This is a genomic window from Rhizobium sp. Leaf453, from assembly GCF_001425605.1.
Taxonomy (GTDB): Bacteria; Pseudomonadota; Alphaproteobacteria; order Rhizobiales; family Rhizobiaceae; genus Pararhizobium.
In genome coordinates, this window is sequence record NZ_LMRG01000023.1 from 514,618 (window position 1) to 570,708 (window position 56,091).

Sequence of the window (56,091 nt, forward strand, 5' to 3'; positions counted from 1 at the left end):
ACGCCATCGCGACGCGCGGGCGGCAGGCGCGACCAGTGCCAGACCATGGCCGTGCGGCTGAGCGCCGCCGTTGCCAGCACGAGAAGCCCGGCGCCGCTCGGTGTCAACAGCGGCAGGACGGCCGCAAGAGCGGAGACACGCAGGCCGAAGGAGAGGATGAGGGCGACGGCACCATAGGAGCCGATCCGGCTGTCCTTCATGATCAGCAGCGCGCTTTCCTTGGTCTTGCCGCCGCCAAGGCCATCGGCCGTGTCGGAGAGACCGTCCTCGTGCAGGGCGCCGGTGATCAGCGCCTGGATTGCCACGGCGACAAAGGCGGTGAACAGCGGCGAGGCGTTGATCGCGGTGAAGATCGACACGATCGCTGCCGCCGGCAGCACGATCAGCAGGCCGGCGATCGGGAAGGCGCGCACCGCCCGGCTGAGCCGTCCGTCGAAATTGACGAAATGGCGCTGCGGCATGTGGATGCGGCTAAGGAACGCTACCGAGCGTGCCACGTCGTCTATGAAGTCGCGGATATCGAACATTGAACGTCCCCCATGGCCGTTTCGCCCCCGCGAATCGGTGATTTCAAGACGATCATGCGACGGCGACACGAACCGGCGCAAATGCCGTTGCCGGAATTGACCGGGCGCTCTATGAGGAAGCACCTTTGCGGTGCCTTCGGCCCGCGTGTGACGAGACGAGACAAGGATCACCATCATGAGTGCCAGCGGCCTGCCGTTCGACGACTTCCGGGAACTGTTGCGCAACCTGCCGGGTCCCGACGGTGCGGCTCTGGCCACGGCGCGTGAGCGTGACGCGCAACTCACCAAGCCACCGGGCGCGCTTGGACGTCTCGAGGAAATTGCCTTCTGGCTGGCGGCCTGGACGGGCAGGGCGCCTGCGGTCAACCGGCCGCTGGTAGCCATTTTCGCCGGCAATCACGGCGTGACGAAGCAGGGTGTGACACCGTTTCCGCCATCGGTGACGGCGCAGATGGTCGAGAATTTTGCCGCCGGTGGCGCCGCCATCAACCAGATCTGCGTCAGCCACGATCTTGGGCTCAAGGTGTTCGATCTGGCGCTGGAATATCCGACCGGCGACATCACCGAAGAGGCGGCGCTCTCCGAGCGCGACTGTGCCGCGACCATGGCTTTTGGCATGGAAGCGGTGGCCGGCGGCACGGATCTGCTCTGCATCGGTGAGATGGGTATCGGCAATACGACCATCGCCGCTGCGATCAACCTCGCGCTTTATGGCGGCACCGCCGAGGATTGGGTCGGGCCGGGCACGGGATCGCAGGGCGAGGTGCTGGCCCGCAAGATCGCGGCCGTCGACAAGGCGGTGGCGCTGCATGCCGATCATCTGGGCGATCCGCTCGAAGTGCTGCGCCGCCTCGGTGGCCGCGAGATCGCCGCCATGGCCGGCGCGATTTTGGCCGCCCGCATGCAGAAGATTCCGGTCATCATCGATGGTTATGTCGCGACGACGGCCGCCGCCATCCTCAAGGCTGCCAATCCGGCCGCGCTCGATCATTGCCTGATCGGCCATGTATCGGCGGAGCCCGGCCACATGAACGCAATCGAGAAGCTCGGCAAGACGCCGCTGCTCGCGCTCGGCATGCGGCTTGGGGAGGGTACTGGCGCAGCGCTGGCCGCTGGTATCGTCAAGGCGGCCGCTGCCTGCCATTCCGGCATGGCAACCTTCGCGCAGGCCGGCGTCAGCAACAAGAGCTGAGGTCTCGTCAGGATTTCCCGTCCTTTCGGTAGGAAATCAGGTGTCCGCTACCGTTAATCGCCGGGTTTGTAGGCGGTTCGGGCCGGCCGGGGCTTGATAGGTCCTGTCTTCTCACCTATTCGGGTGCGGCATTGTTCATCAACTGCCGCATGCATCATCCGTGTTCACGGCGCATTCAGGCTGATGTCAGTATCGCGTGTTTCCTGCGGCACTTTGCTGGAAATACGGAGCAAGCATGTATCTGGACAGGGACTATCGTGACATGGGCAGTGAAAAGCCGGTAAAGAAGCTGACGGGAATCCGGCATTTCTTCGCAGCCGCCATCTATTCTTTTGGAGGCGCCAAGCGTCTTCTCGGCGAGGCGGCGTTTCGTCATGAACTCGGTGCCTTTGCCGTGGCGATGATTGCCTTTGTCATCAGCGGTGCGAACCTGTTCCAGTATGTCGCGATGCTCGTGCTCTTCCTGCTGATGATCGCGTTCGAGGCGCTGAATACGGCGATCGAGGAAATCGTCGATCGGGTTTCCCCGGAAATCTCCGAAATGGGCAAGAACGCCAAGGATCTCGGGTCGCTTGCCTGCCTGTGCCTGATCCTCGCCAATGGCGGCTATGCCATTTACGTCGTGTTCCTGTCTCATATGTTCGCACTCTAGGCGTGAAAGACGGACCGCGATTTTATTCCATCTGTCCGTCTCAAAATAATGTGAGGGGTTGAGAAGCCGGAATCGCGTGATCAAAGTTGACGGGCGAAATCATGATTATATACCGGCTGCATCGGACATTCAGGGTCCGGGCAAACGTTGCGAGGCTGCCATGAAAATTTCCTACCCGCGTTCCGTCGGTGCTATCTCACTGTCGGCGACATTCATCGGTGCGTCGATGCTGGCGCTGGGTGCAAGCGCCGCCTATGCGGACGACGATATCGGCATCGTGGTCTACAATGCACAGCACGAAAGCCTCGGCGTTGCCTGGGCCGAGGCCTTCACCAAGGAAACCGGCATCAAGGTGACGCTGCGCAAGGGCAGCGACATGGAATTCGCCAACCAGATCGTCCAGGAAGGGGCCGCATCCCCGGCCGACGTGTTCCTGACGGAAAATTCACCGGCCATGGCGTTGGTCGATGGTGCCGGTCTGTTCGAACCGGTCGCGGCCGAGACGCTGGCTCAGGTACCGGAAAATTTCCGTCCGTCCAACGGCCACTGGACCGGCGTTGCCGCCCGCTCGACCGTCTTTGCCTATGACAAGACCAAGCTGACCGAGGACAAGCTGCCGAAATCGATGCTTGATCTCGCCGATCCGAGCTGGAAGGGCCGTTGGGCCGCTTCGCCGTCCGGCGCCGATTTCCAGGCGATCGTCAGCGCGCTGCTGGCCCTGAAGGGCGAGGAGGCGACCGCATCCTGGCTGACGGCGATGAAGGAGAACTTTACCGCCTATAAGGGCAACTCGACAGCCATGAAGGCCGTGAATGCCGGTGAGGTCGAAGGCGCGGTGATCTACCACTATTACTATTTCGGCGATCAGGCGAAGACGGGCGAAAACTCGCAGAACGTCGCGCTGCACTACTTCAAGAACGAGGATCCGGGCGCTTTCGTCAGCATTTCCGGCGGTGGCGTGCTTGCCGCCAGCCAGCACAAGGAAAATGCCCAGAAATTCCTCGCCTGGGTAACGGGCAAGGGCGGGCAGGCGGTTTTGCGTGATGGCACCTCGTTCGAATATGCCGTCGGCAACGGCGAAGCGTCCAACGCATCCCTGACGCCGCTGGCGGATCTGCACTATCCGAAGGTCGATCCGGCCACGCTCAACAGCGCAAAAGTCACAGACCTGATGACGGCGGCTGGTCTGCTGTGATAGGCAGCCTCTAAACGATCGTAAACCTGAACCGGATTCTCCGCTTAGGTCGTGATCTCAGGCTATAAAGGACATTCGCAGCCATCTCGAAATGTGGTTGCGAATGTCGTTCCGTTTGAAAGCAGCCCCTTGAGCGCCAACGCGTTTCCCGTCGAATCGTCTTCCGCTGCCCGCCGATTTCTGATCGCCGCCCGTGGCCGGACGCGTATTCCCTACCTGTGGGTCACTGTGTTTGCGGCGCTGGTCTCTGCTGTCAGTCTCGTTCCGCTCGGCTTCATCGCCGTCATCACCGTCCAGACGGGCTGGGAAACGGCCGCGAAGCTGATCTTTCGCGGCCGGGTGGGCGAGTTGCTGATCAATACGGCGCTGCTGGAAATCTGCACGCTGCCGATTACCGTCGCTTTATCCGTGGCACTGGCCTGGCTGACCGAGCGCACCGATCTTCCCGGCGCTCGCATCTGGTCCTGGCTGGCGGTCGCGCCGCTCGCGGTGCCCGCCTTCGTGCACTCCTATGCGTGGATCAGCCTCGTGCCCGGCCTGCATGGCCTTGCCGACGGCGTGCTCGTGTCGGTGCTGGCTTACTTTCCCTTTCTCTATCTGCCGATTGCCGCGCAGCTTCGGCGGCTGGATCCGGCGATCGAGGATGCGGCGGCGTCTCTGGGGCTCAATCCCTGGCAAGTCTTTTTCCGGGCAATACTGCCGCAATTGCGGCTGGCGATCTGCGGCGGTTCGCTGCTGGTCGGGCTGCATCTGCTGGCGGAATACGGCCTCTATGTCATGATCCGCTTCGACACGTTTTCGACCGCCATCGTCGATCAGTTCCAGTCGGCTTTCAATGGACCGGCCGCGAACATGCTGGCTGGCGTGCTGGTGGCCTGCTGCCTGCTGCTGCTGATCGTCGAGGCGGTCCTGCGCGGTCGCGAACGCTATGCACGCGTCGGTTCGGGGGCTGCGCGTCCGGCCGACAAGCGTGCGCTCGGCTGGTTTCTGTTGCCGGCGCTGGCGCTGAATGTCGCCGTCGCGGTACTCGCCCTCGGCGTGCCCTTCGTGACGCTCACCCGTTGGCTCTATATCGGCGGCACGGATATCTGGCGGATCGATCTGGTCGGTAATGCCTTCATCCAGACGATTATTCTGGCAATTGCCGGCGGCGTGTTGGCCACGATCGCGGCCGCTCCCATGGCTTGGCTGTCGGTACGGGCGCCGGGCCGGTTGCAGCGGATTTTCGAGGCCTGCCATTATTACGTCGGGTCGCTGCCGGGCGTGGTCGTGGCGCTGGCACTGGTGACCATTACCGTGCGGCTGGTGCTGCCGCTCTATCAGACCTTCGCGACCCTGTTCATCGCCTATATCATGCTGTTCCTGCCGCGGGCGATGGTTGGCCTGCGCACCAGCATTGCGCAGGCACCGGTCGAATTGGAGCGGGCGGCGATGGCGCTCGGGCGCACGCCGTTCCAGGCCGTTCGCCAGACGACGATGCGGCTCGCCGCACCCGGCATTGCCGCCAGCACCGCGCTGGTTGCGCTCGGCATCACCAATGAACTGACGGCCACGCTGATGCTGTCCCCGACCGGCGTCGAGACGCTGGCAACGAAATTCTGGTCGCTGACCAGCGAGATCGACTATGTGGCGGCGGCGCCCTATGCGGTGATGATGGTGCTCTTGTCGCTGCCGCTTACCTATCTCCTTTACGTGCAATCCAGACGGGCGACCGGACAATGACTTTCCTGACGATCGACGCCATCAGCAAATCCTACGGCGCGACCGTGGCGCTGGACGCCATCCGGATGCAGATCGAGGCAGGCGGTCGTACAGCCATCGTCGGACCATCGGGTTCGGGCAAGACGACGCTCTTGCGTATCATCGCCGGCTTCGAGACACCGGACAGCGGATCGCTGATGCTGGATGGCAAGATGCTCGCCGCCGACGGTTTGCTTGTGCCGGCCCACAAGCGCGGCATCGGCATTGTTTCGCAGGATGGTGCACTGTTTCCACATCTGACCGTCGCCGAGAATATCGGCTTCGGGATGGACAAGCATGCCACTGACCGCGCCAAGCGCATCGCCGACCTGATGGACATGGTGGAACTCGACGGTATCATGGCCGCGCGCCGGCCGCATCAATTGTCCGGGGGCCAGCAGCAGCGCGTGGCGCTCGCTCGCGCTCTTGCGCTGAAACCGCGGCTGATGCTGCTCGACGAGCCGTTCTCGGCACTCGATACCGGTCTTCGCGACACCATGCGGCGCACCGTGGCGCGGGTTCTGCGCGCATCCGGCACGACTGCGATCCTCGTCACCCACGACCAGGCGGAGGCGCTGTCATTTGCCGATCAGGTGGCAGTGCTGAGACAGGGCAAGCTTATCCAGTTCGGACCGCCGCGTGTTCTCTACAAGCGGCCGGCGGATCGCGAGACGGCGACATTCCTCGGCGAGGCGATCCTGCTCGATGCGACCATCAATGCCGGCCGTGCCGATTGCGCGCTGGGATCACTTGAAGTCAATGGCACTGCCAGAACGGGTAAGGCGACGGTCATGCTTCGGCCGGAACAGATCCGGCTGACGACGCAGCCGAAGGGCACCAAACCAGAAAACCCGTTTGGCCGCGTCGATGATGTCGAGTTCGGTGGCGGCAACTGCATGGTTCTGGTGCGCATCGACCGCAAGGACCGCGCCATGCCGGATTTCCTGTCGATCCGCTGCGTTGGTTTCGAACTGCCGGAACCGGGCGATTTCGTGCGTATATCGGTGCACGGTGCTGCCCATGTTTTGGCTGACTAAGATTTCCTAGGCAAAGCTCTTCTTGCGGCGCTCGATCGTCGGGGCGTCCTCGACGGCGGGGATGCTCTGGAGCACGCGCTTCGACGGCAGGATGGCGATGGCCTCGGTGCCTTCGCGCAGCTTGGAGCGCAGGATGAACTCGCCATTGTGCTTGGCAAGGATTGCCTGAACGATCGGCAGGCCGAGGCCGGTTCCCTGTTCGGCGCTCTTGATGGCGATCGAGCCCTGGCCGAAGGCTGAGAGCACGACCGGGATTTCGTCTTCCGGAATGCCGGGGCCATTGTCCTTGATGGAGAGGTATTGGCCACCGCCGGCCGTCCAGCCGCACTTCACGGAAATCTCGCCGCCAGCCGGAGTGAACTTGACGGCGTTGGAGAGCAGATTGAGCGTTACCTGGCGCATCGACTTCTCATCCACCCAGACAGCCGGCATGCCATGTTCGAACTGCTCGGTAATGGTGATGTTCTTCGTCCGTGCGCGAAGCTGCACCATGCCGATGCAATCCTCGGTGATCTCGACCAGATGAATGGCTTCCTCGTTGAGGTCATATTTGCCGGCCTCGATGCGAGATAGGTCGAGGATTTCGTTGATGAGGTCGAGCAGATGTTGGCCGGACCGGTGGATGTCGCCGGTATATTCCTTGTAGATCGGGTTGTTCAGCGGTCCGAGCACTTCCGTCGACATGACCTCCGAGAAGCCGAGGATAGCGTTCAGCGGTGTGCGCAATTCATGCGACATGGAAGCGAGGAAGCGGGACTTCGCTAGGTTGGCTTCCTCGGCGCGGCGGCGCGCTTCGTCGGACATCGACTTGGCCACTTCCAGTTCGGCGATCAGGTCGTCCTTTTCCGACTGGACGGACAGGATGTGTACGTTGGCGCGGTGCATGCGGTTGGTCATGAACACCAGGAAGATCAGTGACGTCGTAACGACGGCTGTGAGGGCAATGTAGCCGGGGCTCGCCACCTTGATCGTCAGACCGACCAGGGCAACGACCACAGGAAGGAATGTGAAAAGCAGGGCATTGCGTAGCAGGAACGTGCCCATCGCGGTTCCCGCGAGAGCAATCAGGATGACCGCTGCCTTGTAAAACTCGAAATTGACCTCGCCGCAGGTGTCGCATCCCTGCAGGACAAAGGCTGCCCAGCAAACGCCCAGAGCAATCTGGACGATCAGCAGACGGTGGCGCCAGTAGGAAACCTTCTCGGCGGTGATATCATCACTCTTGGCCTTGCGTGCGACGACGATCCCGATGGCGTGAACGCACAACGCCATGATGCACCAGGCGATCAGGCCTGGACTTTGGGATACATAGACGCCGAGACCGGTGATGAGCAGCAGGAAGAGCGGCATGCCGATCGCGCCGTTCAGCATTGTATCGATGTGGAGCGCGAGCAATTCCTTGGCGAAGCCAGACCCATTGGACGGCCCGGCCTGCAGGCGCTCGCGGGTCGTGCGCACGGTCTTCGACACAGCCGCGTTGCGATGGCTGCGCGATTTGTCGACAATGATCTTGTCGGTCGAGGTGCTGACGCCCTTGTTCATGATCTCAAACGCTTAAACTGAATCGCTTGAACTTTAAGGGTGAATCCTTAAGAAGTTGCTGCCTTTGCTCGTTTTTGCCGTTCCCTTCCGCCCCGTGAACCGACACCTAAGTGCTGCCGGAAAGCCCATGAACCGCCTTGTTCGCATCACACGGGATCTGCTTCTCACGGTGCTGATTTTCCTGCTTTTGGGCCTCGTCATCGTGCGGATGAGTGATGCCGATCGGGAAGCCGTAAGCGGTCGGGCACGCGTCGTGGATGGCGACACCTTGGTGATGGCCGGACAGCGCATCCGGCTGGTGGGTATCGATGCGCCGGAATTGCGTCAGGTCTGCGCGCGCGACGGGCAGGCATGGGCTTGCGGTCGGGCATCGAAGGACCATCTGGAAGCACTGATTGGCGAAGCAAGCGCCTCCTGTTCGGCGGATGGAAGCGATCGGTACGGACGGCTGCTGGCTGTCTGTCTGGTCGAGGAGGTCGATCTCAATGCCGCGATGGTCGGCAACGGTTTTGCCGTTGCCTTCGGTCATTATGAGGCGGACGAAGAGGCTGCGAGACGCAAACGTCTGGGCCTCTGGGCGGGAACGTTCGATGCGCCGCGCACGTGGCGCCAGACCCATGGCGGAATGGACGAGATGCCCCATATGCCGACTGGATCGGTGGGTATGATGATGTCGGGTATCGGAAGCTGGCTGGCGGGATTATGGGATGACTGATGCGCGCGATGAGCGATTGGAGGCGATACGGACGGCCATTACCGCCTGCCGAATCTGTCGCGACATGCCGGAACGCGGGCCGGAGCATCGGCTGCCGCATGAACCCCGACCGGTTGCGGTGATTTCTTCCAAGGCGCGCATCCTGATTGCCGGACAGGCGCCGGGACTGCGGGTCCATGAAAGTGGCCTGCCGTTCGACGATGCGTCGGGAAACCGGCTGCGCGACTGGCTCGGCGTGACACGGGACCAGTTCTATGATCGGGACCTGTTTGCCATCGTGCCGATGGGGTTCTGCTTTCCGGGCTATGACGCGCATGGCAGCGACCTGCCACCGCGAAGGGAATGCGCGCCGCATTGGCGGCAACCCGTGATCGATGCCATGCCGCAGATCGAACTGGTGCTCGCCATCGGCCAGTATGCTCAGGCCTGGCATCTTCGCGAGCGCAAGCTTTCATCAATGACCGAGACGGTCCGCAATTGGCGCAGCTATCTGGGGTCGAATACCGGACCGGCTGTGCTTGCCCTGCCGCATCCCAGTTGGCGCAACACCGGGTGGTTGAAGAAGAATCCCTGGTTCGAGGCGGATGTTCTGCCGGTGCTGCAGGATCGGGTGAAAAAGTTGATGAAATGAAACAATTTTCTTTCATTCATCTGAATTCGCGCTATAGAAAGAATATTATTCGAAGGGGGCTTCTCTATGGATCGTCTTGATCGCAAAATCCTGCGTCTTCTGCAGGAAGATTCCACACTTGCAGTGGCGGATCTCGCCAAGAAGGTCGGCCTATCAACGACGCCCTGCTGGCGCCGGATCCAGAAGATGGAAGAAGACGGCGTCATCCGTGGCCGCGTCGCGCTGCTCGATCCGGTCAAGGTCAACACCAAGGTCACCGTCTTCGTGTCGATCCGCACCAACACCCATTCGATCGAATGGCTGAAGCGCTTTTCAGAGGTCGTGGGCGAGTTTCCCGAAGTGGTCGAATTCTACCGCATGAGCGGCGATGTCGACTATTTGCTGCGCGTCGTCGTTCCCGATATCGCCGCTTACGACGCCTTCTACAAGCGGATGATCGCCAAGATCGAAATCCGTGACGTTTCGTCTGCCTTCGCGATGGAGCAGATCAAGTACACGACGCAACTGCCGCTCGACTACATGCAGATCGAACAGGCGAAGTCGAGCGAGGAATAGTCGAAACCTCGGCCGCGCCGCCCATATTTCCGGCGGCGCGATCTGAATAGGGTAGATTACTTCTCCAGCCGCGACAGCAGCGAAGACGTGTCGAGCCGATTGCCGCCGGCAGCCTGCACGTCGGCATAGAACTGATCGACAAGTGCGGTAACCGGCAATCGCGCACCATTGTTGCGGGCTTCGGTCAGCACGATATCCAGATCCTTGCGCATCCAGTCGACGGCGAAGCCGAAATCGTATTTTCCGGCATTCATGGTCTTGTGGCGGTTTTCCATCTGCCAGGAGCCGGCGGCCCCCTTGGAAATGACCTCGATCACCTTTTCGATATCGAGGCCGGCCTTCTTGCCGAAATGGATGCCTTCCGCCAGTCCCTGGACGAGGCCGGCGATGCAGATCTGGTTGACCATCTTGGTCAACTGCCCGCTACCCGCCGGACCCATCAGGCCAACCATGCGGGCATAGGCGTCGATGACCGGCCGGGCGCGCTCGAAGATCTCGGGATCGCCGCCGCACATCACCGTCAGAACGCCGTTTTCGGCGCCGGCCTGACCGCCGGAAACGGGGGCGTCGATGAAGTGCGCGCCGCGCGCGGTGGCGGCGGCATCCAGTTCGCGGGCGACTTCGGCCGAGGCGGTGGTGTTGTCGATGAAGACGGCGCCTGACTTCAGCGTTTCAAACGCGCCATCCTTGCCGGTGGTGACGGAACGCAGGTCATCGTCATTGCCGACGCAGCAGAACACGAACTCGGCGTCGGCGGCGGCCTCCGCGGGCGTCGCGGCGACCCGTCCGCCGAACTGCGCTGCCCATTTCTCGGCCTTGGCGGCGGTGCGGTTGTAGACCGTCAGTTCGTGGCCGCCCTTGACCTTGAGATGGCCGGCCATCGGATAACCCATGACGCCCAGACCGATGAATGCGACTTTTGCCATTCCCGACTCCTGAAATTCCTGTGCCCGAGACTTAGCCGATGGGGGAGAGGCGTGGAAGGGGTTTGGCGATAAGAACGGGTCTGGGCGGCGGATTTCGCGGTATCAAAGGACAGTGAAAGCGGCGCCGTGACAGCGCCGCTTTCCAAGCCGCTTATTGTCCACCGGCTGGGGCGACAGCTATTGCCGGATCGACCTGCTGGACGGGCTGAACCTGTTGCACTGCGGCGTTCTCGTTTGCCTGCGCTTCCCGTGCTTCCTGCTCCCTTGCCTTCTTCTCTTCCCGGGCCTTTGCCTCCCTCAAAAGCGCCTCTGCGTCGAGACCATCCGGCAAAGCGGCGGACTCTTCTCCAAGGCTTTCGGAAATATCGAGCCAGAGCCGGCGAAGGCGGCGGACGTGCAGGTCATCGGCAATCCACCGCAAGACATGTTGTGTTGATGTGGAATCATCGTCACGGATCATACGCTTGCGAGCCCAGGCGCAAAACGCGTCTGCTTCCAAGGCCTCGGCTTTTCCATCATCGACGGCGATTGGTTTGGTCACGCTGATGCGAACTGTTTCCCGCATGCTGCTGGTCGAGGCAAGCAGGACGCCGGAGCAGATTTCATCGAAGGCCTTGACTGAATACTTGCTATTGATCGCGCGTTCGAGATCGAAAATGGTGCGGATATTCAGTTCGCGGAAGATCAGGAATTTTTCAGGCCCAAGGATATGGCAAAGCTGCGCCTGGGCGATCCAGTCGAAAACCTGGTAGATGCCGTAGGGCGATTCGATATGCAGCATGATCGGATTGTAGGTCGCAAGATTCTGGACATCGTAGATTCCGCACTCCTCAAGACGAAAGCGGGTTTCGTAATCGATGCCGTCGATGATATCGAGCGATACGATCTTGGTGACGCTGATGAACCGATCGTCGGTGGTCTTGATCCAGTTGATCAGCGACTGGAACTTGATCAGCAGGAATTTGGTGGCGCTTTGCGGAATGAGGCCGAGAAGCGGTGCAAGGCCGAACCAGATAGGCTGGATGTGCCCTGCGGCGACGGTACCAGCGGGAGGTGTCGCCGGAAGAGTGCCGGCCGTGCCAGGAATGATTTTCGCGACGAGGTCGGTGATCTGGCTCATGGGATCGCGGAACACCGCAAAGAGGACGATCGTGAAAATGACCGAGGCGACGATCTCGGCCGTGTGCCGCAGGAACGTGTAGGGCGACAGATCGAAAACCGCTACCGAGCGCACGAAATTGCGGATGGCCGCGATGAAGGCGCCGGCAAAGGCCAGGGAGCCGATCACCGCGAGTTGACCCCAATTGCCGTAGGTTTCAGCGACCTGTGCGCCAGCCACGGTGTTTGCTGGCTGGAGGCAAGTGCTGGTCTGTGCCCCCAGGCCGCAGATCAGCGTCTGATGCAGGGCGGAGAAGCCGAAATAGCAGAGAAGAACGAAGCCGAAGGCCGACAGGAAAATCTTCCAGTCGTTGCGCGAGCCGAAGCGGCCGATACTCTTGATGATCCAGTCGATCTGTTCGATGTCGTTCATCTGGTTGAAGGTCTTGCCCTGGGCGGGGTCCTTCACATGCAGATCGGAAACGTATTTCGATTTGACGAATTCGAAGGACGGATTGTTGGTCAATCTTGCGTTGACGGTGACGTTGGATGCTGCGTTCACCGCGGGTTGAGCAACCCCGTTGGCCGCGGCGGCGCCATCCCCGCTGTTTCTCGTTGTATTGATTTTTTCCGTCGTGCTGCCGAAAGCGAGCAGAAAGTCCTTGATCGAACGCAGGCGTCGAAGCCGGACTTCGTGCCTTGCGTAAAGCAGCAGCGCCGGGGTCAACAGCGTCAGCAGCAAGGCGACCGGATCCAGCCCCAGAATATCTTCAACCGCGGTAACCAAAATTCCGAAGATGCCTCCCGCACTCGCGAGCCATGTCAAAAAGGTATTCATTAAATTTCCCCCTTAAGTTGTATTCTTAACGTAAGAGAGGAACTTCGGCGGCGTCCATAAATCGGCAGCACCAAAGAGTTGTAAAATCTACTTTAGATTGTATTTGGCTAAAATTATTATCATTCGCATTTTGAGGATGCAGTCGATTGTGTTCCGCGATGCGCTTGAAGCACGGTGTTGCCGCCGTATGTCTCTCCCTACGAGCGCGGCGAAGGTGGCGTTCGAAACCTGCATTTCATGACCCGGAGGAATAATTCATGGCTGAACGACTGAACGCTTCCTGCCGCTGCGGCGGCGTGAAATTTTCCATTCCGGCGGAATCGGCGGGAGTCTTCTGCTGCCATTGCGGCGATTGCCGCAAGGCGCACGGCAACTACATGGCCGTCATCGGCGCGCCGCGCAACGATGTGCAGTTCGAGGCTGATGGCACGCTGCAATGGTGGGGTTATTCCGACAAGGCGCGGCGCGGTTTCTGCGCGACCTGCGGCAGCCGGCTGTTCAAGGACAATATCGGCACGGATCTGCTCATGGTGTCAGCCGGCGTCATCGATGGCGATACCGGCAAGAAGATCATCAAGAACATCCTGACGGAGTTCAAGGGCGACTGGTACGAAACGCCCGAGGTGCAGGACGCCTGATGGTTGTCCTCAACGCAGCTTTGCGATGACCAGATGGCCGGCGATCGGCTGGCCTTCTTCCATGCGAACCGTGATGTCGGTCAATTCGACGACATCGAAACCGATCGCGTCGAGCCGGTTGCGGACGTAGGACTGCGCATGGGCGAATCGCTGGTGCGGGCCGACCATGAAGGTGCGCCCGTCAAAGGTTTCGTCCGGCAGGGTCTCGCTGGAGAAGATAAAGAGGCCGCCCGGGTTCATGTTTTCAGCGCAGCCGAAGAACAGCGCTTCCAGCGCGCCGAGATAGGGAAGAACGTCGGTGGCAGTGATCAGGTCGAAGGGTTCGTCGTCATTGTCCTCGAGAAAATCGACGACTTCGGCGACATAGAGCGTTTCGTACAGGTCCTTCTCATGGGCGATCTCGACCATGTTTTCCGACAGGTCGATGCCGGTCATGTCTTCCGACATGTCGCGCAGCGCGCCACCGGTCAGGCCCGTGCCGCAGCCGAGATCGAGCACGCGGCCGAACGGGCCGAGGCCGAGCGCCTGCAGCCGCTGGCGAACCAGAAGCGGCACGTGATAGTCGAGTTGCTCGACAAGGACATCCTCGAACACCTCGGCATGCTGGTCGAACAGGGTCGTCACATAGGCGTCCGGCGCCTTATCCGGTGTTTCGCCGCGTCCCATAGAGGCGATGCGGACGGCTGCCCCGCCATGATCGTCGGGATCGATGGCGAGTACCTCTTCATAGGCTTTCACGGCCGCATCGATATCGCCGGATTTCTCCAGTGCAAGCGCGCGGTTATAGGCTTCGGCGAGGGCTTCTTCATCGATCTTCTGCATGGCGGCGTCTTTACGGCTCCGGTCCCCGTTTGGCAATGCGAAAACCCACCCTCAAAGGCATTTGCGGCGTGAAAATCGTTCCTAAACGGTGAAATCGGGCGCATGATGATGAAAACAACAAAATCCGGAGGAAATGACCATGGCTGCGGAATTCAGCCCGATCGGGCTTTTGAAGGACAATGCCGAACCGAAAAGCCCGCCCTTGCCCGCGACCCCAGGGGAGACCATCACCGCGCTCATTCACTATTACCGTGGCGAAATGGGACGGATGGCCGGTTGGCGTGACCGAATCGACCGGACGTCGAACTGGGCGATCACGGTGGTCGCGGCGCTCCTGTCGGTGTCGCTGTCGACGCCCTCATCGCATCATGGCGTGTTGCTCTTCGCGATGCTGCTGATCACGTTGCTGCTATTCATCGAGGCTCGGCGCTACCGCTTTTTCGATGTCTATCGCGCCCGCGTACGCCAGATCGAGCGCGGCTATTTTGCCCAGATGCTCTGTCCGCAGGCGACGTTCACCGTCACATGGGCAGCCCCGATCGCCGACAGCCTGCGGCGTCCGGCCTTTCTGATGAGCTATCGCGAGGCGGTTTGCCGGCGGCTGAGGCGCAATTATTGCTGGATGTATCTGATCCTGGCGCTGGCCTGGGCTCTGAAGATTTCCTCGCCGGTGCTGCAGGCCGATGGCGGGGCGCCGCGTGCCGTGTCGTCGCTGCGCGAGGTCGTCGGCAATGCAGCACTCGGGCCGGTTCCCGGCTGGCTGGTTATTGCCGTGGTCGCCGCCTTTTACGCCGTCATGGCCTATGCCGCCGTCCACAAGGAGCCGGGCGAGGGCGAACTGGCGCATGGCGAGGTGCATGTCTGACGGGCCGATCTTCATCGGCCTGCCATAGGCAAGCGATCAATTGATGATGAATTCGCCCTTGAGCGCCCGCCAGTCGGAAGCCGAGATCAGCTTGCGGTGGACATAGCGCACGGAATGCAGGGGGCCTTCCAGCGTTTCCTCCCAGAATTTCAGGAAGCTCTTCATTTCCGGAAAATGGGGTGCCAGATCATAATGCTGCCAGATGAAGGTTTGCAGGAAGCTCGGATGATCGGGCATGCGGTAGAGGATCTGGGCGGTGGTGAGCCCGTAGCCTTTGAGCTGCAGTTCCATTTCATTTGTCATTTCGGACCTCATTCTGCTCAATGATGGTCCCTACAATTGAAGCGCTCGATTGGTTAATGATTCAATAATGGACTGTGGCTTCGTCATAAATATTTCATGGTTACAAGGAGTTAGCAGCATTCATGAACGAGTGCTGCTAAAAGCCCGTTTATCGTTTCAGGTGGCGTGTCAGGCGGACCTCGATCCAAGCCCAGAGATTGCGCAGCATCTCCACCATGATGAGGTACAGGACCGCAGCCCAGAGATACATCTGGAAATCATAGGTACGGGAAAAGGCGCGGCGCGTTTCGCCCATCAGGTCGAAGACGGTGACGATGGCGACGATGGCTGAGCCCTTGATCATGAGGATGATCTCGTTGCCGTATGGCCGTAGGGCCACGATCATCGCCTGCGGCAGGATGATCTTGAAGAAGGCGATTCGCTTGGGAAGGCCGAGAGCGGCAGCGCCTTCGTGCTGGCCACGCGGCACGCTCTGGATGGCGCCGCGCAGGATCTCGGCCTGATAGGCGGCCGTGTTCAGCGTGAAGGTCAGGAGCGCGCAGAACCAGGCGTCACGGAAGAAGGTCCACAGACCGACGGCCTCGAGATAGGGGCGGAAGCTGCCGAAGCCGTAATAGACAAGGAAGAGCTGGGTGATCAGCGGGGTGCCACGGAAGAAGTAGACATAGACATAGGCGATCCAGGACAGGACCTTGTTCTTGCTCATCCGGCCATAAGCAATTGGCAGGGACAGGATGCCGCCGAGCACGACCGAGATGCTGACCAGCGTCAGCGTGACGCCAAGGCCGGAGATGAAGTTTGGTCCGTATTTAGTGAGTTTCTCGACGCTCCAGCTATCGACAACGAAGAGGAAGATGCCGACGGAGGCGGCGATCCAGAATCCCAGGGCGGCGAGGCCGATATAATGGGAGAGCGAGGCACGCCGCGTTACACCGGGTGGTGGCGGCAGGGCGGGCAGCATGGCTTCACGGTGGCTCATCGTCCGACCTCCGAGCGTTTGGTGTATCGTTCGAGGGTGGAAAAGACGACGGACGAGACCATCGCCAGGACCAGGAAGAGCAGGCAGGCCAGGGAGAAGAACTCGAAGGCGTGTTTGGTGACGCGCGCGGCGACGCCCGTCTGGCGCAGGATGTCCGGCAGGCCGATGATGGAGACGAGCGCCGTATCCTTCAGCAAGGCCATCCAGAGATTGCCGAGGCCGGGCAGGGCGATGCGCACCAGTTGCGGAAGGATGATCAGACGCATGGTGCGGCCACGGTGAAAGCCGAGCGCATCGCCGGCCTCATATTGACCACGCGGAATGGCCTTGAAGGCGGATAGCAGAACTTCGGAGCAATAGGCTGAAAACACGACACCGAGCGCTATCATGCCGGCGATGAACGCGTTGATCTCGACAGGGCCTTCATAGCCTAACGCTGCCATGACCTGCTGGGCGACGATCTGCAGACCGTAATAGACGATGAACAGCGTCAGCAGTTCCGGCAGGCCGCGGAAGATGGTGGTGTAGATATTGGTCGCCAGCCGCAGGGACTTTTCCTCGGACTGCTTGGCCAATGCGATGAAGAAGCCGAGGAAGAGGCCGACCGGCAGCGTGCAGATGGCGAGACTGGCGGTGATCAGGAAGCCATAGGCGATCTCGTCACCCCAGCCCTTATCGCCGCAGGACATCAGTGAATCCGGCGACAGGAGCTGGAGAATGCCGACAGGTCCACAGAACGGATCGAACCACGAGACAAAAGTAGAGAGGGCAGCGAAAGCAGCCTGCATATGTCCGATTTCCCCTGCACGGCCTTATGGCGCGTTTATTGTTATTTTGTGTTGTCCGGCAAAAATGGCGGAAGGGCAAGCCTCCCGCCATCGCATTTTAGAGACAGGTAAAGATTATCCGCCGTAAACGTCGAAGTCGAAATACTTGTCGTTGATTTCCTTGTACTTGCCGTTGGCGCGGATCGCCTTGATGGCGGCGTCGAACTTGCCCTTCAGCTCGGCGTCGCCCTTGCGCACGGCAATGCCGGCGCCCACGCCGTTGATCTCCGGATCGGGGTTGAGGGCCTTGAGCAGCTTGCAGCACGCGCCGTCTTCGGTCTTCAGCCAGGACGACAGCACGACGACGTCGTCGATGACGGCATCGACGCGGCCGTTTGCCACGTCAAGCTTGTACTCGTCCGGGGTCGGATAAAGCTTCAGCTCGGAATCCTTGAAGAAGTGTTCGGCATAGTTGGAGTGTGTCGTCGATGACTGCGCGCCGAGCGTCTTGCCGGCAAGGCCTTCGGCCGTTGCGTCGGTGATGGTCGAATCCTTCGGTACAACGATCGCCGGACCGGTGTTGTAATACTTCTCGGTAAAGTCGACCTTTTCCATGCGCTCCGGCGTGATGGACATGGAGGCAACGATGGCGTCGAACTTCTTGGCGATCAGGGCCGGGATGATGCCGTCCCAGTCCTGGGTCACGAAGGTGCACTCGGCCTTCATCTCGACGCAGAGCGCCTTGGCGATATCGATGTCGAAGCCGGTCAGGGTTCCATCGGCTTCGAGGTTGTTGAAGGGCGGGTAGGCGCCTTCCGTTCCGATGACGATCTTTTCGCCATCGGCCATGGCGGAGCCGGCCATGAGCGCGAAAACGGCTGCCGAAGCGGCCATGGCGAGACGTCTTGAAATACGCATGTTGATCCTCTCTGTTTGGCTGGCGCCCGGTTTCTTTCTTCTTTGCGGACGCCCTCGTCCCTGCCGTCGTTGCGGCGGGCTGAGCGGATATTCCTACGCTTTAATCGGAAAAATCAACAGAAAACCAAAGCCCTGTTGATGAAAACTCCGCACATCTTCATGTCCCGGGCTGGCTTCCACGAAATGGCGGCCTATGTCCCCTGGCAGATGAACAGAGCATTCATCCCGAGTTAATACAGGTTTCGCTAATCGTTGATGGCTGATTTGAACCGGTGTGCCTTTTTTTGACCGCTTGGGTCTGCCCAAAGAGGAATGAAAACAAGGCCGGGCCGTCCTGCCGGTTGAAGACGACGAAACGGGACCTCTGAAGGAGGAAGACATGACTATCCGATCCAGACTTTTCGCCACCGTGGCGTTTCCGATGCTGTCGATATCGATTGCCATTCAGCCAGCGCTTGCCGATAGCCTGATGAAGCCGTTCGAGGTCGCGCAGGAAGATGGCGCGGCACAGGCGGGTGGCGGTGGAGAACCGACTGCGGAGGAACTTCTGCGCAAGAAGCGCAAGCAGCGCGCCGAACAGCCCGCCGAAGAGGCTCAGCCACAGGAAGAGCAGCCGAGCCGCGCCGAGCGTCGCAAGAAGCGGCAGGAGGCCGAGCAGCAGCAGCAGGAGGCCCAGCCTGCCGAGGAAGAGCAGCCGAGCCGCGCCGAGCGCCGGAAGAAACGCCAGGAGGCCGAACAGCAACAGCAGGAAGCGCAGCCCGCAGAAGAGCAACAACCGAGTCGTGCCGAGCGCAGGAAGCGCCAGCAAGCTGAACAGCAGCAACAGCAGGAAAAAGTCCAGCCCTCCGCCGACGACGAGGCTGCGAAGGCTGCAGCAGAAGAAAAGGCGCGGGCGCGTGCCGAGCGCAAGAAGCGTCAGCAAGCCGAGCAGCAGCAACAGCAGGAAGAGGCTCAGCCGTCTGCCGACGACGAAGCGGCGAAGGCTGCCGAGGAAAAGGCCAAGGCCCGTGCCGAACGCAAGAAGCGTCAACAGGCCGAGCAGCAGCAGACGGAGGAGGCCCAGCCGTCCGCCGATGACGAGGCTGCGCGCAAGACCGCCGAGGAGCGCAAGCGCATCCGTGCCGAGCAGAAGGCCCGTGCCGATGCGGAGCAGAACGGTGAGCAGCCGGTGAACGAGGATGGATTGCGTCCGGCCGTCGATGGTGACGAAGCAACCCAGGAAGGTCGCAAGCCGCGTGAGCGCCGCGAGCCCATCCCGGAAGTCGTCGACAAGCGCACCAAGGAAGAAAAGCAGAAGATCGCCCGGGATCCGTCGAAGACCGACGACACGGTCGTTCTGCCGGTCGACAATGGTGCAGCGGTTCTCGATAGCGACAAGGAAGCCGACAATAGCGGCGACACCAGTGCGCGCGAAAAGCGGCGCAAGCAGCGCGAGCGCGCTCGGGCCGAGGAAAACCAGAATGTCGAGGTTCCCAAGAGCGATGAGGAAGCGCAGCGTGGCCGCAGGGATCGCCGACCGAGCCGCGAAGAACTTGAGGCCGCGACCCGTGAAAAAGGCCGCAGGGTTGACGAGGTGCCGGAATTCAACATTCCCGACCTGATCGATGCGTTTACCGGCAATGATCGCCGCCGCCCGCGCATCGATGAAACGCGCGACAACCGGACGGTGCTCGATTTTGGCGACCAGATCATCGTTCGTGGTGACGACCGACCACGCCTGCGTCGGAACGCCCGTGAGAGCTACTACGAGGAACTGTCGGGCGGACGGTCGCGCGAGACGATCGAACGCGCTGATGGCATCCGGGTTGTGACGATCTACAACCGCTATGGCGATATCATCCAGCGTTCCCGTATCGGCCTTGATGGTCGCGAATACCTGATGATCTATGCGCCGGAAGCCGACGACGGTCCGCGTCCTCCAGCTTTCGACGTCGGCGAGGATCTGCCGCCGATGCGTCTGCGCGTGCCGGTGCAGGACTACATCATCGACACATCGAGCGAGCCCGACCGCGATTACTACGACTTCCTGGCCGAGCCGCCGGTGGAGCAGGTCGAGCGGACCTATACGATCGATGAGGTGAAAAACTCCGCGCGCATCCGCGACAAGGTGCGCCGTATCGATCTGGATACGATCACCTTTGCGACGAACAGTGCCGAAGTTCCCCTGTCGCAGGCAAAAACCCTGCGCAAGGTCGCCGACGCCATGCTGGAAGTGATCGAGAAGGATCCGGGTGAAACCTTCTTCATCGAAGGCCATACGGATGCCGTGGGTGGTAATGAGCCGAATCTGGTGCTGTCGGACGAGCGCGCCGAATCGGTCGCGTCGCTCCTCACGGAGGTCTATGACATTCCGGCGGAAAACCTGGTGACCCAGGGTTATGGCGAGCGCTTCCTGAAAGTGCGTACGCTGGAGGCCGAGCAGCAGAACCGCCGCGTGACAATCCGTCGCGTGACGCCGCTGGTCCGCCCTGTGGCCCAGAATTAGCCATCATTCGGCGTCTGATAGGGATCCCGTGACGAACGGCCCGGTGCAGCCAGCACCGGGCCGTTTTGCATCGATCCTTTTCTTTTCCGCCCGAACCCTTCGGTGCTGTATTCGAGATACCCATGAAAATCACACTTGCCGTTCTCGCACTGGCTCTTTCTGCTGGCCAGGTTTCCGCCGCCAGGATCCGCCTGGTGGAGCCGCAGTTGAAGCTTGAGGCACAGGAAAGCGGCGAGGGGGCTAAACCACGCGTAGCACTGACCTTCGATGCCTGCAGCGGCAAGACCGATGAACGCATTCTTTCGACGCTGATCGACAACAACATTCCGGCGACGATCTTCGTGACGGCGCGGTGGCGAGACCTTTGTACGGCTCAAGGCGCGGCCGGATCTGTTCGAGATAGAGAACCACGGCGCGATGCATGTGCCGGCCGTCGATCGTGTTGCCACGATCTACGGGATTTCTGCGGCGGGCAGCCCGGAGGCGGTCGAGGTGGAGGTGGCGGGCGGCGCGCAGGCGATCACGGCCGAAGGGCTGACGCCGCACTGGTTCCGTGGTGCAACGGCGAAATATACGTTGTCGTCGATTGGCCAGATCCGTGAGATGGGTTTTCGCGTGGCCGGATACTCCATCAACGGCGACGGCGGCTCGCTGCTGGGCGCCGCGCAGGCCGAGCGGCATATCGCCCGAGCGAAGGACGGCGACGTGATCATCGCCCATATCAACCAGCCAACCCATGAGGCCGGTGCCGGTGTGGTCAAGGGTATCCTCGACCTCAAGGCCAGGGGCTATGAATTCGTCCGGCTGGTCGATGCAACGGAAGACGGCAGTGACGACACGACCAACTGACGGTGCGATTACGCGCCGTTGCGTACGAGACCTGTCGTCGATTCGATGAAGTCGGCGATTGCCCTGGTGTCATTCAGATCGAAGACCGTCAGTGCCGTGTCTTCGACCGGGTGATCGGCGGCAATGGCGAGAATATGAGGGTCGAAGGGCGCCAGCGGCTCGCGGTTCTTCGATTCCAACCGGCGGGCCTCGATCTTGGGGATAGGTTCGCGCTTGTAGCCCTCGATCAGCACCAGATCGCAAGGGGCGAGGCGGGCAAGAATTTCCTCGAAGCTCGGTTCAGGCGCGCCGCGCAACTCGTGCATGATGGCGTAGCGCGTGCCGGAGACGATGGTCACTTCATGGGCGCCGGCTTCACGATGGCGAAAACTGTCGGCACCCACCTTGTCGATATCGAAATCATGATGGGCGTGCTTGACCGTCGAAACCCGGTAGCCGCGCGCCGTCAATTCCGTGACGAGCCGGACAGCAAGGCCTGTCTTGCCGGAGTTTTTCCAGCCTGCAATGCCGAAGACTTTTGGCGCGTAGGCATCAACTGGGCTCATCGTTCCATCTCGCGGATCAGGGGAAGCCAGCGTTCGGCTGTTTCCAGATCCGCCGGTGTATTGATGTTGAAGAATGGGTCGATCGGCCCGTCTTTTGTGTCAAGTGGTGCGAAGGAGACGGCTGCCATCGGATGACGTTCGATGAAGCCGCGCACCCTTCGCTTGTCGTCGGTCACCAGCCAATGTTCGAGTTCGTCGGCGAGGGCGACAGGCCAGAGGGCAAAGACAGGATGCATTGTCTGGCCGGAAAAGGCGACGGCGATCTCGTCCAAGCCACTGACCGCCATTTGCAGCCGGGCGATCAGATCGCGTGGGAAAAACGGCGTGTCGGTCGGAACGGTGGCGGCATGGGTTGCCGCCGGATGTTGGATGTGGGCATGGCGCATCGCGGCCAGCACACCGGCCAGCGGTCCTGCATGGCCCGGCACTGTATCGGTGAAGACCGGAATGTCTGGTGCGAAATCCAGACTGGTCAGGCTGTTGCTGTTGACGCAGATAGCGCGTGTCTGCGGCTGAAGCCGCTCGATCACATGCTGGAGCAGGGGAATGCCACCCAATTCACGGGCGGACTTGTCGCTACCCATGCGTGTCGATCTGCCACCGGCAAGAACGATGACGGGCGGCCGGTCTGGAGCAAGGGAACTGTTCGTGTCCGTTTCTGCCGTCATGACGATGCCGGCTCCGATTCCTGGGCCAGGGCAGGCGCGCGCCGGCGTCTTTCGCGCGCGAATGTATAAAGGCCGGACGCGACGATGACTGCAACGCCGGTGATCATCCAGACATCCGGCTCCTCGGAAAAGAACAGAATGCCGATGCCGATGGACCAGATCAGGCTGGTGTAGCGAAAGGGAGCGATGATGCCGATCTCTCTATTGCGCATGGCGAGCACGATGAACTGATAACCCACCAGCAAAAGAATGCTGGCTGCGGCAAGTGTCCCGAGCGAACCCATCGACATCGGTTGCCAGCCACCGAGCGGCACGATCAGGACGGCGCCGGTCAGCGTTATCACGGTCGCCGTGATGACAGAGATGAACAGGGAAGGGATGGCGGGATCGATCCTGCGGGTACACAGATCGCGGATGGCGGCAAAGACGACGGAAGCAACGACGCTCAAGGCCGCCCAGGTAAATCCTTCCGGACCGGGCCGGATCACGATCAGAACGCCAAGAAAACCGATGAGGATGGCAAGCCACCGTCGCCAGCCGACGGGCTCATGCAGAAAGAGCGCAGCGCCCAGTGTGACGGCCAGGGGCAGGGCCTGCAGGATGGCGGAGGCATTGGCGAGCGGAATCTGGCCGAGCGCAAAGATGTAGGTGATGGAGGCAAAAACCTCGGCCACGACGCGCAGCGCTACTGCCGGCGTCCAGATGTGCCGGAACGGGCGCAACGCACCGAAATGGCGCGCCAGCAAAAGCACCAGGACGGACGTGAACAAGCCGCGCACCAGCATGATCTGGCCGCTGTTCATCACGCCTGTCACGGATTTCACCAGCGCGTCGTTGCAGGTGAAGCCCGCCATAGCCAGGCACATGAAGATTGCGCCGCGAAAATTGGCGGTGGAATGCATTATTTTTTCCGGTCCGTTCTTGCCAGCGCGCTTTTGCAGTTCGGCGATTGACTGTCCCTGACCGGTTCACGCCGCCGATGATGCCCATCTCTAAAGCATCGGCATTTCTTTTATGCAACTGCTAACCTTCGGGTGTCACATTTCGGTGCAATTTCGGGTAAAAACGCAATCAATTCAGCTGTTGCGAATATAGAAATACGTCGGTGCGCATTTCCGCCACATTCGGCTAAACCACCGGTTTTTTGGCGAAATATTAAGTTTCCCTGCCTATCGTGCCGATATTCCGCTGCCCGTCGCATGATGCGATTATGGTTGACGTTACGTGAAGTTCTCGCGTTCGACTCAACCGGATGACACCCCGGACACATGCGATGACGCGTCCCGGTTTGTCCGTTCTCCACCCCGGAGGGCAGTCTGGCGGGAATGTCCGGTTTGCTCAACATCTGGAGTTCGGAATGTCCCTCATCGATCGTTCTTTGCAGCGTCTGCGTATCGTCACCAAGGTTCTGCTGTTCGTCGTGCCGCTGGTCGCCCTCATCGCCGGTATCGGCCTTGTTGGTTATTTCACCGCAAGCACGCTCAACGGCCACATGACCGTGACGCGCGAAACGATCAACAATCTGTCCGACTTCCAGGCGCTCAGAACCGGGCTGCAGAGTTTTGTGGATGCCCCGACCGAAGAGGCGCGCAATACGCTGAAAGCCCGGATCGACGATCAGGAAACCGGTATCCGGGCACTGAACGATCTTCTGACGGCGGATGCGGACAAGGCCAAGATTGCAGCTGTCGTGGCGCTCGGCGAGGCGATGCGCAGCCAGGAAGACAAGCTTTGGTCGATCAAGACCGAGCGCGACAGCGTCACCGCGTCACTCGACGCTGCGATGGCCGACATGACCGCGCAGGGCAACTCCGCCTACAAGCAGATCGATTTCGTCCGCAAGGAATCTGGCGACAAGGAAGCCTTCGCCAAGGCGATGCTGTTCGATGCCGCCGCCTATCAGGGGTTGGCCGAGCGCATCAAGAAATTCCGCCTGCCGGTGACCATGGCGATCGCGCCGGACGCGAAGGTGCAGCAGGCGACCAATCTTCTGCCGCATCTCCTCAAGCAGATTGCCGAAGCTGAAAAGATTGCCTCCGACAAGGTACAAAAGCAGATCGCCGAAGTGAAGGCCGACACCAAGAAGATTCAGGACATCCTGGCCAGCAGCGACACCAACGATGTCAAGAAGGGGCTTCTGAGCACCGCTCTCATCAAGTTCTCCAAGTACGAAGCCGATTTCGCCAAGCAGGCCGTCACCAATTCGGATGCCGCCGCGAAGCGTTTCGTCGGCATGGATACCGAGATTTCGACGCTGAAGACGCTGATTTCCTTCATGAACGAGACCTTCAAGGGGCTGGATGATACCCGCCTGCACATCAGCGAACTACATCGCAAGCTTGAATCGGCGCGCCGCGACAGCGTCATTGCCGATATCGCCGCCGTGCGCGAAAGCGCTGCCAAGCTGTCGGAAATGGGCGCCAAATATGCGGCGCTGCGTGATCTCGCGGGTAAGCTGACACCGTCGCTCGCCGCCATCGATACGGGCACTGCGCAACTGATCGATGTTGGTGCCCGTTGGGAAACCGCGAAGGCCGAGGCCTCGACCTTGGTCGCTGATTCCAGCCAGACGCTCGAAAACTTCGTCAGCAGCGCTCAGGAAGCAGGCAAGCAGGATAGCCAGCGTTCGGCCAATGTGTCGATCATTGCCATGGTCGCCGGGACGCTGCTCGCGATCGTCGGTGGTCTGATGCTGATCGAGACCCTTCGTGGCCCGCTGAAGCGTGTCACCGAAACCATGACCCGGCTTGCCAATGGCGATCTGGAAGTCGCGATCGAGGGCCGCAACCGTGGCGACGAAATCGGCGACATGGTCCGCTCGGTGGCTGTCTTCCGCGACAACGCAGTCGAGAATGTCCGTCTGGGTCAGGAGGCCGAAGCCGCGCGTACCCAGACTGCCGAGGAAGAAGCCCGCCGCCGCCATGAACGTGCCCGCATCGAAGCCGATCAGATGGAAGCGTTGACGGCGCTTTCCGATGTCCTCGCCAAGCTTGCCGACGGCAACCTGGAAGCGGGCATGGCCGAGAATCTCTCTGAAGACTACATCGTGATGGCACAGACCTATAACAACGCCGTCGAAGCCTTGCGCGCGACGCTGATCGACGTTCGTGGCGTGACCAACGAGATCACCAGCGGCACGGGCAACTTGGCCTCGTCCGCAGATGATCTCGCCCGCCGCACCGAGCAGCAGGCGGCGGCATTGGAGGAAAGCTCGCGCGCATTGCGCCAGTTGACCGAGATCGTCCGTTCGACCGCGGAAAGCGCTCGCAAGACCACGGTTTCCGTCGATGAAACACAGAGCTATGCGCAGCACTCCGGCGAGGTCGTCGCCAAAGCGATCGAGGCCATGGCCGCGATCAACAAGTCCTCCGACAAGATTTCGACGATCATCGGCGTTATCGATGAGATCGCTTTCCAGACCAATCTGCTGGCGCTGAATGCCGGCGTCGAGGCTGCCCGCGCCGGCGAGGCCGGTCGCGGCTTTGCCGTCGTCGCCCAGGAAGTTCGCGAGCTGGCACAGCGATGCGCCGGCGCCGCCCGCGAGATCAAGGGGTTGATTTCCGACAGCTCCAAGCAGGTCCGCAGCGGCGTCGAACTGGTGCAGGAGACGGGGGCTGCCCTGACCGTCATCAACGATCACATCTCGTCGATCCATCAGCTGGTCAGCAACATCGAAGCCGCTGCGGCCGACCAGTATCGCGGGCTGAACGAAGTCAACCAGGCCGTTCACGAGGTCGAATTGCTGACCCAGCAGAACGCAGCCATGGTCGAGGAAAACACCGCCGAAATCCATGGCTTGCGCCATCAGGTCGATGTGCTCAACGAGAAGATCGAGCGCTTCAAGACCGGTACGAGCCGCTCGATGTCCGGTGGAAGCGTGCATGGATACGGCCGCAGCTACGCCGCCTGATAAGCCGACGGCCAAAATTAAAAAGACCCGTGTCGGGAAACCGGCGCGGGTCTTGCCGTTTCAGGCCGGTGGACCGGAGACGGGGCCGCCAGGCGGCAGGCCGAAGAACACTTCGACGGACTGGATCTGTCCATGCGAGATCGTGAAAAGCTCGGTATTGCGTGCCGTCTTGCCGTTTTTCCACGTGGCGTCGTAGAGCACGAAACAATGTTCCTCGCAGACATCGACAAGCAGAAGATCCAGCGTTTCGAAAGTGCCGGCGGCTGGCCAGCAGCGATCGAAATAGGCCAAGCGATCGATGTGGTCGTCGTAAGGACTGGTGAAGGAAAAGTCCGCCGCGAGAAGCGATTCCATCCGTGACCTGTCCGAGGTCAGGTAGCAGTCAAAACTGGCGCGCACGATCTCTTCGACGGAATTGAACATGGGGACGACCGCTTGCCGTTTGCGTTCGGGTTTCTCTCAACGTGAGCCGGATCGGTTTGTTCCTCGGGCGCTACCGTTGCGGATAGACGACATAGCTTTTCTGGCTGCCTGGCTCGGTCGCGCCGTCGAAGGTGGGATCGACTTCGTATTTCGACAGGGCGAAATCGAAGTCAGAAAATGTCCATTCGCCACGGTCCCAGGCATCGCCGATACCCCGCCAGAAACCATGACTGGCGACGGTCTTGCGAGTCGGATCGTAAGTCGCGTTGATCAGGATATGTCTTGCAGTGTAGCCGGAGATTTTCGGCGCGGCGTTCAGTCTGGTCATATCCGCATCGGCATAGTCGTAGACGAGCTTCGGCTGCGCGAAAGCCACCAGCTGGAACCGGCCGGTTTCATCATCGCGCAGCAGGAAAGCGTGCTGCAGGTTATAGGCACCCATGCCACAGAACATCTGGTAGAGTTCAGCCCGCTTTTCCAGCTCGTCGGCAGACTGATAGGACGCGCGGTATTTGATCTCGTAGACGAAGTGGCTGACGTCTTCGGGCTCGGTCGAGTTCAACGGAATGTCGGTCCGGCTGTTCATCTCGCAATCTTCACCGAGCGCCGCCTGCACGAAATTTTCCGCGTCCCGGATATGATCCTGGCCAACGCTTGCGGATTGCGCCAATGCCGGAGCCGTTGCGGCGAGAAACAGGCCAAGAGTGAGCGAGGGCAGTTTCATCGGAGCCTCCTGGCTGCGGAAAACTCTCAGCCGCCGGTAACGCTCATGTGCCGGGCCACGGCTGGCTTGTTGCGGGTGCGGTCGATGATGAAGTCGTGGCCCTTCGGCTTGCGGCCGATGGCTTCGTCGATGACTGAAGACAGATAGGCGTCATCGTCGGAGGCGCGGAGCGCGGAGCGCAGGTCGGCGGCGTCGTTCTGGCCGAGACACATGTAGAGCGTGCCGGTGCAGGTGAGGCGAACCCGGTTGCAGCTTTCGCAGAAATTGTGGGTCATCGGCGTGATCAGGCCAAGCCTGCCGCCGGTCTCGGCGACATGAACATAGCGCGCCGGGCCGCCGGTCTTGTAGGCGATATCAGACAGGGTGAACTGTGCAGCCAGCCGGTCTCGCATCTCGCTGAGTGGCATGTAATGGTCGGTGCGGTCTTCGTCGATCTCGCCCATCGGCATGGTCTCGATCAGCGTCAGATCCATGCTGTGCCCATGCGCCCAGCGCAGCATGTCGGGAATTTCTGCGTCGTTGAAGCCTTTGAGCGCCACGGCGTTGATCTTGACGCGGATGCCGGCGGCCTGCGCCGCGTCGATCCCTTCCATCACCTTTGACAGTTCCCCCCAGCGGGTGATCTGTTTGAACTTGTCGGGATGGAGCGTGTCGAGCGAGACGTTGATGCGGCGAACGCCGGAATCGGCGAGTTCGGCAGCGAATTTGGACAGTTGCGAACCGTTGGTGGTCAGCGTCAGTTCGTCGAGCGTGCCGGAATGGACATGCTTGCCGAGTTCACGGATCAGGAACATGACGTTCTTGCGCACCAGCGGCTCGCCGCCGGTCAGCCGCAGCTTGCGCACGCCCTTGGCGATGAAGGCGGAACAGAGACGATTGAGTTCCTCAAGCGTCAGTAGGTCCTTCTTCGGCAGGAAAGTCATGTTTTCCGCCATGCAATAGGTGCAGCGGAAGTCACAGCGATCCGTCACCGAAACCCTGAGATAGGTAACGGCGCGCCCGAAGGGGTCGATCATCGGGGCCTTGGCATCGGCCAGCGGTTGAACGCCGGTCCGGTCGATGGTGACGCTATTCAACGAAATTCTCCCTGTCCTGCCAATGTCGTGAGCAAAGACGGCGGCGTCAAGACGCAGGCACTCAAAAGCTTTAGAAACACGCTTGAAACAGTTTCCTTTTGCCGCGGGAAGCGGTCGCGATGCCGCAGGCAATTCCCTAGAAGCAAAATCTGCGCTAGTGCTCCGGCAAACAATGGAGACGCATGAACATGAGCGACATCTGGCCGACCGAACTGCGCGTGTCGAAGGATCGTCACCGGCTGACCGTTACCTTCAACGATGGCGTCTCCTTCGATCTCTCGGCCGAGATGCTGCGTGTGCTCTCGCCATCCGCCGAGGTTCAGGGCCATGGCCCGGGACAGGGGCTAACCGTGCCGGGGAAGCGTAATGTTTCCATCATCTCTATGACGCCGACGGGCAATTACGCTGTGCGCATCGGCTTTGACGATACCCACAATACCGGGATTTTCACCTGGACCTACCTCCGTGAACTCGGCGAGAACGGCGAGACGCTATTTGCGGCCTATGAAAAGGATCTCGCCGACAAGGGCATGACCCGCGACAAGGCGGAAAAGCCGCGCTGAACCGCGCACATTCCTAATCGGGGTCGCCTGCATCCTTCAACAGGATACCGACCAGGCGTTCCATGGCCTGCGCGACGATCATGCATTCCTCGATCGGCGAATCTTCCATCGACTTGTCGATGATCGCCGTCTGGATCTCCATTGCCTGTTCGCTGAGTGCGCGCCCGCTCTCGGTCAACGACAGGCGCAGGACGCGCTTGTCCTTCTCATCACCACGCCGCTCGATCAGGCCGCGTTTTTCCAGTTGCGGCAGCAGCATGCTCATGTTGGAGCGGCCGACCAGCAGTTTTCGCGCCAGTTCCTGCTGGGTGATTCCTTCGAAGCGATAGAGATTGACCAGGATATCCAGGTGCGGCGGCTTGATGTCGAGCTCGGCGAGCGCGCGCGTCAGGGTCTGCTGCATGAGCTGGCAGGCACGGGCGACGGCGATCCAGCTGCGAAAACGCGGGTGGTCCCACGGAAAGTGATGATGTGTGATCGGAACTTGCTTTTTGTTCATCGTTGTACAATAATGTTCACCATTGAACATTTATAGAGAGAGCCCCACTATGGCATCCTTTGTGATCGAGGTCACCCGTCTCGTCTTCAAAAGCCTGTCGGCTTTCTCTCCCGAGGCGGCGGGGCGACTGGCGTTCCGCCTGTTCAGCGTCACGCCAGGGCGCAGGCCGAAGAATCCGAAGGAGAAAGCGCTGCTTGAAGCTGCAGGTGCTGTGATGGCGCGTGGGAAACCGGTGTCTCTGTCCTTTTCCGGTGGCTGGGCCATGGCACGACATTTCGAGGCGGAGCCCGGAAAGCTCGCCACCAAGCGCATCCTGCTCGCACACGGATGGGGATCGCGCATCGACTATCTCGCCACGATGATCAACGGTCTGGTGGCCGGTGGCGCGGATGTCATCGCGCTCGATTTGCCGGGACATGGCGCTTCGCCGGGGCGGACACTGACAATGCCGGCGGCGGTGAGGGCCATCGATGCGGCCTGGCGGCATTTCGGCGGCTTTGATGTGTCGATCGGGCATTCCTTCGGCGGCGCCAGTCTTGCCTGTGCCGCCGGCGGACTCGTCTGCGACGTGCCTTCGCACAGCGCCAAACGTATGGTGCTGATCGGCGCGCCGAGCGAGATGAAGTGGCTTTTCACGGATTTCGGCCAATATCTTCGCCTGCCAGCAAAAGCGCAGGCAGCGCTCGAAGACATGGTTGTCCGCCTGTCCGGTCGGCGAATCGAGGAGTTTGACGCAGCCCGCGTGCTGGGCGTTCTCACCGTGCCGACGCTGGTTGTTCATGCGGAGGACGATAAGGAGGTCGCGGCCGGTCATGCCCGACGCTATGCTGCTGCGGGTCCGAACGTGTCACTGTACTGGGCGAATGGTTTCGGCCATCGCCGTATCGTCTCCGCCGCTCCGGTGATTGAGCGCATCAACGCTTTCGTTCATGAACAGGACCGACAGGCGGCGGCCTGAAGGATTTTTCGCACCTCGTCATGAGGATGTCATGCTATCCGTCGAAAGCACTGCTTTAACGGATGGAGCAAGATGCATGACGATCATTCGCACGGTTGAGGAACTGAACGCACTCTATGGCGGCACCAGCGAGGCATCGGTGGTCAAGGTGACGACCCGGCTGACGCGGGAATATGCCGACATGATCGAGGCCTCACCCTTTGCGGCCCTGGCCACGGTCGGGCCGGAGGGGCTCGACTGTTCGCCGCGTGGCGATGATGCCTGCGTTGTCCGTATTGCCGATGACCGGACCGTGCTGATGCCTGACTGGCGCGGCAACAACCGGGTCGATTCGCTTGCCAACATCGTCCGTGACCCGCGCGTGGCGCTGATGTTCCTCGTTCCCGGTTCGACGACGACAATGCGGATCAATGGGACCGCCGTCGTCAGCGTTGATCCGAACCTGACTGCGTCTTTCACGGTCGATGGCAAGCATCCGCGCAGTGTCATCATCGTCACCATCGGCGAAGTCTATTTCCAGTGCGCCCGTGCACTGATCCGCTCGCAGCTTTGGAACGCCGGGCGATTCGTCGATCCGCAAACCCTGCCGACACCCGGAACGTTGCTGAAAGCTGCGAAAGCGGATTTCGACCAGGAAACCTATGACCGGGAATGGCCGGAACGTGCCGCCAAGACGATGTGGTAGGCAGGCCCTGCCTGCCGAATAAAACCCTGCACCGAAACGTTTTTTCCATCGGCGGATACGCTATGTATCACGTTTGGGGACGGGTCTGACTGTCCATGTTTCGAGGAGGGTGATCATGAAATTCCGCAGTGTCTTGTTTCTCGCGGCGGTGACCGTGATCGGACTTTCGGCGGGTGCCGCGCGAGCCGACAGGCTGGTCGAAGAATACAACGCCTATATCGGCGAGGAAGACTTCTACAACTCCTATGGTGAGCGCCTGACGGCGCCCTGGCAGGTGATCCGCCAGGACCGGGCCAATTATCATCGCTACGGGATCTCCCAGCCCGGGGACGAGGGCGACAGCTTTTTCTCCTCGGCGAAGAATCGCGAGAAGGCCGAACGCATGATCCAGTACGGGACGATCGAACGCCAGGCGGCGCGTGACCTGGTGCGCGGCGGTGCGCTGATCAATGTCCAGATTTTTCGCGGCCCGGACGGCGACTATCTCAATGTCACGGTCGATTAGCCGGAAAGCGTTCGGCGGTATCGCGGTCGCACTATGGTTTTCGGTATCGCCGGCTGTCGCGACCGAACTCGATCTCGCCGCCAAGATCGACCTGCTGATTGCAGCCTATCCGGAGACACTTGCGGGCAGCGCGAATGGGGTGATCCAATTCCGTGAGGGCGGATCATTGCCGATCGATGATGGCAAGGAGAAAGATCATTTCGCCAAGCTCGCCACCGGGGACATCGAGGACAGCCTGTCGCAAATCTATCCGGTCGGCGCGTGCGAGACCCGACCAGGGGTGAATGACGACCCCGGCCGCATTCGCAGCGACGCGTTGATGATGCGGCTTTATGGCGTCTCCGCAAAGGAGGTCGAGGCCTCGCTGGTATCTGTCGCGTGGTTCGGCCAGAGGTTCAGGGTGACGAAAAGGCAGGGTGCGGCTGCGGCGCTTGAGAAGGTACGCGACGAACTCGTGGCGAGGCCGGCACTCAAGCGATACTTGTCTCCGTCGGCAGGCACGTTCAATTGGCGCAAGGTCGCCGGAGCATCGAATATGTCGGTTCACAGCTTCGGTGCGGCCATCGATATCAACACCAAATTTGCCGATTACTGGATCTGGTCGGGTGGCAAGCCGGGCAGGGTACCCAAATATAAAAATCAGTTTCCGATGGAGATCGTCACCGCATTCGAGCGGCACGGCTTCATCTGGGGCGGCCGGTGGTATCACTATGACACCATGCATTTCGAATACCGGCCTGAGCTTATCGCCATCGCAAAAGCGGCAGGCGTTTCCGCCTGCCGCTGAAGTCCTGCCGATCTGCCGCGTTCAGTCGCGGACGATGACCTTCGTGCCGATGGTGACGGCGGCATAGAGATGCTCGACATCCTCGTTGGCCATGCGGATGCAGCCGGATGACATCGCCTTGCCGATCGAGGACGGCTGGTTGGTGCCGTGGATGCGGTAGATTGTCGATCCGAGATACATGGCGCGAGCGCCGAGCGGATTGTTGATGCCGCCCTTCATGGATACGGGCAGGAAATGGCCCTTCTTGGCTTCGCGGGCGCGCATCTGTGCCGGCGGGTTCCAGGTCGGCCATTCGGCCTTGCGGCTGACCGTGTTGCTGCCGGTCCAGATGAAGCCGGCGCGGCCGACGCTGACGCCGTACTGCATCGCGACACCGTTTCCGAGCACGTGGTAGAGGCGGCGGTCCGAATTGTCGACGATGATCGTGCCGGGCGCGACGTTTTCATTGAAGGCGATCAACTGGCGCTGGATCGGCGACTTGTTGATGTTGTTCTTTGCCGTCTTGGCCTTGGCCGGCTGCGCCAGGGCTGCACCTGTATTGGCGGTGGCCGACTGCAGCGAGGCGACTTCGTAGGATCCGTCGGCATTGGCTGCCTGTGCGGCGGTCCCCATGATGGCGGTTGCGATCAGTGCTGCGAAAATGGTCTTCATGGTCTTAATCTCCCGTTTTATCTGGGAGATTTTCCGGGTCATTCCGGTGCGCTCCCTTGTATGGAGCCTTTGTAGACAATCGGTTCGGGCGCGGCTGTTTCCTTTGGAACGGGGCAAAAACAAAATGAGGCGCCCCGTGAGCGCCTCGATTTACCCGGGATATCAGTCGGATTATTTCCGGTAGATAAGCCAGTTCTTGCCGGTGTCCTTCTTCATGCCTTCTTCGAACAGGATGGTCCTGTTGCGGCCGGCATTCTTGGCGCAATAGAGCGCGACATCCGCCTTGTTGTAGAGATCGATGGGGTCGTCCGCCTGCGTGGCCTGGCAGACGCCGAAGGACAGGGTGATCGGGCCATAGTTGACGCCGGTCTTCGAATTCTTGAAGGGCGTCGTTGCCAGCGCGTTGCGGATACGCTCGGCCACCTGCATGCTTTCCTCGACACCGCTGTCACTGAGGATGACGGCAAATTCCTCGCCGCCGGTGCGGGCGACGAAGGCGTCGCGACGCAGGTTCGCTCGAATGACAGTGCCCACGGTGGCAAGAATCTTGTCACCGACCGGGTGACCGTAGGTATCGTTGATCTTCTTGAAATGGTCGATGTCGGCGATCAGCAGGCCGGTGTAGCTGCGCAGCTGTTCCGAATTGTAGACAGCTGCCAGCTTCTCGTCGAAAGCCCGCCGGTTGGCGAGGCGGGTCAGGGAATCGGTGTTGGCGATCCGCTTGTACTCGTCGAGCTCCTGGCGAATGACCTCCATCTCGACGGATTTCTGCGAAACGTTTTCCGCCCGTTCCTTGCCCAGGTTCATCGTGTCAGTGGTGGCCTCCGTCAGGATCCCCACCGCCTGGCGCAGGATTTCCGCACTGGAATGGCTTTTGCTGCTGATGTTCTGAAAGGTTTCGCCGAGAACGCGGTTGTAGTTTTCGAGCGCGAACTGTTCTTCCTTGAGCAGCGACAGCAGGCTGATAAGTTCGGTGGCGAGATGTGTGTGAACCCGGTCGACCCCGGCGGCATGATGGTGATGGGCGAAATAACGCTCTCCGATCAGGTCCAGTTCTTCCTGGGTCGCCCGGCTGCCGAGTGCAGCCAATTCCTTCGTCAGCTTCGGGTTGGAGCCGATATAGGCTTCGTAATAGAGCTCGTAATTGCGCGGGAGTGGTGAGATCCCCATGATCCGCATCGCATAGGTGACTTGTGCTGCGATGTCGGGAATCTGCGCCTTGTTCGAAGCCGCTTGCATGGCAAGCTCCTGTTGCCTGGTTATATCCAGCCGCTAGTTCTAGGGGTAAATCATTTTGGAAGACTTAACGTTTGGCAAAATGGATCGATAAGATTCGATATATCCGTGAGTAACTGTCTCGAAAACGCAATCGGGGCAGCGCTTCCGCTGCCCCGACGTGTGTAAGCATCGTTCTGAACGATCTCAGGACGGGCTGATCATCGTTTCCGGGCGGACGAACTGGTCGAATTCCTCGTTCGTCAGGTAGCCGCCGCCGACAGCTTCCTCGCGCAGCGTCGTGCCGTTCCTGTGCGCGGTCTTGGCGATCTTGGCGCAGGCGTCGTAACCGAGCTTCGAGTTGAGCGCGGTGACCAGCATGAGCGAGTTTTCGACACCCTTGCGGATGTTGTCTTCGCGGGCCTCGATGCCGACGACGCAATTGTCGGTGAAGGAGACGGCTGCATCGCCGAGCAACTGCACCGATTGCAGGAAGTTGTAGGCCATCATCGGATTGTAGACGTTGAGTTCGAAATGGCCTTGGCTGCCGGCAAAGGTCAGGGCAGCGTGGTTGCCGAAGATGTGGGCGCAGACCTGGGTGAGGGCTTCCGACTGGGTCGGGTTGACCTTGCCCGGCATGATCGAGGAGCCGGGTTCGTTTTCCGGCAGCGACAGTTCACCGAGACCGGCGCGCGGGCCGGAGCCGAGAAAGCGGATATCGTTGGCGATCTTGAACAGCGCGGTTGCGGCTGCGTTGATCGCGCCATGCGAGAAGACCATCGAGTCGTGCGAAGCGAGCGCCTCGAACTTGTTCGGCGCTGTGACGAAGGGCAGGCCGGTGATCCGGGCGATCTCGTCCGCGACCTTTTCGGCAAAGCCGATGGGCGCGTTGAGGCCCGTTCCGACGGCCGTGCCGCCCTGGGCGAGCTTGGAAAGCGCCGGCAGCGTCAGTTCAATATTGGCGATTGCCGACCCGACCTGCGCGGCATAGCCGGAAAATTCCTGGCCGAGTGTCAGCGGCGTTGCGTCCTGCGTGTGCGTGCGGCCGATCTTGATGATGTGCGCGAAGGCCTGAACCTTGGCTTCGAGCGCTTGGTGCAGGTGTTTCAGCGCGGGCAGGAGGTGATGGATGATCTGCTCGACGCAGGCGATGTGCATGGCCGTCGGGTAGGTGTCGTTCGACGACTGGCTCATGTTGACGTGATCGTTCGGATGCACCGGCTTCTTCGAGCCCATCACGCCGCCAAGCATTTCGATCGCGCGGTTGGAGATCACTTCATTGGCATTCATGTTCGACTGCGTGCCGGAACCGGTCTGCCAGACGACCAGCGGAAAGTGATCGTTGAGCTTGCCGTCGATGACTTCCTGGGCGGCGGCGATGATGGTGTCGCCGATTGCCGGGTCGAGGCGCTTCAGGTCCATGTTGGCGCGAGCGGCCGCCTGCTTGACGATGCCGAGTGCCCGCACGATGGCGAGCGGCTGCTTTTCCCAGCCGATCTTGAAGTTGCCCAGCGAGCGTTGCGCCTGTGCGCCCCAATAGCGGTCGCTCGCGACGTCGATCGGGCCGAATGTATCTGTTTCCGTGCGCGTGGATGTCATCGTGTTGCCTGCTTTCGTCATGCGGTGTCGAAACCGGAAGGTGAATAGGGCCGCTTCGGCGGTCCTGCTAAGCCTTGATGCCGTTCTCTCTGGCCCAGGTGCCGGGGGGTTGTAAAGGGGTTGAGCCACCTCGTTCCATGCTACAATCGTTTAAATGCCGGACGTCGTGTCCGCGTGTCCTTGCGGTCTATTGACATGTTTCGAGCATGTGATCGTCATGCGCGCTTCTGTGCCTTTCGAGACACAATCGGCGGGATAGTTCTCTCTTGTTCCGGCGGCAAATCCATATGTTCGACTGATTTTTCCGGGCTTCGAAAAAAATCCGCAGGAAATTCAAATTTTTGCGGGTTCTGATGCGTCTCGTGTTTGCCTGGCTTCTCACGGATTTGTGACGCCGTGAATGCGGGCTGAAGGGGCGGCGTTTGCTTTTCATTCACCATCCTTTCTTATAAGTACGAAAGCTCGGTGACATGAAGGACATCGGGCGCGAACCGCGAATAGCGGCAATGCGATACAGGGACATAGACACCAATGAAATTGATCAGAACTGCAGCGATCGTGAGCCTTTTGACCGGGTGCGCGTTCACGTCCTTTGGTGTTCAGCAGGCAGAGGCGCTGAACCTTCTCGATCTCTTTCGCAAGAAGAAGCCTGTTGCGGTGGAGGAATACCAGCCGCTGCCGGGCGTCGAACAGGGGCAGCCTGCCCAGAAACAGCAGGTCGCCAAGCCGTTGCCGAAGGTGAAGTCTCCGCAATATTACACATACAAGGCTGAACCGATGCGCCGCATCGAGACAGCCAAGCTGGCTGATCCGGTTGTGACCGGTTCCGTGCAGCCTGTTGTTCTGCCGCCGACACAGGGCTCGTCGCTTGCCGATGCGCGCCAGTTCCTGCCGGAAGTCGCCGCCTACGCTCCCGGTGACGTCGCCAAGGCCGTCGAGACATTCTATGGCGAACACCAGGGATTCCTGTGGATCGACAATGCCGGCCCGAATGCCGCTGCCAAGGCTGCGCTGTCTGTGCTTGGCCAAGCCGCAGACGTCGGCCTGGATTCGCTCGATTATGCCGTGACCTTGCCTTCGGAGGAATATGACCGCAGCGATCTTCCGGCTCGTGAGAAGGCGCTGGTGGAGTTCGAAATCCGCCTGTCGGCCGCGACGCTGACCTATATCGCCGATACCGTTCGCGGGCGGATCGATCCCAACAAGATCTCCGGCTACCATGATTTCAAGCGCAAGGACGTCAAGCTGACGGCGAAGCTCGAAAACATTGCCCGCAGCCGCGATGTTGCCGCCTACCTCAATTCGCAGACGCCCTCAGGCCCGCAGTTTGCCGCGCTGAAGCAGGAACTTCAGGCACTGGAGGCAACGACGGCGGACGCGCCGCGTATCGTCATTGCCCCGAACACGCTGTTAAAGCCGGGCGTCACCAATCCGGAACTGGCCAATGTCGTTGCGGCGATTCGCCAGAAGGGATCGGATGCGCTGAAGGTCGAGCATTCGCTGACGCTTTCGGCCTATCAGGGCACGCCGGAATACACGCCGGAACTCGTAGCGCTGGTCGAAGGATTCCAGAAGGAGCATGGCCTGAAGCCGGACGGTATTGTCGGCAAGGCGTCGATTCGTATCCTGACCGGCGGCGACAGCATGGCCGACAAAATCAATAAGGTGCGTGTCGCGATGGAGCAGGCGCGCTGGCTGCCGGTCGATCTCGGCAGCCGCTACGTCTTCATCAACCAGCCGGCCTATAAGGTCTATTACCACGATCAGGGCGCCGAGCAGTTCTCGATGCGTGTCGTTGTCGGTTCGAAGGCGCACCAGACGTTCTTCTTCGAGGATGAGATCCAGACCGTCGAGTTCAACCCCTATTGGGGCGTGCCGCAGTCGATCATCATCAACGAGATGCTGCCGAAGCTTCGCAATGATCCCGGTTACCTCGATCGCCTCGGCTATCAGGTCGAGCTCGGCGGCAAGCCGGTATCGTCCTATGATGTCAACTGGCACGGATCGACGAAATCAGTCGCGGTCCGCCAGCCACCGAGCAGCGACAATGCGCTGGGCGAACTGAAGATCCTGTTCCCGAACGCGCATGCGATCTATATGCATGATACGCCGTCGAAGAGCTTCTTCCAGAAGGATGTGCGTGCGCTCAGCCATGGTTGCGTCCGTCTTGCTGAACCGCGCAAGATGGCGGCGGCTGTGCTCGGAACGACGGTGGATGATGTCGCCAAGCAAATCGCCGACGGCCGCAACAAGGGTGTGTCCGTGCCGCACAAGATCCCGGTCTACGTCGCCTATTTCACCGCCTGGCCGAACAAGGACGGCGCGGTCGAATATTTCGACGACGTCTACGAGCGCGATATGTACATGAACCGCGCGATGGATGCGACGCGGGCTGCGCGGCGGGCTGAAGGCTGATAGCCGGAAATATCAACGATTTTGGAAAGGCGGCCTTGAGCCGCCTTTTTCATGTCCGGGCGAGGAGGCTTTCCACCAGATCAGCCGTCAAGTCGTCAAAATGGTGCATCACGAGGTCCGGGCGCAGGCTCTCGACGGGAACGTCCGAATAGCCGAAGGGCACGGCGATCGAGCGAACATCGGCATTTCTTGCGACCAGAATGTCATTGAGGCTGTCGCCGATCATCACGGACCTCCGCGGATCACCGCCGGCAAGGCGGATGGTGGACAGGAGATGTTCCGCGTCCGGCTTGCGCACCACAAATGTATCGCCGCCGGTAATCGCGGCGAAGCGTGAGGTGAGATTCAGCCCGTCCAGCAGGCCCCGTGCGAGCATTTCCAGCTTGTTGGTGCAGACGGCGAGTGCGTATCCGGCCGAGGCGAGGCGATCCATGGCGGCGATGACGCCGGGATAGGGGATGGATTCGCCCGGCATCGATCCGTGATAGAAATCCACGAACTCCTTCATCTGCCAGTCGAGATCGGCGGCGCTCAGCTCTTTGCCCCGCAGCGTGAACGTCCGCTCGATCATCGCCTTTGCACCATGCCCCACAAGATGCGTCAAGTCGTGATAGGTGACAGGGGCGAGGCCAGCCTGCACCACAGCGTGGTTAAGGCTTGCAACCAGATCGGGAGCGGTATCGACGAGGGTTCCGTCAAGATCAAAAACAACAAGGGGTGCGGACAAGAAAACCTCTAAACGTTCTTTCAATATCAGTCGTCCGGGTAGGGGAAGCACGGACAAAAAGCAATCGCGACTTTCTGCGATAGCGTGCGATCGTCATTTGCGTCTGGTGCGCTATTTGGGCTTTTGTTTGCCGTTGTGCCCGTGTAAACGTCTCATCGGACTGAAGTCGGTGGCTTTTGCGGCCGGCATGGCGAGCACATTTTGGGGAGAGCGCGGCGCATGGACGCCCGTCAAATGAAAATCAAGGCTGCCCAGGCAGCGCTCGACTATGTCGAGGATGGTATGCGCCTCGGGATCGGGACGGGATCGACGGCGGAAGAGTTTGTCCGCCTGCTCGCAGAAAAGGTGGCGGCCGGCTTTCGGATCGAAGGCGTTCCGACATCGGAGCGGACGGCACGCCTGTGCCTGGAACTCGGCATTCCGCTGAAATCGCTGGAGGAGCTTCCCGAACTCGACCTGACGATCGATGGCGCCGACGAGGTCGATCCGAAGCTGCGGCTGATCAAGGGCGGCGGCGGTGCTCTGCTGCGCGAGAAGATCGTCGCCTGTGCATCCGCACGCATGATCGTCATCGCTGACGAAACCAAGGTCGTGGACATACTCGGCGCCTTCAAGCTGCCGATTGAGGTCAATTCCTTCGGTTTGGGCGCCACGCGAATTGCGATCGAGAAACTTGCCGCAGGTCATGGGCTGTCGGGCGAAATCGTCGTTCGTTCCTCGGGCGATGGCCCGTTCATGACGGACGGCGGACATCTAATTCTGGATGCATCTTTTGGCCGCATTCCTGATGCAGATGCGCTGGCAACTGAGTTGAACGCCATTCCTGGCGTGGTCGAGCATGGGCTGTTCATCGGCATCGCATCGCTCGCCATTATCGCCGGTCCGGCTGGCGCACGGGTTATGACAGCGGCCTGAAAAGGCTGGACCGGAGCCGATCAGGCGCCGGTCGCGGAAAAGTATACGGCAATGGGTACTGCCTGTATTTCAGGCGGTGGCGATGGCCTTGAAATTGAATTATGCAGGGGTTCGCAGATGCTGGACGCACGCGGACCCGGCGTCAACTGACAGGAGCGTTAAAGACATGATCAATCTCGCAGGTCTCGGCCGTACAGTGGCCGCAACTGCCATCATTCTTTCTGCCGTCATGGCTCCGGCCAAGGCACAGGAAGTGACCGAAGACCAGATCAAGGCAGCCCGCGCAGCGATTGCCGCGATTGCTGCGACCAACGGTTTCGACAACATCCTGCCCAATCTGGCCGAGCGCCTGAAGACGACCCTCATTCAGTCCTCGCCGAACTATCAGGAACTGATCACCACGACTGTCGACAACAAGGCCCTGGAACTGGCTGCGCGTCGCGCCGACCTGGAGCGTGAGGCTGCGACCATCTATGCCAAGACCTTCACGGTCGAGCAGCTCAACGCCATCACGACCTTCTACACTTCCGATGCCGGCAAGAAGCTGCTGAACGACGGTCCGATCGCGCAGCGCGAAATGATCAAGGCTGCCGATATCTGGGCTGCCGGCGTCTCCCGCGACCTGAATGCGGCTGCGACCAAGGAACTCGGCGCGACGCTCAACGCCGGTCAGCAGCCGATCGACGGCGCGACGACGGAAAAGCCCGCGCAATAAAAACCAATCGCGAAAGCGATAGTATCACGACGATTTGCAAAGCCCGGATCATTCCGGGCTTTTCATTTTGTGCCTGGCCACCCTATATCAGGCAGCACAATCGCGGGATTCGCCGGCGGGCAGGGATATCAACCGTGCCCTGCGTGTCGCTTCATTCTGCATCCCCTCGCCAATGACCCCGCCGGGAGTTTTTCAGCATGTCTTCTTACGATTATGATCTCTTCGTCATTGGTGGCGGTTCCGGCGGTGTGCGCAGCGGGCGTGTCGCAGCCTCCCTGGGCAAGAAAGTCGCGATCGCAGAGGAGTTCCGCTATGGCGGCACCTGCGTCATTCGCGGCTGCGTGCCGAAGAAGCTCTATGTCTACGCCTCGCAGTTTCCCGAGCATTTCGAGGACGCGGCCGGTTTCGGCTGGACGGTTGGCGAAAGCAAGTTCGACTGGCAGAAACTCGTTGCAGCCAAGGAAAAGGAAATCACCCGGCTGGAAGGTCTCTACCAGAAGGGGCTCGCCAATGCTGGCGCAGAAATCCTCCATACGCGGGCGGAACTGACAGGACCCAATACGATCAAGCTGCTCTCCACCGGCAAGACGGTGACCGCCGAGCGTATCGTCATTGCCACGGGTGGCCATCCGAGCGCGCACGAGGCGCTGCCGGGACATGAACTCTGCATCAGCTCGAACGAGGCCTTCGACCTGCCGGAACTGCCGAAGTCGATCATCATCGCCGGCGGTGGTTACATCGCTGTCGAATTCGCCAATATTTTTCACGGCCTCGGCGTCGAGACCACGCTGATCTATCGCGGTAAGGAAATCCTCTCGCGCTTTGACCAGGACATGCGGCGCGGCCTGCACGCGGCCATGGAGCACAAGGGCATCAAGATTCTCTGCGAGGACGTTCTCCAGTCGATCACGAAGACCGAAGATGGCCGGTTGGCTGCCGAGACGAAGAAGCACGGGGTGATAACCGTCGATCAGGTCATGCTGGCGCTCGGCCGGGTTCCGAACACGAAGGGTCTGGGGCTGGAAGCCGCAGGCGTCAAAATGGACGAGCGTGGCGCGATTGTCGTTGATGCCTTTTCCCGCACAAGCGCGCCGGGCATCTATGCGCTGGGCGACGTCACGGATCGCGTACAACTGACGCCGGTGGCGATCCACGAGGCGATGTGCTTCATCGAGACCGAATACAAGGGCAACCCGACGTCCCCGGATCACGAAACGATAGCGACGGCCGTCTTCTCCCAGCCGGAGATCGGCACCGTGGGACTTTCGGAAGAAGAGGCGGGCAAGAAGTTCGAGGACCTGGAGGTCTACCGGGCCGAGTTCCGGCCGATCAAGGCGACGCTGTCCGGTCGCACCGAAAAGACGATCATGAAGCTGATCGTCAACGCAGCCGATCGCAAGGTTGTCGGCGCCCATATCCTTGGCCACGAGGCTGGCGAGATGGCGCAGTTGCTGGGCATCACGCTCAAGGCAGGCTGCACCAAGGACGATTTTGATCGCACCATGGCCGTGCATCCGACCGCCGCTGAAGAGCTGGTGACCATGTACAACCCGAGCTACCGGGTGAAGAACGGGCAGCGGCTGGGCTGAGCGCCCGAACTGGAGCCGTCTCCCATCGCAATCTGTGAGCGCCGTGGCGGTCGCGCGCACTTTGGTGGTACAATGGCTTTGCAATCCCCATGTTAACGTTTATAAGCCCGCATCCGCAAAATCGCCGGTCTTCGTGGGGAAGGGTGGTGATTGGCGACAGCGTCGCAGACAGATGGCTCGAATCCGGTTTCAGGCAGCACTTGATGGCGGCAATCCGCTGAGGTGACTGGAGGCGGAAACCGTTGCAAGGAACAGGTGATCGACATGGCACAGAATTGGACCCCGAACAGCTGGCGGCAGAAGCCCATTCAGCAGGTTCCGGACTATCCGGATAGCGCAGCATTGGCCGCGACCGAGGCGCAGCTCGCGACCTATCCGCCGCTGGTCTTCGCAGGCGAAGCGCGCCGCCTGAAGAGCGCCCTTGCCAATGTTTCGGAAGGCCGCGGCTTCCTGCTGCAGGGCGGCGATTGCGCCGAAAGCTTCGCCGAGCATGGCGCCGACAATATCCGCGACTTCTTCCGCGCCTTCCTGCAGATGGCTGTTGCCCTGACCTTCGGCGCCCAGCAGCCGGTCGTCAAGATCGGCCGTATCGCCGGGCAGTTCGCCAAGCCGCGCTCATCCAACATCGAAAAGCAGGGCGACGTCGAGCTGCCGAGCTATCGCGGCGACATCATCAACGGCATCGAATTCACCGAGAAGGCTCGCGTGCCGGATCCGGAACGGCAGATCATGGCCTACCGCCAGTCGGCTGCGACGCTGAACCTGCTACGCGCTTTCGCTCAGGGCGGCTACGCCAATCTGGACAACGTTCATCAGTGGATGCTCGGCTTCGTCAAGGACAGCCCGCAGGCCGAACGTTATCGCAAGCTCGCCGACCGCATCTCCGAAACCATGGATTTCATGAAGGCGATCGGCATCACGCCGGAGAGCAATCCGAGCCTGCGCGAGACCGATTTCTTCACCAGCCACGAAGCCCTGCTGCTCGGCTACGAGCAGGCGCTTACCCGCGTCGACTCGACCTCCGGCGACTGGTACGCCACGTCGGGCCACATGATCTGGATCGGCGACCGCACCCGCCAGCCGGATCACGCCCATGTCGAATACTGCCGCGGCATCAAGAACCCGATCGGCCTGAAGTGCGGTCCTTCGCTGACCGGCGATGGCTTGCTCGAGCTTATCGACATCCTGAACCCGAACAACGAGGCCGGCCGTCTGACTCTGATCTGCCGCTTCGGTCACGACAAGGTCGCCGAGCATCTGCCGCGCCTGATCCGCGCCGTCGAGAAGGAAGGCCGCAAGGTCGTCTGGTCCTGCGACCCGATGCACGGCAACACGATCACGCTCAACAACTACAAGACCCGTCCGTTTGAGCGGATTCTGTCGGAAGTTGAAAGCTTCTTCCAGATCCACCGCGCCGAGGGCACGCATCCGGGCGGTATCCATATCGAGATGACCGGCAATGACGTCACGGAATGCACCGGTGGCGCGCGTGCGCTCTCCGGCGCCGATCTGGCCGACCGCTACCACACCCATTGCGATCCGCGCCTCAACGCCGATCAGGCTCTGGAACTGGCCTTCCTGCTCGCCGAGCGCATGAAGGGTGGCCGCGACGAAAAGCGGATGGTCGTCAACGGCTGATCAGCCTTGCTGACGCTTGATTGAGCGGATTGAAATTGACAGGACCGGGTCGGCTGAGGAAGCTGACCCGGTTTTTTCATGCCCGAATGCCGGGCCAACACAATATTCGGGGATCAAGATGGCGGACGAACATACGGGATCGTGCAATTGCGGAAGCGTTCGTTTTCGCACGCGTGGCCAATTGCGGGAGGTACTTTTCTGCCACTGCTCGCAGTGCCGCAAGCAGACCGGGCTTTACTATGCCGCGACCAACGTTCTCAACCGGGATATCGACATAGAGGGAGTGGACAACATCACCTGGTATCAGTCGAGTACCAGTGCGAGACGGGGGTTCTGCAAGATCTGTGGCTCGGCGCTGTTCTGGGCGGCGGACCGCCAGGATTATACGTCGATCATGGCAGGTGCATTCGACGGCCCGACTGGTCTCGATGCCGGCGTTCACATCTTCTGTGCTGACAAAGGGGATTTCTACGAGATCAACGATGACCTGCCCAGATTTGAGCAATGGAACGCTTCAGCTTGACCGGGTGCTGAACCGACGTGTCAAACCGACCGCGTTGAGGCCTCTTCCGCAGTGATGGATTGCACGGCGTTGCTATAGGCCTGATCAAGGGCGCTGAACTTGACGGCCTGCCAGCGCTGGTAATCCAGGATGAACGATGCAGCCGCCAGAACGGTCTTGCGTGTGCCTCTACCTTGCTGGATCACGATTGATCCGAGCTCCTCCGCACGGCCAAAGAGCCTTCGCACATGGGTGCGCGACAGCGAGTAGTGGGTGGACAGCTCGGAGAAGCGTAGGCCTTCGACCCGGTGATAGCCATCTTCCGGCGTCAGGTTGACCAGCCGCGAGACGAAATCGTCGAGGATAAGCCCGCCATATTCCGTCCAGACGAAGCAGGAGATGCTAAGCGGCGGTTCGCGCCAGGACCGGTCGGCGATCAGCCGCGCGGCGGCGATCGGTTGAGCGCGCAGGAAAATTTCCGGATTGGCCTCGAGCATCTCGACACGGTTGCTCCGATCCAGAAGGTCGAGGCTGCGCATCTGGCCCCGAAACCAAAGGCCCATAGCCTCGTGGCTGGCTTCCGTCGGCTCCAGCGGGCGACTGCGTTTGCTGGTGCTGCCGGGAACGTCACGGACGAGTTTGTAGGCCAGCAATTCGGAGAGGAAGGCGGTTGCCGTGTTGCGGCTCGCCGCGCCGAAATCGATGATCGTGTCGAGCAGCCTTGCTGCGGTGATCCCGGAGAGCGGATCAGCCGGATCGCGCCGCAGGTGCAATGCATAGGCGGCCTGTGTCAGCAGCCATTTTTGCTGGGCGGAAACCAGACGGGCGGTTCGCGGAAACCGGTCATAGAGTTCGATCATATGCCGTGCGCCCATTTGAAGGACGCCGAGGAACGCCGGGTTGGCAACCAACGCGTCCGCTTCCGGGTTTGGTCCCGAATCTGCGATGGTTGAGCGCGTTGGGCCGGTCATTGATGTATCGAAAGTCCGATGGATGCGAGAATCAGTAAAATGCCGATCCAAGTTATGTCGCCGGGCAGACGCCCGCTGTCCATCTTTTGTTGCATCGATGATGCTCACTCATCGGACGGATTGTCCTAAAAGCGCACGTCGCAATCTTTCAGGTTCGCTTCCCGTGCTCTAGCCCTTTGTTTTTGCGCTTGTCTTCATCGCGAAACCTGTGCTCACTTTCGGGAGGCACGCTGTAGCACCCACTCGGGGAATGCCGGGTAACAAGATTGTGTTTCAGGCGGTTCAGGACTGTGGATTGTCGGTTCCCCTGTAACGCTCCAGCTGTGCATGCAGGCGACCGACATCGGCGCGCAGTTCCGCGATCTCGCGCAGCAGCACGGTGTCAATCTTGTGATGCAGGGAAATCAGCTCGACCTCGGACTTGAGGTTGACCTCATAATCCTTGGACGCGTCGAACCGGTCCTTCATCGCCTGCCGGTTCTGCGACATCATGATGATCGGTGCCTGCAGTGCGGCAATCATCGACAGGAGCAGATTGAGGAAGATGAACGGGTAGGGGTCGAAGGCATCCTGCATCAGCAGGATCGTGTTCGCGGTCGTCCAGACGGTCAGGAAGATGATGAAGCCGATGATGAAGCCCCAGGAACCGCCGACCCTCGCGATGCCGTCGGCCAAACGGTCGCCGAAGCTCTGGCTTGCCACGAAAGCCGCGTTGGTATCCTCCGACAGGATCTTGCGCTCTTTCGCCTTATGCAGCACGCGCTGTTCGACAGCACCGAGTTCCGCGCTGGTCTTACCAAAGAGATTATGAGCGATTTCATCGAGATGCGACATGGATGGGCTCCGTCCTGAACGTCGCTCTTTCTAGCCCATGCGATGCTGTGGGTGAAACGCCCTCTGCGGGCGTTTCATACGTTTTCTACATCGCTGCCGGGAAAAGGTCGGAATGGGATTCGAAGAACCGTTCCGTGCCGTAGCGCTTTCCGAACATCATGTCGTGCTGCAGGAAACGATAGTCGCGGATCAGCGACGGTGTTGTCTTCTGCCGCGACCATGCGGCGGTCTCCTTGCCCTTGGCATCGACGAGCATATAGCGGTCGATGACATGGTACTTGTCGAAGACGTTGCCGAGGAAGCCGGTATAGTAGGGATGCTCGAAGCCGCCCTGCTTGAGGATCTGGTAGGACAGGAAGGCCGGGCTGATCGTGCCGATATCCTTGACCGGGCCGGTCTTGTTCGACCAGACGACCAGTGGCGTTTCGTGCTGCGCCTTCATCTGCTCCAGCGAGCCCTTCCGCGATGCCGTGACGTCATTCATGAAGCCGGTGTTCGGATAGACGGTGTTGAGCGGCGGCAGATGATCGCCGAAGAGAACGACGATCGTCTCGCGGTCGCGTTCCTTGGCCCAGTCCATCAGCATCTTCAGGCTGTCATCGGCTTCCTTGATGCCCTGCGCATAGGTGGCCAGCACCTGGCGATCCACCTCCGGCAGATTGCCTTCGACCTTGATCGTGTTCTTGGCGTAGCGGTTTGCCTCATAGGGGCCATGGCCCTGCAGGGTCACCGTGAAGAAGAAGAACGGATCGCGCAGTTGATCGGCTTGGCGGATGATTTCCTTGGTCAGCGATTCATCGGATGCAAAGATGCCGCGCTTCTGCATGACGGGCATGTTTTCTTCCGACTTGAACTGTTCGAAGCCGAAGGCCTTGTAGACGGCGCTGCGGTTCCAGAACCACTTCTGGAACGGGTGCACGGCGCGCGCGACATAACCTTCGCCGCGGAAGAAGGTCGCCAGCGACGGGATCGGATTGCGGATATACTGCTGATAGGGAATGCTGCCATAGGGCAGGAATGCGTTGGAGAAGCCCGTCAGCGCCTCGAACTCGACATTGGCGGTCATGCCGCCAAATTCCGGCGAGAAGACGTTACCCGACTGCATGGCGCGGATCGTCGGCATCGGATCGGGCGAGAGCTTGACGTTGGGAAGGCGCGTCGGATCCCAGAAGGATTCGCTCATCAGCACAATGACATCGGGCTTGCCGCGATGCGTCGTGCCGGCCGGAACCGGCTTGACCGGGATCGTGTCGATCGCATCCGACATGTAGCCGGCAGGCGCGGTGACGTTCGCCATCGGCAGGTTCAGGGCAAAGGCCATCAGGAAGCCGTTGTGGCGATAGTTCTCCGTCTGGTCCCACATGATCGGGATGACCTGCAGGCGGTCGCGCACCCAGGAGAAATTGTTGTAGTCCATGATGTGGTAGAAGAAGCCGAGAAGCGGTAGGGCAACGGCCAGCCGCGCCAGCCGCTGGCGGCGGGTCAGCACGGGGAAGCGGCGCCAGGCGAAACGGACGAGCCAGGCCAGCGCCACCAGTGCGATGATGATGCCGACCACGACGCCCACGAAGGTCCACGGGCGATCCTTGATGAGGACCGGCATCAGTTCCATGATCTGGCGGCCGAACAGAAAGTCGGTCGGGTAAAGCGGGTCGGACAGGAAGATCTGCTTCTGATGGCTGACCAGCGCCGGGATCAGCGCCAGTGGCGCGATCAGGATGACGCCGTAATTTTCACGCGAAAAGACTGCATCGAGCGCGATGAAGAGCAGGAAGAAGACGCCGATCGTCGTCCAGGCCGGGCGGGCTGGATCGAGGAAGAAAGACACGACTTCCGCAATGGAGTCACGGGCGATCCACTCTACAATAAAAATCATGGCTATAGAGAAGAGCAGCGTGACCGACAGGCGGCGTGCGAAGGACAGTGCCTTGCGGGAGCGCGCGCCCGTGCCGATCTGCGGGACATAGACATCGGAAACGCTGACCGCGGTTACTGCCGATTCAAAACTGGCCAAGGCCGTCTCCAATTTTCACAAAACTTTCGTAAGGGTGTCATACAGATGTCATCTTGAACGCAAGATGAATAAGTCAAGCAGGGCGAGTTACCCACTGCGCAACAAACACATGGAAGCCCTGCCGCGGCTGGGTTTTGCGTGTGCCGGAAAAGAATCCGGGTAAGGGTCTGCGGGGTGTTGCGGCGATTTTTTTCTGTTTCGGCAGTGGCTAAACGGGTATTTTTGCGAGGAATACGCTAAACAGCTTTGCGGGTGCCGCCGCATCCGCGAATGCAGATTTAAGCACAGGCCTGTTCATGACCGCGCAAAAGATGATTTCCAATACGCTCCGCATCGCCGTTGCACAGCTCAACCCGACTGTGGGCGATGTTGCCGGCAACCTTGCCAAGGCCCGCGACGCGCGCGCCGATGCAGCGCGCAGCGGCGCTGACCTGCTGCTGCTGACGGAACTGTTCATCTCAGGCTATCCGCCGGAGGATCTGGTCTTAAAGCCGGCTTTCCTAAATGCCTGCCAGAAGGCGGTCGATGCGCTGGCCGCCGATACGGCCGATGGCGGGCCGGGTGTTATCATTGGCTATCCGCGTCAAGGCGAAACGGGGCGGCACAATTCGGTGGCTGTCCTTGATGATGGCCGGGTCCTCGTCGTCCGCGACAAGATCGACCTGCCGAACTATGGCGAGTTTGACGAGAAGCGTGTTTTCACCGAAGGCGCCATGCCGGGTCCGGTCAATTTCCGCGGCGTGCGGCTCGGTATCCCGATCTGTGAGGAAATCTGGAACGACATGGGCATCTGCGAGACGCTGGCGGAGAGCGGCGCGGAAATCCTGCTCGTTCCCAATGGTTCGCCCTATTATCGCGGCAAGGTTGATGTTCGCCATCAGGTCGTGCTGCGGCAGGTGATCGAGACCGGCCTGCCGCTGCTGTTCGCCAACCAGCTTGGCGGGCAGGATGAGCTTGTCTTCGACGGAGCTAGCTTCGCCTTCAACGCCGACAAGACACTCGCCTTCCAGATGAGCCAGTTCGAGGAGAGCATCTCCATTTCCGAATGGCACCGGACCGGCGACGGCTGGGTCTGCCGGAAGGGGCTGATGTCACGGCTGCCTGAGCAGGAGGAGGCGGACTATCGCGCCTGCATGCTGGGCTTCCGGGATTACGTCAACAAGAACGGCTTCAAGAATGTGGTGCTCGGCCTGTCCGGCGGTATCGACTCGGCCATCTGCGCGGCGCTCGCGGTCGATGCACTGGGTGAGGAGAGGGTGCGCACCGTCATGCTACCCTACCGTTACACCTCATCGGATTCGTTCAAGGACGCCGAGGATTGCGCCAAGGCGCTCGGCTGCCGCTATGACATCATCCCGATCGAGGAGCCCGTGCAGGGCTTCCTCAGCGCGCTGTCGGAAACCTTCGAGGGGACCGAGAGCGGCATTACCGAGGAAAACCTGCAGAGCCGGACGCGCGGCACGATCCTGATGGCGCTGTCCAACAAGTTCGGCTCGATGGTTGTGACAACCGGCAACAAGTCGGAAATGTCTGTGGGATATGCAACGCTCTACGGCGACATGAACGGCGGCTTCAATCCGATCAAGGACCTCTACAAGATGCAGGTCTACGGCCTGTCGCGCTGGCGTAACACGACCGTGCCGCCGGGTGCGCTCGGCCCGTCCGGCGAGGTCATCCCGAAGAACATCATCGACAAGGCGCCTTCGGCAGAACTGCGCCCCAACCAGACGGACCAGGATTCGCTTCCTCCCTATCCGGTGCTCGACGATATCCTTGAATGCCTGGTCGAAAAGGAGATGGGCACGGAGGAGATTGTCGGGCGTGGGCACGACGAGGTAACCGTGCACCGGATCGAGCACCTGCTCTATATCGCCGAATACAAGCGCCGCCAGTCGGCACCGGGTGTGAAGATCACCAAGAAGAACTTCGGCCGCGACCGTCGTTATCCGATCACCAACCGGTTCCGCGACCGATAGACATTCGAAATTTGGGGGAAAGCATGCGCAGTTCGGTGGAAATCTACACGCTCGAAACCGGCAGCAGCCGCGTCGTCTGGCAAACAGAGCAACTCGTCGAAGCCCCGAATTGGTCGCCGGACGGACAATCCCTTGTGATCAACGGCGACGGACTTCTTTACCGGCTACCGCTCTCCGGCGGAGAGCCCGTGCTGATCGACACCGGCCTTGCGCGTGAATGCAACAACGACCACGGCATTTCGCCGGATGGCCGGGCCATCGTCATCAGCGACAAGGCAGAATTCGGCGCTTCGACCATCTACACGCTGCCGGCGACCGGCGGCACACCGAAGCTTGTGACACAGAACCGGCCGTCCTACTGGCACGGCTGGTCGCCGGACGGCGCGACGCTTGCCTATTGCGGTATCCGTGACAAGCTGTTCGACATCTACACGATCCCGGTCGAGGGCGGCGAGGAAACCCGACTGACCTTCGGTGAAGGCCGCAATGATGGGCCGGACTACAGCCCCGATGGCCATTGGATCTATTTCAACTCCAGCCGCACTGGCCGCATGCAGATCTGGCGCATCCGTCCGGATGGTTCCAATGTCGAGAGAATCACCTACAGCGAGTTCGGCGACTGGTTTCCACATCCATCGCCCGACGGCCGGCGCTTGCTGGTGCTCTCCTATGATGGCGACGTCTTCGATCACCCGCGGGACCTTGATGTCCGTTTGCGCCTGATGGATCCGGATGGAGGCAATGCCCGCGTGCTGTTCGAACTGTTCGGCGGGCAAGGCACCATCAACGTCCCCAACTGGTCGCCCGACGGTACGGAATTCGCCTTCGTGCGTTACGAAGCGGAAAAGTCGCAGTCGAACTAATCCCGGAAGGGTGCATTAACGACATCGCCTGATAGTTGTGTTCGCTCACTTGCGTGCCGAATTGCCCGTTCCCATTCTTTCCAGGAGCTTGGGAGCGAACAGATGATGCAATCGCGTGTGGCAATCCTTATCGACGCAGAAAACCTGGCTGCAACGAATGCGGCGCAAATTTTCAGTATTGCCGCGTCCTACGGCATGTCCGTCCTGCGGCGCTCTTACGGTGATTTCGCGAAAGGTGCTGGAGCCACCTGGCTCGAGAAGGCATCCCTGCATGCGGTCGATACGGTGCAGGTATGCAGTCCGGCCAAAGGCAAAAATTCCAGTGATATGCGGATGACGATCGATGCCGTCGAGATTTCCGCGGCAGGCCGTGCCGATACCTTCTGTCTCGTATCCGGCGATGCCGATTTTACGCCGCTTGCGGTCTATCTTCGCGGTGCTGGCAAGCAGGTGATTGGTCTCGGCTGTGAAAACGCGTCCCGATCCTTCCAGCAAAGTTGCGACGCTTTTCATGTCATCAATCTGTCCGCAAACGCGAGCCAGGCGAAAAACCAGAGCCAGTCAGCAAAGCCGCCCTCTGTTGCGCCAACAACGTCTTTGTTGCCGCTCGTTCAGGATGCGATACGGTTGCTTGGTGACGAGGTAAAGGGCGGCTGGATTTCGCTTGGCAGGCTGGGGGCTGCCTTGCGGGTGTCGGGACCCGGGTTTCAACTCAAGCACTACGGTGGTGCTTCGCTGAAGAAGGTGCTGGCAAAAGAACCTGCACTGGAACTGGCAATACGCGATACCGGTGATTTCGTGCGCGTCCGGCCAAGGATCGCTTTCATTTCGGCGTGATGAAGAGTTCGATTGGAGCAGCTCTCTGCTACCGAGCAGGCTGCCTGAGCTTTCAACCCGCGTGAGCTGGAATGTTATAAGGCGTGATCACTTCGACAGCCGAAAGTGATGGCATGCTGGCTGCGGCGAGCGCGTTCGGCTGCCCTGTTGCCTTCCTGGTCATGATTGCCCGAAACGCGGTGCGGACATCCGTTTTCAGGTCATGATGCAGCACATAATGGATCTGGCGTGACTTGAGCAGGTCCAGATTGGTGGCGTCGAGATCGTGCGCAACGAAAACCGCGCAGCGAAGGCCGGCCGCGCCGAAGGCCGCAAGCACAGCGCGGTTGCCGCCGCCGATCGAATAGACCGCGTCGATCGCGGGATTGGCCGAGAGTGCCTGTGCGGCAAGGGCGCCGGTCGCCGCATCACGGCCAAGACCCTCGCTGATTTCGACGAGGCTGACCGACGGATAGCGCTCGCGGATCGTGCGGCGAAAACCGATCTCGCGTTCCTCCTCACCGCGAAACCGGCTGCTCGACAGGGTGACGAGCACGGTTGCACTCTGCCCGGCAAAGCGCTCGCCGATGAGGTAGGCGGCGGTTTCGCCGGCAGCGCGGTTGTCGGCACCGGCATAGGCGGTGCGTGGGGCATTCGGCAGATCGGTCACCAACGTCACGACCGGGATGCCGGCCGCCTCCAGCCGCGCGACGGCGGCGCTGATGTCCGGTACGTCAGGCGCCTTCAGCACGATACCATCCGTGCCGCGCAGGCGGATGCGATCGAGAAGCTGGACGATCTCCTGCGGCCGCATGGATTCGGCAAAATGAAAGCGGCAGCGAAAGACCGTTGGCAGGAAGGTCGCGTTCTCACTCTCGAAGGCGGCGCGTACCGCGTCGGTGAAACGGTCCGGCGCTTCCATGATCACGTCGATGCCGAATTTTCGCCCTTGGATTTCGACGCCGGCCTGCTGTTTCTCCAGTTCTCGGATCGCGGCATGGACCCTTGATGCCGTCTGTTTTCGCACGCCGTCGCGGCCATGGAGGACGCGGTCGACCGTGGCGATGCTGAGGCCAGCCTGAAAGGCGATGTCCTTGACCAGAAATTCGTGCGCCACGCAGTCACCTTTCTGAGGTGTTTTTGATGTTTTTCTGCTCTATATCAGCTTTTCCCGGCGCGTATAGTTCTCTCATCGAATATCAAACGCCGGGAGGAAAACGGCATGAAAACCGACAATTTGCTGAAACTGCGCGCCGATCGTGTCTGGCTGACGGAGGCCGCCTGCGATCTCGACGACTTCCGCACGGAAGCCGAACGCACGACGCAACTGAGCGACTATCCGCATGCGACGGCGGTCGAGAAGAACGTGCTGATCTATGACGGTGCGAGTGTCCTGAAGGCGGCCGCGACGACCGAAGGCCGGCGCGCCGTTCTCGCCGAAATCTGCGAGGCTTTCGCCACCGGTCCCGGCGTCGTCGTGCTCAAGAAAGCGTTCGAGGATACCTCGGTGATCGATGCGGCGAGCGCCATCTTCGACGAGATCATCAACGAGCAGCATCGGACGAACAGCGGTGGCGGCGACCATTTCGCCAAGCCGGGTGCCAATGACCGCATCTGGAATTCACTGGAAAAGCATTGCCTGAAGGATCCGGAAAACTTCGCCGCCTATTATGGCAATGCACTGATCGCACTTGTCAGCGAAGCGTGGCTCGGCCCGAGCTACCAGATGACGGCGCAGGTCAATCGGGTCAATCCGGGTGGAGCGGCGCAATCGGCGCACCGCGACTATCACCTCGGCTTCCAGAGTTCGGCGGTGATCGAGCAGTTTCCGGCCCATGTGCACCGGCTGTCGCCGGTCCTGACGCTGCAAGGCGCGGTCGCCCATTGCGACATGCCGCTCGAAAGCGGGCCGACGCTGTTCCTGCCCTATAGCCAGACCTACGTGCCCGGGTACCTTGCTCTGAAACGCCAGGAATTCCGCGATTATTTCGACCGCAACCATGTGCAGCTGCCGCTGTCGAAGGGCGATCTGGTGTTCTTCAATCCGGCGCTGTTTCATGCTGCCGGTACCAATCGCTCTGAAGGTATCAAGCGCGTGGCGAACCTTCTGCAGGTCTCCTCGGCCTTCGGTCGGGCAATGGAGACGGTCAACCGCGAGCGGATGAGCGGGACACTGTATCCGGCGCTGAAGGCGATGTTGGCCGATGGACGCCTGACGGAAGCCGAGGCTGCCTGCGCTATCGCGTCCTGCGCGGAAGGCTATTCCTTCCCGACCAATCTCGACCGCGATCCGCCGCTCGGCGGGCTGGCGCCGAAGACACAGGCGCAACTGATGCATGAAGCGCTGGCCGCTGGCTGGGACACGGCTGCATTCAGCGCGGCGCGGGCGGCTCAGTCCGAGAAGAAGCTGAGCTGACCCCGAAAACAACCCGCATTTCAAGCTTCCGCCCGGCAACCGGGTGGAAGCTTTGTGCGTTGTCACGATAAGAAAATGGAGGACTGAAAATGAGCAAGGATCACGGCCGTCTTGACGGCAAGATCGCAATCGTCACCGGTGGAACACAGGGGCTTGGAGCGACAATTGCCACCCTGTTTGCAGAACGCGGCGCCGCCGGTATCGTGATCTGCGGGCGCAATGCCACTAAGGGGGAGGCCAAGGCCGCGGAGATTCAGAAGGCGACCGGAACCCGGGTCGTCTATGTCCAGGCGGATTTGGAGCAGGTGGCGGATGCCGCCAAGGTGGTTGCTGCCTGCGACAGAGAGTTTGGTCGCGTCGATGCCTTGGTGAACGCGGCTGCGATCACCGATCGCGGCACGATCATCGATACCAGCCCGGAACTGTTCGACCGCATGTTCGCCGTCAACGTCCGCGCACCGTTCTTCCTGATGCAGGAAGCGATCAAGGTCATGCGCCGGGAGAAGATCGAGGGCACGATCGTCAATATCGGCTCGATGTCGGCCAAGGCCGGCCAGCCTTTCATTTCCGCCTACTGTGCCTCCAAGGGGGCGCTGGAGACGCTGACCAAGAACACGGCCTATGCGGTCCTGCGCAATCGCATCCGGGTCAACGGTCTCAATATCGGCTGGATGGCGTCGGAAGGCGAGGACCGGATCCAGCGGGAATTCCATGGCGCGGCGAACGACTGGCTGGAAAAAGCCGCCGCCAGCCAGCCGTTCGGACGTCTTGTCGATCCAGCCGAAGTGGCACGCGCCTGCGCCTATCTGTCGTCGGATGAATCGGGATTGATGACTGGCTCGGTGATCTGCTTTGACCAGTCGATCTGGGGCGCCTATGACGGTTCGCCGCATCCGGAAGCGGCCATGTAACATCACCTTGGCGGGCTGTCTTGCATTCGGCAGCCCGCCATGCGCATATCTCCACTGTCAGGTGCCTGCGAAAGCGGGAGAATCGGGAATCCGGTGAAAATCCGGGACGTGCCCAACGCTGTAACGGGGACGATCTTGCAAGGGAACCTTGAATGTTTGCAGGTTTCTGCCACTGAATCCTCAACGGATTTGGGAAGGGTGCAAAGTCGGGTGATCCGCAGTCAGAAGACCGGCCTGACGAGATAGACCAAACCCGCGCGGACGGCGGGAGGTTTCGCATTGTTGGGGATCGAACGATGCAACCTGAACCGCAAGACCGCCTTGTGAGGGCGGACGCATTTTCATCGGAAGAGCGTGCTGCCGTCTACCGCGCCATCGAAACCCGCCGCGACGTGCGCGACCAGTTTCTGCCCAAACCTCTGCCAGATGATGTGATTGTGAGACTTCTGGCGGCTGCGCACAACGCGCCATCGGTCGGCTTCATGCAGCCCTGGAATTTCATCGTCGTCCGCGATGAGGAAAAACGCTCCGCTGCGCACCGGGCCTTCCAGCGTGCCAATGAGGAGGCGGCGCTGATGTTCGAAGGTCCGGCGCGTGACACCTACCGGTCTCTGAAGCTCGAGGGCATCCGCAAGGCGCCGGTCAGCATCTGCGTGACCTGCGACCCGACCCGCGCCGGCAAGGTTGTCCTTGGCCGCACTCACAAT

54 protein-coding genes, 1 pseudogene and 1 riboswitch (2 of these 56 cut by a window edge) are annotated in these 56,091 nt (G+C 60.6%); of the genes and pseudogenes, 30 read left to right on the forward strand and 25 right to left on the reverse strand.

Annotation, left to right across the window (positions count from 1 at the left end):
* Positions 1-527, reverse strand: the 5' portion of a protein-coding gene (locus tag ASG68_RS20540) for an adenosylcobinamide-GDP ribazoletransferase (RefSeq protein WP_062580496.1). The gene continues 262 nt to the left of window position 1, outside the view; the window shows 527 of its 789 coding nt (coding positions 1-527); its start codon is at positions 525-527; its stop codon lies off the left edge, out of view.
* 175 nt (positions 528-702) lie between these two features.
* On the opposite strand from ASG68_RS20540, the gene cobT reads away from it, so the two are divergent.
* From cobT to ASG68_RS20565, 5 genes are all read left to right on the forward strand, one after another.
* On the forward strand, positions 703-1,719 hold the full coding sequence (gene cobT / locus ASG68_RS20545; protein WP_062580498.1) for a nicotinate-nucleotide--dimethylbenzimidazole phosphoribosyltransferase: 1,017 nt from the start codon (positions 703-705) through the stop codon (positions 1,717-1,719).
* 235 nt (positions 1,720-1,954) lie between these two features.
* A complete protein-coding gene (locus ASG68_RS20550) occupies positions 1,955-2,371 on the forward strand; it encodes a diacylglycerol kinase (RefSeq protein ID WP_082478185.1) in 417 nt (138 codons plus the stop codon).
* A gap of 160 nt (positions 2,372-2,531) precedes the next feature.
* On the forward strand, positions 2,532-3,566 hold the full coding sequence (locus tag ASG68_RS20555) for an iron ABC transporter substrate-binding protein (protein ID WP_062580920.1): 1,035 nt from the start codon (positions 2,532-2,534) through the stop codon (positions 3,564-3,566).
* Between the two features lie 129 nt (positions 3,567-3,695).
* A complete protein-coding gene (locus ASG68_RS20560) occupies positions 3,696-5,288 on the forward strand; it encodes an ABC transporter permease (protein ID WP_062610068.1) in 1,593 nt (530 codons plus the stop codon).
* Positions 5,285-6,343 carry an ABC transporter ATP-binding protein gene (locus tag ASG68_RS20565; RefSeq protein WP_062580503.1) on the forward strand — a complete coding sequence of 353 codons (1,059 nt, stop codon included), beginning with the start codon at positions 5,285-5,287 and terminating at the stop codon, positions 6,341-6,343. The genes ASG68_RS20560 and ASG68_RS20565 overlap by 4 nt, the downstream gene beginning before the upstream one ends.
* A gap of 6 nt (positions 6,344-6,349) precedes the next feature.
* Here the strand turns inward: ASG68_RS20565 and ASG68_RS20570 are convergent, their stop codons facing one another.
* Positions 6,350-7,885 carry a sensor histidine kinase gene (locus ASG68_RS20570; protein ID WP_062580506.1) on the reverse strand — a complete coding sequence of 512 codons (1,536 nt, stop codon included), beginning with the start codon at positions 7,883-7,885 and terminating at the stop codon, positions 6,350-6,352.
* A gap of 127 nt (positions 7,886-8,012) precedes the next feature.
* Between ASG68_RS20570 and ASG68_RS20575 the strand changes: the two genes are divergently transcribed.
* The 3 genes from ASG68_RS20575 to ASG68_RS20585 all read left to right on the forward strand — a co-directional run bounded on the left by ASG68_RS20575 (position 8,013) and on the right by ASG68_RS20585 (position 9,786).
* Positions 8,013-8,600, forward strand: coding sequence for a thermonuclease family protein (locus tag ASG68_RS20575; RefSeq protein WP_062580507.1), 588 nt, complete (start codon positions 8,013-8,015; stop codon positions 8,598-8,600).
* Positions 8,593-9,231 carry a uracil-DNA glycosylase family protein gene (locus ASG68_RS20580; RefSeq protein ID WP_062580510.1) on the forward strand — a complete coding sequence of 213 codons (639 nt, stop codon included), beginning with the start codon at positions 8,593-8,595 and terminating at the stop codon, positions 9,229-9,231. Before ASG68_RS20575 ends, ASG68_RS20580 begins: the two co-directional genes overlap by 8 nt.
* A 66-nt stretch (positions 9,232-9,297) precedes the next feature.
* On the forward strand, positions 9,298-9,786 hold the full coding sequence (locus ASG68_RS20585; RefSeq protein WP_037130000.1) for an Lrp/AsnC family transcriptional regulator: 489 nt from the start codon (positions 9,298-9,300) through the stop codon (positions 9,784-9,786).
* A 56-nt stretch (positions 9,787-9,842) separates the two neighbouring features.
* Here the strand turns inward: ASG68_RS20585 and ASG68_RS20590 are convergent, their stop codons facing one another.
* Positions 9,843-10,805, reverse strand: coding sequence for an NAD(P)-dependent oxidoreductase (locus ASG68_RS20590; RefSeq protein WP_274534232.1), 963 nt, complete (start codon positions 10,803-10,805; stop codon positions 9,843-9,845).
* Positions 10,806-10,863: 58 nt separating this feature from the next.
* Positions 10,864-12,648: a hypothetical protein gene (locus tag ASG68_RS20595; RefSeq protein WP_062580515.1), complete on the reverse strand. Its 1,785-nt coding sequence runs from the start codon at positions 12,646-12,648 to the stop codon at positions 10,864-10,866.
* A 257-nt stretch (positions 12,649-12,905) separates the two neighbouring features.
* Between ASG68_RS20595 and ASG68_RS20600 the strand changes: the two genes are divergently transcribed.
* Complete coding sequence (locus ASG68_RS20600) at positions 12,906-13,286, forward strand: GFA family protein (protein ID WP_062610070.1); 381 nt, start codon at positions 12,906-12,908, stop codon at positions 13,284-13,286.
* Between the two features lie 9 nt (positions 13,287-13,295).
* Here the strand turns inward: ASG68_RS20600 and ASG68_RS20605 are convergent, their stop codons facing one another.
* On the reverse strand, positions 13,296-14,108 hold the full coding sequence (locus tag ASG68_RS20605) for a class I SAM-dependent DNA methyltransferase (RefSeq protein WP_062580519.1): 813 nt from the start codon (positions 14,106-14,108) through the stop codon (positions 13,296-13,298).
* A gap of 139 nt (positions 14,109-14,247) precedes the next feature.
* Between ASG68_RS20605 and ASG68_RS20610 the strand changes: the two genes are divergently transcribed.
* Positions 14,248-14,973 (forward strand): DUF2270 domain-containing protein, encoded by a 726-nt coding sequence (locus ASG68_RS20610; protein ID WP_062580922.1) that lies wholly within the window; start codon positions 14,248-14,250, stop codon positions 14,971-14,973.
* 36 nt (positions 14,974-15,009) lie between these two features.
* Here the strand turns inward: ASG68_RS20610 and ASG68_RS20615 are convergent, their stop codons facing one another.
* From ASG68_RS20615 to ASG68_RS20630, 4 genes are all read right to left on the reverse strand, one after another.
* Positions 15,010-15,276, reverse strand: a complete 267-nt coding sequence (locus tag ASG68_RS20615; RefSeq protein WP_062580522.1) for an usg protein — start codon at positions 15,274-15,276, stop codon at positions 15,010-15,012.
* Between the two features lie 148 nt (positions 15,277-15,424).
* Positions 15,425-16,255: an ABC transporter permease gene (locus ASG68_RS20620; protein WP_062580524.1), complete on the reverse strand. Its 831-nt coding sequence runs from the start codon at positions 16,253-16,255 to the stop codon at positions 15,425-15,427.
* Positions 16,252-17,043 (reverse strand): ABC transporter permease, encoded by a 792-nt coding sequence (locus tag ASG68_RS20625; protein ID WP_062580526.1) that lies wholly within the window; start codon positions 17,041-17,043, stop codon positions 16,252-16,254. The genes ASG68_RS20620 and ASG68_RS20625 overlap by 4 nt, the downstream gene beginning before the upstream one ends.
* A 114-nt stretch (positions 17,044-17,157) precedes the next feature.
* A complete protein-coding gene (locus ASG68_RS20630) occupies positions 17,158-17,940 on the reverse strand; it encodes an ABC transporter substrate-binding protein (protein WP_062580530.1) in 783 nt (260 codons plus the stop codon).
* A gap of 379 nt (positions 17,941-18,319) precedes the next feature.
* On the opposite strand from ASG68_RS20630, the gene ASG68_RS20635 reads away from it, so the two are divergent.
* Positions 18,320-20,425, forward strand: a complete 2,106-nt coding sequence (locus tag ASG68_RS20635) for an OmpA family protein (RefSeq protein ID WP_062580533.1) — start codon at positions 18,320-18,322, stop codon at positions 20,423-20,425.
* Between the two features lie 122 nt (positions 20,426-20,547).
* Positions 20,548-21,274: pseudogene (locus tag ASG68_RS20640) on the forward strand (polysaccharide deacetylase family protein).
* An 8-nt stretch (positions 21,275-21,282) separates the two neighbouring features.
* On the opposite strand, the gene mobB reads toward ASG68_RS20640, so the two are convergent.
* Genes mobB through ASG68_RS20655 form a run of 3 tightly spaced genes read right to left on the reverse strand, consistent with a single transcriptional unit; the run spans position 21,283 to position 23,389 of the window.
* Entirely contained in the window at positions 21,283-21,819 is a 537-nt protein-coding gene (gene mobB / locus ASG68_RS20645; protein ID WP_062580535.1) for a molybdopterin-guanine dinucleotide biosynthesis protein B, read from the reverse strand.
* A complete protein-coding gene (gene mobA, locus ASG68_RS20650; protein ID WP_062580537.1) occupies positions 21,816-22,487 on the reverse strand; it encodes a molybdenum cofactor guanylyltransferase MobA in 672 nt (223 codons plus the stop codon). The genes mobB and mobA overlap by 4 nt, the downstream gene beginning before the upstream one ends.
* Complete coding sequence (locus tag ASG68_RS20655) at positions 22,484-23,389, reverse strand: DMT family transporter (RefSeq protein ID WP_062580538.1); 906 nt, start codon at positions 23,387-23,389, stop codon at positions 22,484-22,486. The genes mobA and ASG68_RS20655 overlap by 4 nt, the downstream gene beginning before the upstream one ends.
* Before the next feature lie 455 nt (positions 23,390-23,844).
* Here ASG68_RS20655 and ASG68_RS20660 point away from each other — a divergent pair, with 455 nt between their 5' ends.
* Complete coding sequence (locus ASG68_RS20660; RefSeq protein WP_062580540.1) at positions 23,845-26,397, forward strand: methyl-accepting chemotaxis protein; 2,553 nt, start codon at positions 23,845-23,847, stop codon at positions 26,395-26,397.
* Positions 26,398-26,457: 60 nt separating this feature from the next.
* Here ASG68_RS20660 and ASG68_RS20665 read toward each other — a convergent pair whose 3' ends face one another.
* The 3 genes from ASG68_RS20665 to moaA form a co-directional block, all read right to left on the reverse strand.
* Entirely contained in the window at positions 26,458-26,820 is a 363-nt protein-coding gene (locus ASG68_RS20665; protein ID WP_062580543.1) for a nuclear transport factor 2 family protein, read from the reverse strand.
* A gap of 70 nt (positions 26,821-26,890) precedes the next feature.
* On the reverse strand, positions 26,891-27,544 hold the full coding sequence (locus ASG68_RS20670; RefSeq protein ID WP_062580545.1) for a DUF1176 domain-containing protein: 654 nt from the start codon (positions 27,542-27,544) through the stop codon (positions 26,891-26,893).
* Positions 27,545-27,570: 26 nt separating this feature from the next.
* Positions 27,571-28,620, reverse strand: coding sequence for a GTP 3',8-cyclase MoaA (moaA, locus tag ASG68_RS20675; protein ID WP_082554035.1), 1,050 nt, complete (start codon positions 28,618-28,620; stop codon positions 27,571-27,573).
* 188 nt (positions 28,621-28,808) lie between these two features.
* Between moaA and ASG68_RS20680 the strand changes: the two genes are divergently transcribed.
* Complete coding sequence (locus tag ASG68_RS20680; RefSeq protein ID WP_062580926.1) at positions 28,809-29,183, forward strand: gamma-butyrobetaine hydroxylase-like domain-containing protein; 375 nt, start codon at positions 28,809-28,811, stop codon at positions 29,181-29,183.
* A 13-nt stretch (positions 29,184-29,196) separates the two neighbouring features.
* Here the strand turns inward: ASG68_RS20680 and ASG68_RS20685 are convergent, their stop codons facing one another.
* Positions 29,197-29,682, reverse strand: a complete 486-nt coding sequence (locus tag ASG68_RS20685) for a MarR family winged helix-turn-helix transcriptional regulator (RefSeq protein ID WP_062580548.1) — start codon at positions 29,680-29,682, stop codon at positions 29,197-29,199.
* A gap of 49 nt (positions 29,683-29,731) precedes the next feature.
* On the opposite strand from ASG68_RS20685, the gene ASG68_RS20690 reads away from it, so the two are divergent.
* From ASG68_RS20690 to ASG68_RS20705, 4 genes are all read left to right on the forward strand, one after another.
* Complete coding sequence (locus ASG68_RS20690) at positions 29,732-30,640, forward strand: alpha/beta fold hydrolase (RefSeq protein WP_062580550.1); 909 nt, start codon at positions 29,732-29,734, stop codon at positions 30,638-30,640.
* A gap of 76 nt (positions 30,641-30,716) precedes the next feature.
* Positions 30,717-31,325, forward strand: coding sequence for a pyridoxamine 5'-phosphate oxidase family protein (locus ASG68_RS20695; RefSeq protein WP_062580553.1), 609 nt, complete (start codon positions 30,717-30,719; stop codon positions 31,323-31,325).
* Between the two features lie 115 nt (positions 31,326-31,440).
* A complete protein-coding gene (locus ASG68_RS20700) occupies positions 31,441-31,830 on the forward strand; it encodes a hypothetical protein (RefSeq protein WP_062580555.1) in 390 nt (129 codons plus the stop codon).
* Positions 31,814-32,617 carry a M15 family metallopeptidase gene (locus tag ASG68_RS20705; protein ID WP_062580558.1) on the forward strand — a complete coding sequence of 268 codons (804 nt, stop codon included), beginning with the start codon at positions 31,814-31,816 and terminating at the stop codon, positions 32,615-32,617. Before ASG68_RS20700 ends, ASG68_RS20705 begins: the two co-directional genes overlap by 17 nt.
* Positions 32,618-32,638: 21 nt before the next feature.
* Here the strand turns inward: ASG68_RS20705 and ASG68_RS20710 are convergent, their stop codons facing one another.
* From ASG68_RS20710 to ASG68_RS31550, 4 genes are all read right to left on the reverse strand, one after another.
* Entirely contained in the window at positions 32,639-33,268 is a 630-nt protein-coding gene (locus ASG68_RS20710) for a L,D-transpeptidase (RefSeq protein WP_062580561.1), read from the reverse strand.
* A gap of 171 nt (positions 33,269-33,439) precedes the next feature.
* A complete protein-coding gene (locus ASG68_RS20715) occupies positions 33,440-34,507 on the reverse strand; it encodes a GGDEF domain-containing protein (RefSeq protein ID WP_062580564.1) in 1,068 nt (355 codons plus the stop codon).
* A 183-nt stretch (positions 34,508-34,690) separates the two neighbouring features.
* A complete protein-coding gene (gene fumC / locus ASG68_RS20720) occupies positions 34,691-36,103 on the reverse strand; it encodes a class II fumarate hydratase (RefSeq protein WP_244484291.1) in 1,413 nt (470 codons plus the stop codon).
* A gap of 194 nt (positions 36,104-36,297) precedes the next feature.
* Positions 36,298-36,519 carry a hypothetical protein gene (locus ASG68_RS31550; RefSeq protein WP_156373749.1) on the reverse strand — a complete coding sequence of 74 codons (222 nt, stop codon included), beginning with the start codon at positions 36,517-36,519 and terminating at the stop codon, positions 36,298-36,300.
* 94 nt (positions 36,520-36,613) lie between these two features.
* Here ASG68_RS31550 and ASG68_RS20725 point away from each other — a divergent pair, with 94 nt between their 5' ends.
* Positions 36,614-38,497 (forward strand): L,D-transpeptidase family protein, encoded by a 1,884-nt coding sequence (locus ASG68_RS20725; RefSeq protein WP_062580567.1) that lies wholly within the window; start codon positions 36,614-36,616, stop codon positions 38,495-38,497.
* 49 nt (positions 38,498-38,546) lie between these two features.
* Here the strand turns inward: ASG68_RS20725 and ASG68_RS20730 are convergent, their stop codons facing one another.
* Complete coding sequence (locus tag ASG68_RS20730; protein WP_062580569.1) at positions 38,547-39,224, reverse strand: HAD family hydrolase; 678 nt, start codon at positions 39,222-39,224, stop codon at positions 38,547-38,549.
* Positions 39,225-39,443: 219 nt separating this feature from the next.
* Here ASG68_RS20730 and rpiA point away from each other — a divergent pair, with 219 nt between their 5' ends.
* From rpiA to ASG68_RS20755, 5 genes are all read left to right on the forward strand, one after another.
* On the forward strand, positions 39,444-40,139 hold the full coding sequence (gene rpiA, locus ASG68_RS20735; protein WP_062580571.1) for a ribose-5-phosphate isomerase RpiA: 696 nt from the start codon (positions 39,444-39,446) through the stop codon (positions 40,137-40,139).
* 166 nt (positions 40,140-40,305) lie between these two features.
* Positions 40,306-40,854 carry a DUF2059 domain-containing protein gene (locus ASG68_RS20740; RefSeq protein WP_062580574.1) on the forward strand — a complete coding sequence of 183 codons (549 nt, stop codon included), beginning with the start codon at positions 40,306-40,308 and terminating at the stop codon, positions 40,852-40,854.
* 197 nt (positions 40,855-41,051) lie between these two features.
* Positions 41,052-42,443, forward strand: coding sequence for a glutathione-disulfide reductase (gene gor, locus ASG68_RS20745; protein WP_062580577.1), 1,392 nt, complete (start codon positions 41,052-41,054; stop codon positions 42,441-42,443).
* A gap of 264 nt (positions 42,444-42,707) precedes the next feature.
* Positions 42,708-44,081: a class II 3-deoxy-7-phosphoheptulonate synthase gene (locus tag ASG68_RS20750; protein WP_062580930.1), complete on the forward strand. Its 1,374-nt coding sequence runs from the start codon at positions 42,708-42,710 to the stop codon at positions 44,079-44,081.
* A 118-nt stretch (positions 44,082-44,199) separates the two neighbouring features.
* Positions 44,200-44,604, forward strand: coding sequence for a GFA family protein (locus tag ASG68_RS20755; RefSeq protein ID WP_062580931.1), 405 nt, complete (start codon positions 44,200-44,202; stop codon positions 44,602-44,604).
* A gap of 20 nt (positions 44,605-44,624) precedes the next feature.
* Here ASG68_RS20755 and ASG68_RS20760 read toward each other — a convergent pair whose 3' ends face one another.
* The 3 genes from ASG68_RS20760 to ASG68_RS20770 form a co-directional block, all read right to left on the reverse strand.
* On the reverse strand, positions 44,625-45,443 hold the full coding sequence (locus ASG68_RS20760) for a hypothetical protein (RefSeq protein ID WP_244484292.1): 819 nt from the start codon (positions 45,441-45,443) through the stop codon (positions 44,625-44,627).
* 393 nt (positions 45,444-45,836) lie between these two features.
* Positions 45,837-46,388 (reverse strand): DUF1003 domain-containing protein, encoded by a 552-nt coding sequence (locus ASG68_RS20765; RefSeq protein ID WP_062580583.1) that lies wholly within the window; start codon positions 46,386-46,388, stop codon positions 45,837-45,839.
* 85 nt (positions 46,389-46,473) lie between these two features.
* The gene (locus ASG68_RS20770; protein ID WP_062580933.1) at positions 46,474-48,402 is read right to left on the reverse strand and encodes an LTA synthase family protein; all 1,929 of its coding nucleotides are present in this window, start codon (positions 48,400-48,402) and stop codon (positions 46,474-46,476) included.
* Between the two features lie 296 nt (positions 48,403-48,698).
* Between ASG68_RS20770 and ASG68_RS20775 the strand changes: the two genes are divergently transcribed.
* From ASG68_RS20775 to ASG68_RS20785, 3 genes are all read left to right on the forward strand, one after another.
* Positions 48,699-50,378: an NAD+ synthase gene (locus ASG68_RS20775; RefSeq protein WP_062580587.1), complete on the forward strand. Its 1,680-nt coding sequence runs from the start codon at positions 48,699-48,701 to the stop codon at positions 50,376-50,378.
* Positions 50,379-50,401: 23 nt separating this feature from the next.
* Positions 50,402-51,241 (forward strand): TolB family protein, encoded by an 840-nt coding sequence (locus ASG68_RS20780; RefSeq protein WP_062580590.1) that lies wholly within the window; start codon positions 50,402-50,404, stop codon positions 51,239-51,241.
* Positions 51,242-51,346: 105 nt separating this feature from the next.
* Positions 51,347-52,078: an NYN domain-containing protein gene (locus ASG68_RS20785; RefSeq protein ID WP_210173832.1), complete on the forward strand. Its 732-nt coding sequence runs from the start codon at positions 51,347-51,349 to the stop codon at positions 52,076-52,078.
* 52 nt (positions 52,079-52,130) lie between these two features.
* Here the strand turns inward: ASG68_RS20785 and ASG68_RS20790 are convergent, their stop codons facing one another.
* Positions 52,131-53,174 (reverse strand): LacI family DNA-binding transcriptional regulator, encoded by a 1,044-nt coding sequence (locus ASG68_RS20790; RefSeq protein ID WP_062610072.1) that lies wholly within the window; start codon positions 53,172-53,174, stop codon positions 52,131-52,133.
* Between the two features lie 105 nt (positions 53,175-53,279).
* Here ASG68_RS20790 and ASG68_RS20795 point away from each other — a divergent pair, with 105 nt between their 5' ends.
* The 3 genes from ASG68_RS20795 to bluB form a co-directional block, all read left to right on the forward strand.
* Positions 53,280-54,473, forward strand: a complete 1,194-nt coding sequence (locus ASG68_RS20795; RefSeq protein ID WP_062580597.1) for a phytanoyl-CoA dioxygenase family protein — start codon at positions 53,280-53,282, stop codon at positions 54,471-54,473.
* Positions 54,474-54,562: 89 nt separating this feature from the next.
* Positions 54,563-55,384: an SDR family oxidoreductase gene (locus ASG68_RS20800; protein ID WP_062580600.1), complete on the forward strand. Its 822-nt coding sequence runs from the start codon at positions 54,563-54,565 to the stop codon at positions 55,382-55,384.
* A gap of 42 nt (positions 55,385-55,426) precedes the next feature.
* A riboswitch (cobalamin riboswitch) is annotated at positions 55,427-55,637 on the forward strand.
* Between the two features lie 43 nt (positions 55,638-55,680).
* Positions 55,681-56,091, forward strand: the 5' portion of a protein-coding gene (gene bluB / locus ASG68_RS20805; protein ID WP_062580602.1) for a 5,6-dimethylbenzimidazole synthase. 282 nt of this gene lie beyond the right edge of the window; only the first 411 of its 693 coding nucleotides appear in the window; it begins with the start codon at positions 55,681-55,683; its stop codon lies off the right edge, out of view.

Bases quoted from the DNA above. Each gene is read 5' to 3' on its own strand.
- cobT (WP_062580498.1), top strand. From the start codon at position 703: ATGAGTGCCAGCGGCCTGCCGTTCGACGACTTCCGGGAACTGTTGCGC.
- ASG68_RS20550 (WP_082478185.1), top strand. From the start codon at position 1,955: ATGTATCTGGACAGGGACTATCGTGACATGGGCAGTGAAAAGCCGGTA.
- ASG68_RS20555 (WP_062580920.1), top strand. From the start codon at position 2,532: ATGAAAATTTCCTACCCGCGTTCCGTCGGTGCTATCTCACTGTCGGCG.
- ASG68_RS20565 (WP_062580503.1), top strand. From the start codon at position 5,285: ATGACTTTCCTGACGATCGACGCCATCAGCAAATCCTACGGCGCGACC.
- ASG68_RS20570 (WP_062580506.1), bottom strand. From the start codon at position 7,885: ATGAACAAGGGCGTCAGCACCTCGACCGACAAGATCATTGTCGACAAA.
- ASG68_RS20575 (WP_062580507.1), top strand. From the start codon at position 8,013: ATGAACCGCCTTGTTCGCATCACACGGGATCTGCTTCTCACGGTGCTG.
- ASG68_RS20580 (WP_062580510.1), top strand. From the start codon at position 8,593: ATGACTGATGCGCGCGATGAGCGATTGGAGGCGATACGGACGGCCATT.
- ASG68_RS20585 (WP_037130000.1), top strand. From the start codon at position 9,298: ATGGATCGTCTTGATCGCAAAATCCTGCGTCTTCTGCAGGAAGATTCC.
- ASG68_RS20595 (WP_062580515.1), bottom strand. From the start codon at position 12,648: ATGAATACCTTTTTGACATGGCTCGCGAGTGCGGGAGGCATCTTCGGA.
- ASG68_RS20600 (WP_062610070.1), top strand. From the start codon at position 12,906: ATGGCTGAACGACTGAACGCTTCCTGCCGCTGCGGCGGCGTGAAATTT.
- ASG68_RS20605 (WP_062580519.1), bottom strand. From the start codon at position 14,108: ATGCAGAAGATCGATGAAGAAGCCCTCGCCGAAGCCTATAACCGCGCG.
- ASG68_RS20610 (WP_062580922.1), top strand. From the start codon at position 14,248: ATGGCTGCGGAATTCAGCCCGATCGGGCTTTTGAAGGACAATGCCGAA.
- ASG68_RS20615 (WP_062580522.1), bottom strand. From the start codon at position 15,276: ATGACAAATGAAATGGAACTGCAGCTCAAAGGCTACGGGCTCACCACC.
- ASG68_RS20620 (WP_062580524.1), bottom strand. From the start codon at position 16,255: ATGAGCCACCGTGAAGCCATGCTGCCCGCCCTGCCGCCACCACCCGGT.
- ASG68_RS20625 (WP_062580526.1), bottom strand. From the start codon at position 17,043: ATGCAGGCTGCTTTCGCTGCCCTCTCTACTTTTGTCTCGTGGTTCGAT.
- ASG68_RS20630 (WP_062580530.1), bottom strand. From the start codon at position 17,940: ATGCGTATTTCAAGACGTCTCGCCATGGCCGCTTCGGCAGCCGTTTTC.
- ASG68_RS20635 (WP_062580533.1), top strand. From the start codon at position 18,320: ATGACTATCCGATCCAGACTTTTCGCCACCGTGGCGTTTCCGATGCTG.
- mobB (WP_062580535.1), bottom strand. From the start codon at position 21,819: ATGAGCCCAGTTGATGCCTACGCGCCAAAAGTCTTCGGCATTGCAGGC.
- mobA (WP_062580537.1), bottom strand. From the start codon at position 22,487: ATGACGGCAGAAACGGACACGAACAGTTCCCTTGCTCCAGACCGGCCG.
- ASG68_RS20655 (WP_062580538.1), bottom strand. From the start codon at position 23,389: ATGCATTCCACCGCCAATTTTCGCGGCGCAATCTTCATGTGCCTGGCT.
- ASG68_RS20660 (WP_062580540.1), top strand. From the start codon at position 23,845: ATGTCCCTCATCGATCGTTCTTTGCAGCGTCTGCGTATCGTCACCAAG.
- ASG68_RS20665 (WP_062580543.1), bottom strand. From the start codon at position 26,820: ATGTTCAATTCCGTCGAAGAGATCGTGCGCGCCAGTTTTGACTGCTAC.
- ASG68_RS20670 (WP_062580545.1), bottom strand. From the start codon at position 27,544: ATGAAACTGCCCTCGCTCACTCTTGGCCTGTTTCTCGCCGCAACGGCT.
- ASG68_RS20680 (WP_062580926.1), top strand. From the start codon at position 28,809: ATGAGCGACATCTGGCCGACCGAACTGCGCGTGTCGAAGGATCGTCAC.
- ASG68_RS20685 (WP_062580548.1), bottom strand. From the start codon at position 29,682: ATGAACAAAAAGCAAGTTCCGATCACACATCATCACTTTCCGTGGGAC.
- ASG68_RS20690 (WP_062580550.1), top strand. From the start codon at position 29,732: ATGGCATCCTTTGTGATCGAGGTCACCCGTCTCGTCTTCAAAAGCCTG.
- ASG68_RS20695 (WP_062580553.1), top strand. From the start codon at position 30,717: ATGACGATCATTCGCACGGTTGAGGAACTGAACGCACTCTATGGCGGC.
- ASG68_RS20700 (WP_062580555.1), top strand. From the start codon at position 31,441: ATGAAATTCCGCAGTGTCTTGTTTCTCGCGGCGGTGACCGTGATCGGA.
- ASG68_RS20705 (WP_062580558.1), top strand. From the start codon at position 31,814: ATGTCACGGTCGATTAGCCGGAAAGCGTTCGGCGGTATCGCGGTCGCA.
- ASG68_RS20710 (WP_062580561.1), bottom strand. From the start codon at position 33,268: ATGAAGACCATTTTCGCAGCACTGATCGCAACCGCCATCATGGGGACC.
- ASG68_RS20715 (WP_062580564.1), bottom strand. From the start codon at position 34,507: ATGCAAGCGGCTTCGAACAAGGCGCAGATTCCCGACATCGCAGCACAA.
- fumC (WP_244484291.1), bottom strand. From the start codon at position 36,103: ATGACGAAAGCAGGCAACACGATGACATCCACGCGCACGGAAACAGAT.
- ASG68_RS20725 (WP_062580567.1), top strand. From the start codon at position 36,614: ATGAAATTGATCAGAACTGCAGCGATCGTGAGCCTTTTGACCGGGTGC.
- rpiA (WP_062580571.1), top strand. From the start codon at position 39,444: ATGGACGCCCGTCAAATGAAAATCAAGGCTGCCCAGGCAGCGCTCGAC.
- ASG68_RS20740 (WP_062580574.1), top strand. From the start codon at position 40,306: ATGATCAATCTCGCAGGTCTCGGCCGTACAGTGGCCGCAACTGCCATC.
- gor (WP_062580577.1), top strand. From the start codon at position 41,052: ATGTCTTCTTACGATTATGATCTCTTCGTCATTGGTGGCGGTTCCGGC.
- ASG68_RS20750 (WP_062580930.1), top strand. From the start codon at position 42,708: ATGGCACAGAATTGGACCCCGAACAGCTGGCGGCAGAAGCCCATTCAG.
- ASG68_RS20755 (WP_062580931.1), top strand. From the start codon at position 44,200: ATGGCGGACGAACATACGGGATCGTGCAATTGCGGAAGCGTTCGTTTT.
- ASG68_RS20760 (WP_244484292.1), bottom strand. From the start codon at position 45,443: ATGATCGAACTCTATGACCGGTTTCCGCGAACCGCCCGTCTGGTTTCC.
- ASG68_RS20765 (WP_062580583.1), bottom strand. From the start codon at position 46,388: ATGTCGCATCTCGATGAAATCGCTCATAATCTCTTTGGTAAGACCAGC.
- ASG68_RS20775 (WP_062580587.1), top strand. From the start codon at position 48,699: ATGACCGCGCAAAAGATGATTTCCAATACGCTCCGCATCGCCGTTGCA.
- ASG68_RS20780 (WP_062580590.1), top strand. From the start codon at position 50,402: ATGCGCAGTTCGGTGGAAATCTACACGCTCGAAACCGGCAGCAGCCGC.
- ASG68_RS20785 (WP_210173832.1), top strand. From the start codon at position 51,347: ATGCAATCGCGTGTGGCAATCCTTATCGACGCAGAAAACCTGGCTGCA.
- ASG68_RS20795 (WP_062580597.1), top strand. From the start codon at position 53,280: ATGAAAACCGACAATTTGCTGAAACTGCGCGCCGATCGTGTCTGGCTG.
- ASG68_RS20800 (WP_062580600.1), top strand. From the start codon at position 54,563: ATGAGCAAGGATCACGGCCGTCTTGACGGCAAGATCGCAATCGTCACC.